This is a genomic window from Methylobacter sp. Wu1, assembly GCF_036553575.1.
Lineage (GTDB): Bacteria > Pseudomonadota > Gammaproteobacteria > Methylococcales > Methylomonadaceae > Methylobacter.
The window spans coordinates 1-54,241 of sequence record NZ_JAZHOC010000019.1 but is presented as its reverse complement, the minus strand read 5'-3'; the positions used below and the strand labels follow the sequence as shown (position 1 = coordinate 54,241).

Sequence of the window (54,241 nt, the reverse complement as noted above, 5' to 3'; positions counted from 1 at the left end):
TTTGGCGTTGTCTAATAGTTGAGGTAAGGTAATCATCCGTCCTATATGGCGATACTGAACCTCAAATTCAAGGAGTCAACAATGCTTGGGTATCTCCCCGGAATCCAATAAGAGCCTATACAATTTACTCTCCTAATAAATCTGCTTCTGACGTTGCGTTGGTGCAACAGAGTCATTGAGATAAATTTGTACCGCGCAGAGGGCGGCGGATAATGAATGGCAGAACTTGTCCACCATGAAACGTCATATCAACTGATTCCAATTTCTAGCTGAAAATGGCGACCTTTGTTTGCTTGATGATGGGATTCATGCCGAATCAGGACAATCAGCCCCATAATTATTTCAAAAAAAGAAATTATTAATTAATAATTAGCCATATTGTCAACTAATAAGTGCGTCTGTATAGTATGCCTCAATTCACTTATTTCCTATTCTCAACATACTAACGGATCTTCAAAATGACTGATTTTCAAAGAGATGTTTTAATTGGCCTGATGTTCATCACCGGTGTTTTCGGTTTTATTTCCGGCGAATTCATTGTTTCTACCGTTCTGTTCGCAGCATCGGCTATTTTTAGCAACATATTCTTCAATCGCAAGCTGCACAGCTAAGATTTTTTACCATCTCCTGGTATTGCACTCCAGATAGTGACGATTGATTGTCCTGTTTGACCTCTCATACTCCCAATGCTCTTTTCGGCATTGGGAGTTTTTTTGCCCTAAAGTTACTAGCCGTTGACACGGGCCCGCAAAATCACAAATTTCGCATTGGCTGCGACGACCGAACAGGTGCCGAAAAGCCGTTTAAGCACGACGTGATAATCCAGATGACGATTGCCGATCACCCATAACTCGCCGCCTGGCCGCAATATCCTGCGCGAATGCTTGAACATGCTCGAAGCGATCTGATCGCCTACGGTATGCTGCTGGTGAAAAGGCGGATTGCAAAGAATCAAGTCGGCCGAATTCGGCTCAAAATCCGTCACTCCATCGCCGGCGCGAAATATCGCCTGCCGCTTCGCTCCCAAAGCGCGACGGAAATTTTCTTCGGCGGAAGCCACGGCCATAAAGGACTCATCAACAAAGTGAACGGTCGCCTGCGGATTGCGTACAGCCGCCATCAGGCCGACTACGCCATTGCCGCAGCCCAGATCAACAATATCGCGCGCTTCGGGCTTGACGGGCAGGTGTTGCAGAAAAAAGCGCGTACCGATGTCGAGGCTGTCGCGCGAAAACACGTTGGCATGATTAGCAATCAGATAATCGGTGCCCTCGAGCCGATAGCGAACCGGATAAGGATTGGCCGGCACCATCCGCTTCGGATCCGGCGAAGCGAAAATCAGCCGCGCCTTCTTGTGCGCCAGAGATGTTGTCGTCGGTCCGACCAGACGCTCCAGTATTTTCCAGACTGAAGCCGGCAATGCCTTTATCATGCCGCCCACGATAATCTGCGTCGATGAGGTCAAATGCGGCTGCAGGCGTATCAGTTCATCCTCCAGTAAAGCCAGTGTCTTGGGCACTTTGATCAGAACCCGATCGAAGACGCCGCCCGGTGCGTCCAGGCTGCTCAGCAGCCTGACGCTGTCTTCGGCCAGGCCATTCTCGGCCAGATTCATGCGTGTCGCCTGCTGCGACAGATAGGAATCGGACATCGCCTGCGGCCCAAAACGGCTCAGGGCCACGGCCAGCGCGCCGAATGTGTCGTTGAGAATTAAAATCCGGGCATCGGCCGGCAGTTTCCCGTCTTCGGCCAGATAATCGAGCAGGTATTCATCGGCTGCGTCCCAGGCGCGCAGCAATTCGCGCGCACGCAACGGCAGGCGATTCAATTTGAATTCGCCCTGAGGTACGGTTAAGAGATTGTCCACACGAGGTCTGTCATAGGGGCAACCGCGGGATTGCCCAATTCAATAGTAGCCAATATTAAGCGCGCGACATGAATTTGCCGGTCAGGGTATTTATTTTGATCAGCTCTTCATTTTCCAGGTATTCCGGCACCTGGACTTCCAGGCCGGTTGTCAGGCGCGCCGGCTTGGTGCGGCCTGTCATCGTCGCGCCTTTAATGCCGGGCGCCGTCTCCACGATCCTGAGCGCAACCGATCCGGGCAATTCGATAGCCAGCAAGGCGTCATCTATCAGCAAAGCCACTATGCCTTCGAGACCTTCGGTCAGGTATTCCCTCTGCCCTTCCAGATCCTCGGCACTGAGGCTGTACTGGGTATAGTCTTCCATATTCATGAAGATGTAATTGTCGCCATCGATATAAGAAAACTGCACTTTGGCGCGTATACAGTCGGCGTCCTTATAGAAATCATCGCCCTTTAAAGACTCGTCCAGCTTCTGGCCCGTCTTGAGATTGTTAAAGCGGACTTTATACAACGTCGTCGCGCCGCGGGACGAAGGGCTTCTGACTTCGACTTGCTTGACCACATGCGGAATGCCGTTGATTTCGACAACCATACCTTTTTTTAAATCACTGGCCCTTGCCACAAAATTCTCCTTACGATAACCCCTGCCGCCGTACAACAAGGTTATGGATTAATGATCAATGAAGGCCGCTCAAACCGATAGCGGCAATTTTTATATTGGGGCAGCCATTATATCGCAGAAGCGCGGCTTGACGCAGTCCGTCAAAGACAACCAGTAGGCTGGATGGGTTTGTTCGCCTAGATCTTCAAGCGCTCGACGATCCGCCCATGCTGCAGATGCTCTTCAATAATCTCGTCGATATCGGCCTTATCGCGATAGGTGTACCATACCTCTTCAGGATAAACCACCAGCACAGGCCCTTCGCCGCAGCGATCCATGCAGCCGGCGTTATTGATGCGGCACTTGCCCGGCCCGTTCAGTTGCAATTTTTTAACCTGATCCTTGGCATAATCGCGCACAATCGAAGCGCCGCGGTTCGCACAGCAGGCACTGCCATTCTCGCGCTGGTGGGTACAGAAAAATACGTGGTATTTATAATAGCTCATGGCAATTCACATCATAGTCTTGTCAGCCGCCTATTTTATCGCGACCTGGAAATTTACACAGATTTCTTTACTGGCCGGGTTTTCTGAGCATTTTGCGCACTTCGCTCAGATGCGTTTCCTCCTGCGCGATCAGGCGCCTGGCATACTCCTCCAGCATCACGTTTCTGTCTTTCACCAGCTCCAGCAATTCATAATAAGCCGATAAAGCCAGCATTTCATGCTCCAGCGATTCCGTAAGGATGTCGCCGATGTCATGACGGTGCGATTCCAGCAACGGGCCGATGCCAAGAGAAGGATGTCCGCCAAAATTGGTAATCAATTCACCTGCTTCATTGGCATGAGTCAAGGATTCGGCTGCCTGACCGCGCAGCCACGAAACAATGGGGATACGGTTATAGCCATATATCATCAATGCGTAATGCGAATAACAAACAACACCGGCCAATTCGGTTTCCAGGATTTTATTCAGCACGGCCACCACTGCGTCATTATCGATTCCGGTTTCAGCCATAGTAATCTCCAAGAAAATATTGATGAACGTCTTACTCATTTGAAAAGAAACTTCCTGATTGGTGCCCGTTCAAATAACAAAAATGCGACTTGAAACAGCCCCGAAAAGAATTTTGATAATCGGATGGACATTCCTATGCATAAATCTCTTTGGACACTGGCGCGTATCATTATCATAGGAGCCATTCTAGGATTCCTGGTTTCCCGTTTGTTCGGCATCAATACGCCCGTTCTGAAGAAAAATCCGCCGGCTGAAGAACAGCTGAGTGCGCGCTTACGCCTGCCGCCGGGATTTTCGATTTCAATCTATGCAAAGAATTTACCGGGCGCCCGCATGCTGCGTTTTACTGAAGCGGGCGATCTGCTGGTAAGCCTGCCCTCTGACGACCGGGTCGTATTGCTTGAGCGGGATGACAATCATGACGGCGCGCCGGATGGCAGACGGGATCTGCTGACCGGGCTGAAACGGCCGCACGGCCTGGATTTCTATCAGGGACGTTTGTATGTTGCCGAAACCGATGCAATCGGGCGCGTACGCTTCGATGCCCGATCACGCGCGACACAAGGCGAATACGAGCGTATCGTCACCGATATTCCGGGCGGCGGCAATCACTGGAGCCGCACGGTGCGGTTCGGCCCGGATGGCCTGATGTATGTATCGGTCGGATCGAGCTGCAATGCCTGCCTGGAAAATACCCCGAAGCGGGCGGCCCTGCTGCGCTATGACCCGGACGGAGGACATGAAACGCTATTTGCGACGGGGCTGCGTAATACGGTCGGCTTTGACTGGCATCCGGTCACTCATGAACTGTTCGGCGTCGATAATGGCCGTGATTTTCTAAGCGATGACTTCCCTCCCTGCGAACTTAACCGGATTGAACAAGACAAATTTTACGGATGGCCTTATGCCAATGGCAATAAAGTCCCCGATCCCGATTTTGGTGCCGGCAATGAGGAAAGAATAAGCGGCAGCGAGGCCCCAATTCATGAATTTGCCGCCCATGCCTCGCCTCTTGGCATCACTTTTCTTCGCAGTAAAAACTTGCCGTCAAAATTTAAAAACTCAGCGTTAGTGGCTCTGCATGGTTCCTGGAACCGCACCCAAAAAATCGGCTATAAAGTTGTATCGCTGCATTTCGAACCCAATGGTGCGATCAAGGAACGTGACTTTATCACAGGTTTTGAGCGGCAAGGCGATGTCATAGGCAGACCAGTTGATGTTGCCGAAGGGCCGGACGGCGCTATCTATATTTCGGATGACTTTACCGGCAGTATTTACCGGATTTATCGGCATCAATAATGTGTCACGATCAGCTTCGTGCCGGGCCATGAAATCATTGGAAAAGCAGCTTCAAGCGGAATGGGGGTTGCAACCCCGTTCCTAACGTTTCTGCAATGTCTGAGCTAAGGGACTGCACTAACCAATATCAAACGTTTCGGACAGGGCAACATGCCCTGTCCGGCTAGGTTATGAATAATATAAAACTTCGCGGCCTTCGTGTTCTTCGCGGTAAAAATCCACGGCCATTATGTGACATGAGAGGAATTATTCAGGAATCTGCAGCTCAACCGCTTCGCCCATACCGTTAAGCTCCGCATCAAGCTGTTTCCTGTCCAGTTCACTTTCCCATTTAGAGGCAACCACGGTCGCAACGCCGTTGCCGATGAGATTGGTCAACGCGCGCGCCTCGGACATAAAGCGGTCTATGCCGAGAATCAATGCCAGCCCTGCCAGCGGAATGGCCGGAATGGCCGACAGCGTCGCGGCCAGGGTAACAAAGCCGCTGCCGGTCACGCCCGATGCGCCCTTCGAGGTCAACAGCAAGATGCCCAGAATCGTCAATTCCTGGGTCAGCGTCAGCGGCGTATTGGTGGCCTGTGCGACAAAAATCGCGGCCATGGTCAGGTAAATCGATGTCCCGTCCAGATTGAATGAATAGCCGGTCGGAATCACCAGTCCCACGACCGGTTTCGAACAGCCCAGCTTCTCCATTTTCAGCATGATGCGCGGCAATACCGATTCCGAAGAAGACGTGCCCAGCACGATGAGCAATTCATCCTTGATATAGCGTATGAATTTCAGAATACTGAAGCCCGCCAATCGCGCAATCAGTCCCAGCACGATCAAAATAAACAGCAGGCAGGCCAGATAAAAGCTGCCCATCAATTTCGCCAAAGGCGCGAGCGATGCGATGCCGTATTTGCCGATAGTAAAAGCCATGGCGCCGAAAGCACCGATCGGCGCCAGTTTCATGATAGTTGCCACAATGCCGAAAAGCACCTGCGAGATCTTGTCGATGAACAGCTTTACGTCTTCGCCGAACTGCCCCAGCGCAGCCAGCGAGAAACCGAACAACAACGCAAACAGCAGCACCTGCAGAATGTCTCCCTTGGCGAAGGCATCGACAACACTGGCGGGAATGATATTGAGCAGGAAATCCACCGCGTTTTGCGATTTCGCCGCCGTCGTATAGGCCGTCAGGCTTTTGGTATCGAGCGTGGCGACATCAATATTCATGCCCGCGCCGGGCTTGATGACATGGACCACGATCAATCCGATGACCAGCGCCAACGAACTGACGGCCTCAAAATAAACCAGCGCCTTGATGCCGACGCGTCCGACCTTGTTCATGTCCCGCATGCCGGCGATACCGGAAACGACAGTACAGAAGATGATCGGCGTGATGATCATCTTGATCAGCTTGATGAAGCCGTCGCCCAGCGGTTTCATGGCGATGCCGGCTTCAGGATAGAAATGGCCGAGCAAAATGGCCAGAGCAATAGCCGTCAATACTTGAAAATAAAGCTGCTGATAAGGTTTCTTTCGGGTTTGCGCCTGCATGAATAACTTTTTCTAAGGATAAAAATTCCAGTTTAGCGCCATTGTATGGGACGGCGTGCGCCAATCAAATGCTGGCGCCAGTATTGATTATTCAGACTGGATACCAGCACTCTGCCGGTACGTTGACTGGGTGCATGGATGAAATTATTATCGCTGATATACAGGCCGACATGGGAAAACTGGCGACCATTGGTGTTGAAAAAGACCAGATCGCCTGAGCTGAGATCATGTATTGAAATTGAAGGCAGCGACCGAGCCATCTCGCGTGTCGTACGCGGCAAGGAAATACCCTGCCGTTCATAAACGTGCTTGATAAAGCCGCTGCAATCGAAGCCTTCCTGCGGCGAATCCTTGCCGTAGCGATAAGGCACGCCTTGCAGGCTTAGAGCATAATCCACAACCGGCGGCCGTTGCGACTGCATGGGCCTTGCGGGAGCGACTTTAGGCTCATGGGCGCAACCGGCAAACAAAACAGCCACCAGCGCCAAGGCAAGCCGGATGGAAAAATACAGATTGTTTGACCCAGCGGAATTTTTCAATGGCTATTATGCTAGAAACAGTTAAAGATTATTAACAGAAACCATTTATAACTAAATGATTACGCTATCATAGCTGAATCCAATTATGAGCGCATATAGTCCTCTTGAAAAATCTTTTGATGATTTTAAAAGCCTAAACTGTCCCAATTCTTTGAATTGGCTTTATTGTGAATTGCAAATGTATGCGCCAGTGCGCCGCTTGATACCGGCTGGCTTATATGAAAAATCTCTTAACAGGAGCATTATTATGCAGAAAACTATCGGCTATGCCGCCCATGATCACCATGCTCCGCTCGTACCATTCCGCTTTGAGCGACGCGATCCCATGCCGACTGATGTCCAGATCGAGATTTTATTCTGCGGCGTCTGTCATTCCGATCTTCATCAGGTTCGTAATGAATGGGGCGGTTCGGTTTTCCCGATCGTGCCGGGCCATGAAATCGTTGGCAAAGTGGCCGCTATCGGCAGCGCCGTAACGGATTTTAAAGTCGGCGAACTGGTCGGCGTCGGCTGTCTGGTCGATTCATGCGGAACCTGTCCCGATTGCCATGATCATCAGGAGCAGTTCTGCGATGCGGCCACCTTCACCTATAACAGCCCTGATCCGCATAACGGCCGCATGACTTATGGCGGCTATTCCAGCCGGATCGTTGTCGATCAGCGTTTTGTCCTGCATATCTCGGATAGCCTCGATCCGGCAGCGGCAGCGCCCTTGTTATGCGCGGGCATTACCACTTACTCCCCGTTGCGGCACTGGCAGATAGGGCCGAACGACAAAGTCGGCATTGTAGGCTTAGGCGGGCTCGGCCACATGGCAGTAAAATTCGCGCGCGCGTTTGGGGCTCATGTCGTGTTGTTCACAACCTCTGCAAGCAAAATAGAGGATGCCAAGCGTTTAGGCGCGCATGAAGTGGTCGTATCGAAAGATTCCGAGGCGATGGGCAAGCAGCGCGCCAGCTTTGATTTCATCCTGGATACTGTGGCCGCCTCGCATAATCTGGATGACTACACGGCATTGCTCAAGAGGGATGGCACTTTATGTCTGGTGGGCGTGCCCGATCACGCGCATCCTTCCCCGAACGTGGGCAATCTGATCTTCAAGCGCCGCCGCATTGCCGGCTCTCTCATCGGCGGCTTGAAGGAAACGCAGGAAATGCTCGATTTCTGCGCCCAGCACCACATTACGGCCGACATCGAAATCATTCCGATCCAGCAGATTAATCAAGCCTATGAGCGCATGCTGAAAAGCGATGTGAAGTACCGTTTCGTTATCGACCTGGCCAGTTTGAAGCGCGATACAGAGAGCGGTTAGCCTTCTTTTTTCAACAAAAGGATTGTCTTGAATCTATTTCTTCCCCAATCAAAAAAACTTAAGTTTCGCTTATTTTTGAAACCGATATTTCTGGTAAAGTTCGAAGAAGAAAAACTTTTGATCATCCAGTTAACAGATTGATATTCGCCGCCGAGCCTGCTCAATAATAAACAATACAGATGAAACACAACAACGGGCGTAATTCTGCAGTTAAATCAATCTGACTCAATACTGCTCAAAAGACCATAAAAATTGGATGTGGACAAAATATCCGACAATGGCGAATACAAACATAGGACATGCCTGACATGAACGAAACCGAAAATCTTGACGACATAGCCCTTGATTGTCATAAACTGATTGCATCTCAGCAGACATTATTGCTATCGACCGCTACAGCGAACGGCGCTCCCGACATTAGTTATGCGCCTTTTGTACAAGATCAGACAGGATGCTTTTATGTCTTTGTCAGCGAACTGGCCAGCCACACCGCCAATTTGCTGCAGAATCCGCAGGCATCTGTGATGTTTATCCGTCCGGAATCCGAGTCTCATAATCTATTTGCGCGCGAGAGGGCTGTATTTGGATGCAAAGCCGAGGAAATACCGCATGATGATGAAATCTACGCTGTCCAGTTGCAAGCCCTGAGCACCAAATTCGGCGAAGTCGTCAACTTGTTACGTTCACTATCCGATTTTCATCTATTTGCTTTGCACCCTGAAAATGGACGATACGTGATCGGTTTTGGCCGCGCTTATATTATCGATATGAACGACGGAAGCGTCCGTCCCGTCAACTCAAAAACATAACTATAGCGACGCATATTGATTTTCAGACGTGATGGCCTTATATCAGGCCTGTCTAAACTATAAAGAAGATCTTCAACATGAGCTCTCTGCATATTGTCTGCCCTTTTTGCCATACCATAAATCGAATTCCTTCCGAACGCCTGGATCATCATCCTCATTGCGGCAAATGTAAACAAATTTTATTCGCGGGACAGCCGCTGGAATTAAACGGCAATAATTTCCAACGCCATATTTCGCGCAATGATATTGCTGTCGTTATCGATTTCTGGGCGCCTTGGTGCGGGCCTTGCAAGATGATGGCTCCGGCTTTCGCCCAGGCTGCGGCTCAGCTTGAGCCTCGGGTACGTCTGGCCAAGCTCAATACTGAACAGGAACAGGGCATTGCCGCTCAATTCAACATTCGCAGCATTCCTACGATGGTATTATTTAAAGCCGGCCGTGAAATTGCCCGTCAGTCAGGCGCTATGAGCGCAGCAGATATTGTGCGCTGGATCAGCAGCCATGCTTAAACTCATTACTGGTCTACTGGAATATGATATGGAAATGCGATTGATTGCAGAAATAATTGTGCCGAGCACAGCTTGAACTCTGGATTCAGCATGAGACCTAAGAGTGTGAGCAGAATAATTAAAGAAAAGAGAAATTATGGAGATGGGGTGAACGATGGGGCTCGAACCCACGACAACCGGAATCACAATCCGGGGCTCTACCAACTGAGCTACGCTCACCATAATGTGGACTTCTCAAGAAATGGCGCGCTTGGCAGGACTCGAACCTGCGACCCCCGGCTTAGAAGGCCGGTGCTCTATCCGGTTGAGCTACAAGCGCAAATTGGTCGGGGTAGAGGGATTCGAACCCCCGACATCCTGCTCCCAAAGCAGGCGCGCTACCAAACTGCGCTATACCCCGACGACCTTCTTTGTTAATGGCTTGCTAAACTTCTCAACCACCCTTGAAGAGATGACTATGATAAGGGGTATCCCCTATCTCGTCAACCATTTTTTGATTATTTTTATAGTTATTTTTCAAATAAAACATAAGTCATTGAAATTACAAAACTTCATTATCGCATTTAAATCACGCCCGGCCGCCTGCACGACGGCCGAATTTGATGATTACAATTTGGCTTTAACAAGCTGATAAATCTCTTCAGCAGCTACATCAGCGTCTTTCATGATCTGTTCCAATTCCGCCAGCTTTGCCTCGGCAAAGTCTCTGTCCTTAAGACTGCCCGCGTTGATGTAGACATTCAGAGCCGCACTTTTTAAGGCGCCGTAACCGGCCATGACAGCCACGCCGGCATCACTGATCACGCCCAGATTACCCTTTTCTGCGGCAATACGGCTTAATTCGATCGCCTCTCTACAAGCGCGGGCGCAAGCCAAAGGCACTTCAGTCGCTTCTTTCAATACGGACTGAATGGCCGCGCTGCGCGCTGCCTTTTCCTCTTCCGTTTCTTTCGGCAAGCCGTAAGTAGCCATTAAACGATCAAAGACATCCACGTCGGCTTTAATCATGCCGATCAGTTTTTCCCGCAGCGCTTCCGATTTCAACAGTAGCGCCTGCATTTCAGCTTCAACCTCGGCGTATTTGGGCTTGCCGATAGTCAGATTGCACACCATGCTGGTCAGAGCGGCCGACTGCGCTCCCATCACGGCAGCGGCACTGCCGCCGCCGGGCGTAGGCGCTTTACTGGCCAATTCATCAAGGAATGTCTGGACTGATTTATCTTTTATTTCGCTCATTACTATCCTTCTTTAATCATTAACTCTGTTTCAGGGACAAGCCATGTGTCCTGAGATGATATTTCGGCTTTACCGTGAGCCTAAATACTTTTGCTATATTATTCCCGACGCCAGTTCGTACCGCCCGGCACATCTTCCAGAATAATACCCTGTTCTTTCAATTCATCACGGATGCGGTCGGCGGTCGCCCAGTCTTTATTCTTCTTAGCCTCAAGGCGCGCCTGGATTTGCTGTTCAATCTGCTCATCCGATAAGCTCTCAGTGCCCGAACCGGCTATTGCCCCGCCTTTAAGAAAAGCATCGGGATCATCTTGCAGTATTCCGAGTAAACCGCTTAGATACTTTAGCGTAGCCGCCAATTGCGCTGCCTTTTCCCGATTGTTTTCCTTGACCTTATTCAGTTCTCTGGCTAAATCGAATAGTACCGATAGCGCGACAGGCGTATTGAAATCATCGTCCATAGCCTGTTCAAACCGTGCTTTGTAATCGGCTTCTGCTGCCGCCTCTGCCATTTCGACGCCGCGCAACGCTGTATAAAGCCGCGTCAAAGCCGCTCCCGCCTCATTCAGATGCTCATCGGAATAATTCAATGGACTGCGGTAATGACTGGAAAGAATAAAAAACCGGATGATTTCCGGCCGATAGCGCTGCAGTACTTCCCGAACGGTAAAGAAATTGCCCAGCGATTTGGACATTTTCTCTTCATTGATGCGCACGAAGCCGTTGTGCATCCATAAATTAACGAATTTTTCGCCGGTCGCGCCTTCCGACTGGGCGATTTCATTTTCATGATGAGGAAACTGCAAGTCCATGCCGCCGCCATGGATGTCGAAATGATTTCCCAGGCAGCAGGTCGACATGGCCGAGCACTCGATATGCCAACCGGGACGTCCCAGACCCCAAGGCGATTCCCAGGCAGGCTCACTCGGCTTGGCCATTTTCCACAACACGAAATCCATCGGATTCTGCTTGGCAAGATCCACATCGACACGCTCGCCGGCTTGCAGCTCATCCAGGTTCTTGCCCGACAATTGACCGTAATCTTTGAATTTATTGACTGAATAGAACACATCGCCATTGCTGCCGACATAAGCCAGTCCTTTAGCCACCAAGGTCTCAATCATGGCGATAATCTGCTCGATGGATTGTGTGGCTCTGGGCTCGATATCGGGCGGCAGCACCGACAGCGCGCGCTCATCCTCATGCATGGCCTCGATAAAACGCTCCGTCAGCTTGCCGAATTCTTCGCCGTTTTCATTGGCCCGCTGAATAATCTTGTCATCGATGTCGGTGATATTGCGCACATAGGTCAAGTCGTAACCCAAATGACGAAAATAACGTGCAACCGTATCAAACACAACCATGACGCGGGCATGGCCGATGTGGCAGTAGTCATAAACTGTCATGCCGCAAACATACATGCCGACCTTGCCGGCTTCGCGCGGCTGAAACAATTCTTTCTTTCGAGTCAGGGTGTTATATATTTTTAACATTGAGTTACCATGCCATATCGTTAAAGAATCCGCCCAAGTGCCCGCAATCGACTTCTGCAAGACAGCCAGCCGGATGAAATTTATGTAGATTTATAAACAAAACCGCACAATTTACCAAGCACATACTTCTCTTTCAAGATAAAAACACATAGAATCTGCCCTTTGCATCACCCACAAGGAAAATCCATGCGCATCCTCATTCTTTCCATGATGCTGTCCCTATCAACACTTTCTTTTGCAACGGAAAACAAAATGACTGACACACAACCAAAAGTTAAATTAACAACGACGCTCGGTGAAATCGTCATTCAGCTGAATTCTGAAAAAGCGCCTGTTTCATCGGCAAATTTTCTGACTTATGTTAACGAAGGCTTTTATAACGGCACTATTTTCCATCGCATCATCCCCGGCTTTATGGCACAAGGCGGCGGCTTCGATACCAGCTTCAACCAAAAAGCCACTCATGCTTCCATTAAAAACGAAGCCAACAATGGTCTGCCGAACAATCGCGGCACTATCGCCATGGCCCGTACACCAGACCCCGACTCTGCAACTGCGCAATTTTTTATCAACTACAAAGACAATTCATTCCTGAACTATACCAGCCCTACGCCTAATGGCTGGGGTTATGCCGTTTTTGGCGAAGTGGTTGAAGGCATGGAAGTAGTCGACGCCATGGCCAAGCAACCGACAGGCAACCGCGGCCCGCATCAGGATGTACCTAAAACCGACATCGTGATTGAAAAAGCTGAAGTCATTAAATAATCGCCAAACCAAGAGGAATGACTAGAAGCCCAAGGCAAAACCTAATGCTGCCTTGGGCTTTTTGCACTATTTCTTCATGAATAAAGACATCCTATTCATATCAGATCTCCATATCTCTCTGGATAAACCTGAAATCACCCGCCGATTTCTAGACTTTCTTGAACAGCGAGCCACCAAGGCAGAAGCTATTTATATTCTGGGGGATCTTTTCGACGCCTGGATAGGCGATGACGACCCTACTCCGCCCAACAGCAAGATCCGAAAACATCTGAAGCAATTGACCGGTTCGGGCGCGAAAGTCTATTTACAGCAAGGCAACCGCGATTTCCTGCTGGGCGATAAATTCTGCCAGGAGACCGGCGTGACTTTGATTGATGATTATGCGGTTATTGATCTTTATGGCATGTCTACCTTGCTCACACACGGCGATTTGCTCTGCACCGACGACCTGCCCTATCAGGCTTTTAGAGCCAAATCACATACGCCGGAATGGAAACGCTATGTCTTATCGAAACCGTTGCTCCTGCGTTTACTGATGGCGCGCTGGTACCGTTTTCGCAGCCACTTTCATAAACGTAAAAAAACGCAGGAAATCATGGACGTCAATCAAGACACGGTAGTAACCGTCATGCGGGAACACAACTGCTTGCGCCTGATTCATGGACATACTCACCGGCCCGGCGTTCATGACTTCGAAATAAACGGTCAGCCAGCCCAACGCTTTGTACTTTCCGCTTGGCGAAGGGATGCGGCCGAGGTGTTGTGCTGGAACCGCAATGGTTATCGCATAGAAACCATTTAACCGAACAATTAAGTTAAATAAGGTCTGACATTCAGATCCAGGTATCGGCCTTTATTAGATTTCCTAGTCAGGTGAGGCTCCGCTAAATTCAGGCCCATCAATGCAAACCAATCGCAAAAGCAGGCGGTATATCGAGATAAAGTTGCCATGTACGCCAGGACTGACAGACTCAAAAAATCATTAAATTTCCAGTATTTTTATCGGATATGTGTTTTATTTTGAAGAAATAAACATTGATTACTTTCCGCAATCTTAGCCCAGACAAGCACACAGTAAAGATCTTATAATCACCTTAAAAGTTGACTTTTGAGGCAAAATCATTAAATTTAGGCGTCTGGTGTGACCAGGAAAAATTCCTTTTAGAATAAGAAGTCACCCTAATGCTTTAAAACTAATATTAGTCTTAAAAAACATAATCAGTATTCTGTCTAATTAGCAGAATATCAGGAGAAATATATATGAAGAAGCCTTTAAAAAGTTGGCTGCTTGCTTCAAGTGTAGCTGCTATATTAGCTGCGCCAGCGGTTTCAACTGCTAACACCGAAGTTGAGAAATTGACTCAAAACCCAGCTAACTGGGCTGCTTGGGGTGGCAACTACGCAGGTACTCGTTACAGCAAACTGAATCAGATCAACGTCAACAACGTTAAAAATCTGCAACCTGCATGGTCTTTTTCTACAGGTGTATTACGTGGCCATGAAGGCGGCCCGCTGGTAGTTAACGATGTTCTTTACATCCACACCCCATTCCCCAACACTGTTTACGCGATTGACCAAAAAACTCAATCAGTAATCTGGGAATTCACGCCTACTCAAGATGCTGACGTTACTATTCCGGTTATGTGCTGCGACACCGTTAACCGCGGTTTAGCTTACGGTGACGGCAAAATCTTCTTGCAACAATCCGATACCGTTTTAACAGCTTTGGATGCTAAAACCGGTAAACGCGTATGGAGCGTACAGAACGGCGACCCTAAACTGGGCATGACCAACACTCAAGCGCCATTAGTTGTTAAAGATAAAGTACTGACTGGTATTTCTGGCGGTGAATTCGGTGTTCGTGGTTTCCTGGCCGCTTATGACATCAGAACCGGCGAACTGGCTTGGAAAGGCTACAGCATGGGTCCAGACGGCGATACGCTGATCGATCCTAAAAAGACAACTACCTGGAAAGACGGCAAAGTCACTCCAGTGGGTGAAAACTCAAGCACAAGCACTTGGGAAGGCGACCAATGGAAAATCGGCGGCGGTACAACCTGGGGTTGGTACAGCTACGATCCTAAATTGAACCTGGTATATTACGGATCAGGCAACCCATCTACATGGAACCCTGTGCAACGTCCTGGCGACAACAAATGGTCCATGTCCCTGTGGGCTCGTGACGCTGACACCGGGGAAGTTAAATGGGTTTACCAAATGACGCCTCACGACGAGTGGGATTTCGACGGTATCAACGAAACTGTTCTGGTTGACCAGGAAGTCAAAGGCAAAATGCATAAAACTATCGTGCATTTCGACCGTAACGGTTTTGGCTACACGCTGGATCGTGAAACCGGTGAATTGCTGGTTGCTGAAAAGTTCGACAAATCTGTCAACTGGGCTACCCACGTTGACATGAACTCAGGCCGTCCTCAAGTTGTTCCACAATATTCTACTGAGCACAACGGTGAAGACGTGAACAGCGAAGGCATTTGCCCTGCTGCTTTGGGTGCTAAAAATATGGCGCCTGTTTCCTACTCTCCTGACACCGGCCTGTTCTACATTTCAGGCAACCACTTGTGCATGAACTACGAACCATTCGAAGTTTCATACACAGCCGGTCAGCCTTATGTAGGTGCCACTCTGACCATGCAGCCTGCTGGTGCAGACGTTCTGACAGGCAAACCTGATGACTCAACCAACCTGGGTCAATTTACAGCGTATGACGCTAAAACCGGTAAAATCGCCTGGTCTAACAAAGAGCAATTCTCTGTATGGTCAGGTTCTGTTGCTACAGCCGGCGGCGTTGTATTCTACGGCACTCTGGAAGGCTACCTGAAAGCGGTTGATGCTAAAACCGGTAAAGAATTGTACAGATTCAAAACACCTTCCGGCATCATCGGCAACGTTAATACCTGGGAATACAACGGCAAACAATACGTTGGCGTTCTGTCAGGTATCGGCGGCTGGGCTGGTATCGGTATCGCTGCTGGTCTTGACACCGGTGAAGAAAACTCAAACTCTGAAGGTTTAGGTGCTGTTGGCGCATACAGAAGCTTGAGCTCTTTCACTAAATTAGGTGGTACATTAACTGTATTCGCATTACCTAATTAATAAATCGATCTGATTTTTTAGATTGATCCCAAAAGCCCTGGCCGATTACCGGTCAGGGCTTTTTTTTTGCTGTTCAGTTTCCTAAGCTAGACATAATATAAACCTGAGCTATAGTTAGATTTTTCTATCCCTTATAAGGAAATTCTATGTCACCGCAATATGCATTCGATCAATTAATGAACGAATTCAACCTGCGCCCTGCCGATTTTTATTTTCTGGATTTGATGCCATTGATTGAAATCATATGGGCCGATGACGATAACCAGCCTGGGGAGTTAAGGCTTCTCTACAACTTCCTTATCGAGCATATTGCCTTCTTGGACCGCATAGCAGGCATTCAGGTAGTCACTTCTGAAGATGCCGATGCTTTTCTTGATCGCTTTGCGCATAACCGGCCTTCGTCCCGCTTGCTGACAGAATTGAGATCAATTGTCTCTAAGGCAGTGCCCACGCATAGGCATCCAACCATTTTTGAATACTGCTTGGACATCGCCGCAGCCTGTACGACCCAGTATCCTTACGGATTAAGAGACAGAATTATTGATGAAGAAAAAAAGCTATTAACGAAAATCTTCGCCGAACTTAACATTAAGCCGGATACAATTCTGCCTTATCAGGTCTAAGCACCTGCATTGAACTAACTTTTTGTTTAAATAACAATTCGTTATACAGTAAACTAGTTGTTCTTATTGTCCAATTCACACAAGGAGAACTTAATGCGGGCTTCGCATCAGATTCATAGAGTACTTGCCGGGTTATTTTTAACCGCAATGACGTTTTCGGCCGCAGCAGAAGAAAAATTCAAAGTCTGCGCAGATCCATTGAACCCGCCTTATTCGTCTAAAAGTCAGGACGGCTTTGAAAATAAAATCGCCGAACTGTTCGCCAAGGAACTCGGACAGACGCTTGAATACACATGGCTTCCTCAACGTATCGGCTTTGTTCGCAATACCTTGAACGCGCCATTAAAAGAAAACGATGTAGACAGTAAAGAGTTTAAGTGCGATGTCATTATGGGGGTTCCTGCCGACTATGACCTCACGTTAACCACAGTACCTTACTACCATTCAACTTATGTGCTGTTGATTGCCAAGGGCCGCGGCTGGGATGACATAAAGGATGCTTCTCAGTTGGCCGATCTATCGCCGGAGCGTCAGGAAAAATTGCGGATTGCCATGTTCGACCGCGGCCCAGGAACAGCCTGGCTGCAGCAAAACGGCCTGCTTGACCAGGGCATTCCCTATCAATCCATGTCAGGCGATGCGGAAAATAACGTAGCCATGCAGATACTCAAGGACCTGAACGCCAAAAAGATCGACATGGTTATTCTTTGGGGCCCGATGGCCGGCTATGTCATTTCCGAAAGCCCCAAGAACAGTTATACGATGATTCCGATGCAGTCAGCCCCTGGCATGAAATTCGATTTCTCGATGGCGATGGGCGTGCGTTTTGGCGATAAGGCCAGACAGGAAACACTCAATAAACTGATTGCCGCCAACGCGGACAAGATTCAAGCAATCATTAAAAGCTACAACGTCCCTTTATTGCCTATACCGAAACAGGTGAAGCATAAAGATGATGATTAAATTATCCTGATAAAGGCAAAGGCGGCCTCTCAAGGTCGCCTCGTCTTAATTACGATCTGAGGTTACGCAGTTAGTTGAGGTTTAATAAAGTGTCGCTAGAGCGACGGTTTTATTTGATCGGATTTATCGCACCCGAAGGCGAGTTACTTGCTTTTAACAACCTGTGTAGGCTGGGTTGGAGCTTTAGCGGAAACCCGGCAGGGGCGGCCAAAATGCTGGGTTTATCAACCCAGCCTACCGCCTATTCTCGCCGAAAACTGCGGTGCTCGGCACAGCAAACGGGATGAAAGCGCCCGTGCGTAACATCAGTTACGATTGAACAATTTAACAAGATGAGCCAATCTGGCAGCCCGCTCATGCGACAACTGGTCCCACTGGAAACGCCATTGCCAATTGCCTTCAGCAGTGCCGGGAACGTTCATCCGATGACTGGAATCCAGTTCCAGAACGTCCTGCATAGGAATGATCGCCAGATTGGCGACCGACGCCAGCGCGGCGTGTATCAGAACACAGTGCAGAGGCATTGAGGGATTGCCGAGATATTCGTAAGCGAATCTTTTTTCCTCCTCGCTCAATGCTTGCGACCAACCTAAAGTCGTATCATTATCGTGAGTGCCGGTATAAACCACGCAATTTTTTTCATAATTGTTCGGCAGATACGGATTATCAGGTCCGCTTCCGAAAGCAAACTGCAGAATCTTCATACCCGGCAGCCCAAATTCATCACGCAGTTCCACGACTTCCGGGGTAATGACGCCCAGATCCTCAGCAACCAACGGAATTGATCCATGTTCGGCTTTTATGGCGTTCAGCAGCTCTTCTCCTGGCGCCTTAACCCATTGACCATGAATCGCCGTCTCCTCCTCGGCCGGTATTTCCCAGGCAGCCTCAAGCCCTCGAAAGTGATCTATACGTAGAATATCGAACAGCTCAAGCTGGGTATGCATACGCTCAACCCACCAGCGGAATCCGGTGTCCTTAAGATATTCCCAGTCATAATGAGGATTTCCCCAGCGCTGCCCCTTGGCGGAAAAATAATCGGGCGGCACGCCTGTCACTACGGACATTTGACCGGACTCGTCAAGTTTAAAAACCTGACGGTTAGCCCAGACATCGGCACTATCGTAAGAGACGAAGATGGGAATATCCCCGAACAACAGCACGCCGCGCTCTTTAGCGTAAGCCTTTAATTCCAGCCATTGCCTGAAAAAGACGTATTGTTCGAATTTGGTTTTCTCAATTTCCACGTTCAGGCGTCGGCAGGCTTCTTTTATCGCTTTTGTATCTCTTTCCTTGAAGTGTTCCGGCCACTGAATCCAGCACAGCTGATTAAACTCATTCCTGAGCGCGATAAATAGGGCAAAATCATCGAGCCAGAATGCCTGCGTCTTGCAGAAACGCGCAAATTGCTCCTTCTCCTGTGGATCGGCACGTTCCAGAAATCCTTGAAAGGCCATTGCCGTCAAGTAGGTTTTGTCCGAATTTGAAGCGTTTTGATAGTCCCGCGCGGATAATGGCAGCCAACCTTTATTGGCCAGCCAATCCATGCTAATAAATAACGGATTGCCTGCATGCGCCGATAAGCACTGATAAGGCGAACGGTCCGCATGGGTCATGCCCAAGGGCAGCGTTTGCCATACGGTGATGCCGGCATCCGCGAGAAAATTGACAAAATGATACGCTTCCTGACCCAGATCCCCCTGAATGCCGCCACCTGGCAACGATGAGATATGCAATAATATGCCGGCACGGCGTTTGTTTAACATGTCATTCCTGTTTAGTATTTTTTAGATATGTTCAATACCGGGCCGCATTGCGCCGCCCATAGCCGGAGCGCCTGAACCCTGTGTAAATGACATAGACAGATAAGCCGGCGGTTCCTCACCTAATAATCTGTACAAATTGGTCAAATTAAGCCGGAACTGTTTTTCAAAGTTACTGACCGCTTCTCCGGGATTGTAATCGCCAAACCACCAGAACCAGTCGGAGCCTTCGCAGACAGCCAGCTGAAGCTCGGCCTTGAGCACCTGATCGTCAGTCAGGCGTCCTGTGGAGATAACCTTATCGAACGCCCATTTCGCATCACCGAGCATATCCCAGCCTCGATTTTTATCGGAATCGCCTATCCAGGTCGAGAAAGTGCCATAGACCCAACTGCCGGCCACCAGTCTGGGCAAAGGCTTCACATCCACTTTATTTTTCAAGCATTCCGAAAAAGTAGTTAATTCAATTTCCGGATGACTGGATAATCGTTTATATAAAGCGCTGAGAAAATAGTAACCGTTAGCAGGAAAATATTCCCAGGCGTTCTCGCCATCCATAATGATAGAAACGACCGTATCCCCCGGCTCATGCTTGGCAATATTTTCCAGATGATGAATCAAATCGCTGACCGCATCATCGGCATGCCATTTGGAATACTCAAAACCGATCAGGTCGGATAGTCCGTCATCACGGAAAAAACAGGCAATATCGGTATTTTGAAGCTTAAACGGATGATGTATGCTCGGCTTTTCCGGGTCTTCAATCAGATTTAAACTGTTATGCGCCACTGAGCCGCCGCTTGCGGCCCAGTCAAAGCCGACATCATCCAGTATTCTCAACGTCTGTTCGCTGATGCTGCCCTCCGAAGGCCAGCATCCTTTCGGCTTAAAGCCAAAAAAGCGTTTAAAGGTCTGCACGCCTTTTTCAAGATGCCACCTGACTCGCTCTTCCCCGCCCGGATAAGCATCCAGTTCCGGCAGCGGCGCATGAGGCATGGCTTCATGCGTAGAATTCAAATCCAGCAAAAGCGGCATGATCGGATGCGCATAAGGCGTTACCGACAGCTCAATCTGGCCTTTTCTGGCCAATACCTTATATCTCAGAATGACGTTAGCCAGCTGCTCGCCTATGATTTCCAGAATCTCCAGTCTTTCATGCAGCGTATAACCGGCGCCTTTTTCTATCAAGCGCTTTATTCTGATATCCGCTAACTTGACGGTTTCTCCTATCCAGGCCAGGTGATACCAGACCAGAATGTCGCTGATAAATTGGGAATTGACGTAATTTAAAGACTCATAATGGTGTTCAAGCCACTCGGCCATCTCAACCAGTTTTTTAAATGCCGGATAACGATTGATTTGCCGCTCCCGGTTGGCGCGCATGCAATCCTTGATCAATTTCAAGCGCGCTTCGGGATCGGCAGGAATGCTGGGTTCAACCAGCGCCGCCAATAGCGGGTCAGTAATTGAAATACCGTCATGCAAATAACTGCTGACTTGCTTGGCATAGTCCTCTATCTGTTCCAGCAGGATAGGCGCAAAATTTACCACGGCCTTGGCTTGGGGCGCCGCCTCCAGATGCGCCGCCATATCAACGTAGTCTTTAATCACATGCAGATACGTCCAGGGCAGTTTATATTCGCCGGTTTGCAAGTCTCTGTATTCCGGCTGATGCATATGCCAGCACAATACCAATTTCAATTTCTTTTTATCAACCATAATGTCGTCCGCTTTGTCCTTTACTGTCCGGCGTAATCAAAATCACCTCATCTGAAATATAAAATGTTTCTTCTCGAGACCCTCATGACACTTCGCCTATCTCACGTAGTGTCTTCGAAGCCCCAGCATATCAGGCGTCACTAACACGACCCCGCCGGGGCTGACATAAAATCTTTTTTCATCTTCTTCCCTGTTTTCGCCGATCACGGTGCCTTCCGGTATTTCACAGCCTTTTTCTATAATGGCTTTCGTGATGCGGCAATGGCGGGCAATATTGACTTCAGGCAGAACAATCGTATCCTTCAAGGTGGTATAGGAATTGACCCTAACATTAGAAAACAGCAAGGAATGCCTGACTGTCGATCCGGAAATAACACATCCGCCAGACACCATGGAATCGACGGCCATTCCGCGCCGCTTGTCATTGTCAAAAACAAATTTGGCCGGCGGCGCCTGTACCTGGTAAGTCCAGATCGGCCAGCTCTTGTCATAGAGATTCAGATCCGGCTTAACGCCAATCAACTCCATATTAGCGGCCCAGTAGGCATCTATCGTACCCACATCGCGCCAGTAACTTTGCTCACCGCTTTGCAAATCCAGGAACGGATAAGCATTGACCACATATTTATCAATGACGGACGGGATAATATCCTTGCCGAAATCACGGCTTGACCCCCGCGTATCGGCATCCTTGATCAATTGTTCATACAAAAACGCGGCGTTGAAAATATAAATCCCCATCGATGCCAGTGCGGTATCGGTTCTACCCGGCATGATCGGCGGGTTTTTCGGTTTTTCCACGAACGACTTGACGCGCCGGTTGACATCGACGTCCATGACACCAAAAGCCGTCGCATCCTGCAGCGACACTTCGATGCAGCCTATCGTTAAATCGGCATTTTTTTCGACATGATCGGCCAGCATGGGGCCGTAGTCCATTTTATAGATATGATCGCCGGCCAGTACGAGGATGAATTCAGGCCTGCGGCTGCGCAGAATATCGATATTCTGGTAAATCGCATCGGCAGTCCCTGCGTACCAGGAGCCTTCCTCATGCCTTTGCTGGGCCGGCATCAGGTCGACATACTCGCCGAACTCGCCGCGTAAAAATCCCCATCCCTGCTGGATATGGCGAATCAGGGAGTCGGCTTTATACTGGGTCAGAACGCCTACTTTACGGATGCCGGAATTGATACAGTTGGACAGCGGAAAATCGATGATCCTGAACTTGCCGCCGAAAGGAACAGCGGGCTTGGCGCGCCAATCCGTCATATTCTCCAATCGCGAACCACGACCACCGGCTAGGATTAAAGCAATGGTATTGCGTGTTAAATGACTGACAAAACGATCATGATGCTGATTACTGGTCGCTGACATTTTCGATCTCCATGTGGAATAGGCTCACAACTGTTATTTAATTTTTGGTAATATTTACGCATTCATTATCACGAAATCATTATCTTACTATTCCGAGGGCATTCAAAGTGAAAAAGCAGTCGACCAGTACGCTTGACTCCGATTCTATTAAAATCATAGAAGCCAGGCATCATGACCCTTTTTCTGTTTTGGGCCGCCATCAAAAAAACAAGTCAACTCAGATTAAAGTCTACCTGCCTTACGCCGAATCAGTGCGCTTGGATAATGATGGCCCTGCGTTCCAGAGAATAACCGGTACGGACTTTTTTGAATATAACGCCGAAAGTGAAGAATTGCCAAAACATTATAAGCTCTCCTGGATAGATAAGGACGGTCATCCGCACGAGAATTACGATCCGTATGATTTTCCTGTGCAGTTATCGGAGTTTGACCGGCATTTATTCGGAGAAGGCCGCCACTGGCACATCTATCAGAAACTGGGCGCTCACTTGCATAGCGCTGACGGCATTGAGGGCGTGCTATTCGCCGTCTGGGCGCCCAATGCCGGCCGGGTCAGCGTTATCGGCGACTTCAACCTGTGGGACGGCCGCTGTCACCCGATGCGGAACCTCGGCAGCAGCGGCATCTGGGAGCTATTCATACCGGGCCTGACAACCGGCTGTTTATACAAATTTGAAATAGTGAACCGGCAGAGCAATGAAGTTCTGATCAAGACCGACCCTTACGGGCAGCAATTTGAATTCCGCCCCAAAACGGCATCCATTGTCGTGAATGAAAAAGGCTATGCCTGGCAGGACCACCAATGGATGAACCAGCGCAGCACAAGCCGCGATTGGCTGCATGAACCCATGTCGATCTATGAAGTCCATCTGGGCTCCTGGAAACGTGATCCTCGGGGCAATTTTCTCAATTATCGTGAACTGGCTGCACAGTTCGTCGATTATGTGAAAGAAATGGGCTTCACCCATATTGAACTGCTGCCCGTGACCGAACATCCTCTGGATGCGTCGTGGGGTTATCAAACCACCGGCTACTTCGCGCCGACCAGCCGCTATGGAACCCCCGATGACTTCCGCTATTTCATCGACACTTGCCATCAAAATAATATAGGCGTCATCCTGGACTGGGTGCCCGCGCATTTCCCCAAGGATTACTTTGCCTTGGCCCGCTTCGACGGCAGCGCGCTTTATGAGCATGAAGACCCGCGCAAAGGCGAACACCGCGACTGGGGCACGCTGATCTATAACTACGGCCGCAATGAGGTAAAAAACTTCTTGCTGTCCAGCGCCATCTTCTGGCTGGAAGAATTCCATCTCGATGGCCTGAGAGTCGATGCCGTCGCCTCAATGCTCTATCTGGACTATTCACGCGGCCCGGACGACTGGATTCCGAACATCTATGGCGGCAACGAGAATCTGGAAGCCATCGATTTTCTGAAAGAACTGAATACGGTCACGCACGACCAGCATCCCGGCACCGTCATCATGGCCGAGGAATCCACTTCCTGGCCGCAGGTGACGCGGCCGACCTGGACCGGCGGGCTGGGCTTCTCCATGAAATGGAATATGGGCTGGATGCACGACACGCTGGCCTATATGAGCCAGGAACCTATCCACCGCCAATATCATCACGATCAACTCACCTTCGGCATGCTTTACGCGTTTACCGAAAACTTCACCCTGCCCTTCTCGCATGACGAGGTCGTGCATGGCAAAGGCTCTCTGGTCAACAAAATGCCCGGCGACGAATGGCAACGCTTTGCCAATCTGAGGCTGTTATATACCTATATGTACACCTATCCGGGTAAAAAACTGCTGTTTATGGGCTGCGAATTCGGGCAAGGCACGGAATGGAATTTCAACCGGGCCCTGGACTGGTACGTATTGGATTATGCGCATCACCGCGGCGTGCAAAAACTGGTCAAAGACTTGAACACGCTCTATAAAGATCATCCGGCTCTATACGCGCATGATTTTGACCATCACGGGTTTGAATGGATCGATTGCCATGACGTGCAGCAGTCCATTATCAGTTACCGCCGCAAAAGCGATCATGAAGAGCTGTATATCATTCTTAACTTTACCCCGGTCGTCAGGGAACACTACCGGATCGGCGTTCCGCAAGCCGGCACCTACACTGAAATCTTCAATTCCGATTCCACCTATTATGACGGCAGCAACGTCGGCAATGGCCAGGTTACCTCGGAGCCTATAGCCTGGATGAATCAGCCTCATTCCATCAGCCTTACTTTACCCCCTTTAGGAGCCATCATCTTAAAGCCATAAAGGATTGCAAAAACAAGCTATGAAAAAAATACTTTTTGTCACCAGCGAAGCACACCCTTTGATTAAAACCGGAGGCCTCGCTGATGTTTCAGGCAGCCTGCCCAAAGCACTGGCCGAGCTTTCTCAAGACGTCCGTCTGGTCATGCCCCATTATCAGGCCATCAAAACGCAGGGCGATGTCCGCTTTCTTTGCTCCGTGCGAGTCGATAACCGCGATGTCAACATTCTTGAAACGCGCATGCCGGATAGCCCGGTTATTGTCTGGCTGGTCGATTATCCCGAATTTTTCGATTATCCCGGCAATCCTTACCACGATGATCAAGGCAACGACTGGCCCAACAATGCCGAACGTTTCGCCCTGTTTTGCCGCATTGCCGCTGAAATCGCGATGGATCGGGCTCACCTGAACTGGCAACCTGATATCGTACACTGCAATGACTGGCAGAGCGGTCTGGTTCCTGCGTTGCTATCCCTGGAACACGACCGGCCGGTTACCCTGTTCACTATACACAACATGGCTTATCAGGGATTATTCCCGAGCAGCAGTACAGCCGTATTGAATTTACCGGGCCAGTTATGGCAGCCTTACGGGCTTGAATTCCACAACATGCTGTCCTTCATTAAAGGCGGCCTGGTATATGCCGATCGCATTACCACGGTCAGTCCTACTTATGCGCTGGAAATTCAGACGCCGGAACTGGGATACGGCCTTGAGGGACTTTTGACTTATCGTAAGGAGTTCTTAAGCGGCATTATCAACGGCATTGATACCGAACAGTGGAACCCGGCAACCGACCCCCTCATTGAGCAGCACTATCAGACCGAATCGCTCCAGGACAAACAACTCAACAAGTCCGCCCTGCAGAGAAAACTGTCGCTGCCGGTTGACGGGCATGTTCCGGTCATTGGACTGATCAGCCGACTGGTTGAGCAAAAAGGCATAGACCTGTTGCTGGAGTGCCTGTCCGAAATGGCTGCCATGCCTATGCAATTTGTACTGCTCGGCAGCGGCGACAAGGTCTTTGAACAACGGCTGTTGAATTTTGCGCATTCATATCCCGACAAGATTGCAATCACTATCGGCTATGATGAATCGCTGGCCCATCTTATCGAAGCCGGCGCCGATATTTTCCTGATGCCGTCACGGTTTGAGCCCTGCGGCCTGAATCAAATGTACAGCCAGCGCTACGGCACTTTGCCGGTCGTCCGCAAAACCGGCGGCTTGGCCGATAGTGTCGTTGACGCTGTCCCTGAGACAATCGGCAATGGCACGGCCACCGGCATTGTTTTCAACGACGCCAGCGCCGGCTCTCTGATGGAAGCGATCAAGCGCGCGCTGATTTTATACAGCATGCCCGACATTTGGAAAAAACTACAGGTTAATGCCATGAAAAAAGATTTTTCCTGGCAGCGCAGCGCCGAGCAGTATTTGGAATTATACCGGAGCATCTCAGTTCATCCTTAAAAAGGCGGCCATCCCGGCCGCCTTTAACCGTTTTTAGCCCGTGGAGGTTGAGTTGGATACAACACGCCTGCTATTGATCTTCATGCTGCTGTCCGGCAAGCTCGCCCTGGCGGAGCAAGCCGTTATTGAAGTGATCCCGCTGGCTAACCGGCCGGCCTCCGAGATACAGCCCCTACTCGAGCCCTTGTTGGAATATACCGACCATGTGGTCGCCAACGGCTCCAGCCTAGTGGTCAAAACCACGCCGGAACGGTTGGCTGAAATCAGGGCGCTGGTCAGCGAACTGGACACCCGGCTGAACAATCTGGTCATCACGGCCATTCAAAGCCGGCAGCTGACCGTCGACGAACTCAACGCAGCGGCCAGAGTCAGAATCAGCGGCCCGATCGATGATCCATCGAAAGCCCGCGCCAGCGTATATGGCCACTACTCTCAAAATCAGAATCAGTATGCCAGTAAAAGCACGCAAACTATTCGGACCCTGGAAGGCAATACGGCTTACATTCAAGCCGGCAACACGTATCCAATGGAAAACGTGCAGATCTACGATTCGGACTATGGCCCTACATTATCCACCACGACCGACTTTATCGACACGACGACGGGCTTTGCCGTCACGCCGAGGCTTGCAGGCGAACAGGCCATTCTGGACGTTTCGCCCTGGTCGGACAAACTCAACGCGCGCGGCCAGATGGAAACCCAAGGCGCACAAACCACAATTCGGGTCAAGCTGGGCGAATGGGTGGAACTGGGCGGCATCTACGAAGACAACCAAAGCAGAGGTGGTGGAAATTTGGCCCGCTCTCAACAAAACGGCCAAAACAAACTGCGTATTTTTGTGAAAGTCGACAAGACCGATTAGAAAAAAGCGCTGGAACATAACACCAGATCAAATCTGGACATCTACGGCTTAAGTTACAGCCAAAGCGGTCCATCGATTAAAAACAATCCGTAAGATAAGCAGATTGCAGGGCGGCTACGAGTTTGCCCGCATCGGCTCGAGCGGGTTAGCGAACAGAAAGGCGGCCAGCGACACAGGGTTCCAGAGATTGAATACCGCTGTCAATGATATTATTGCCCCTCGGCGCCGTTGATCAAATCGTCGCCATTGCTGCCGCCGCAAACCGCTTCATTCCCGCCGAGTTCATCGGCAGAATCGCCGTCCCCCAGTTCGAAAATGGCATCGTTATCTTGTATATCGTACTGAAAGTCGGACTCAGCGTTTTCCTCTATTCCTTCAAGAGGCGGAGATCCGGAACAGCGAAAATCCACTGCGACATCCGCTTTTAGAATGGAAGCACTATTCGGTTCTATTCCGTGAGATGTAATAGCGTAAAAAAACAGTATAGCGGCCAATGTATAAATTTTCATAACCTAACTCCTCTTTTCTTGCGCAATCACGCCTTATCTTAACTGTTGCCCTTCCTCAAGTCATACCGACTGGATTGGAGCTTTAGCGAAAGACCTGCCCTGGTGACGTTCAGACCTCTCTTCGCCAGCCACTTATTGCAAGCCGATTATGATATTCGGACGATTCAGGAGAAATTGCCGGGGCAAAGTGATCTAAAAACCACGACGATTTATCCCCATACGGTTCGAGGCAGAACTTTAAAACAGGCACGAAGTCCGCTTTATTTTTACCACAATTAAAAATACTGCGAAAACAAAATTAAGACTTACCTGTTCTTTATCCTTCTACCACCCAGAGAAGATTGGGATGAAATGGGCTAAAAGAAAGCTATTTTTAAAGCCTGTGGAGGCGATTTGGTTGCTATCACAAGCCTAACACTTAGGCTGTGTTCGTCTTTCAGCCAGCTCTGCAGTTCCTTCAGCGTCATCGATCGGCTATGTGCTAGCTGTTCCTTGATAGCCGCTTCATACGGTTCCAGCCGCGAGCATTTGCACCCGCCGAAGGGCTTGCCCTGGACGGCTCCGGTTTCACGCCATAAGGCGTGCATTCTGCAGACGAAGGCCAGGCTGCCCCCGTATTGCAAAGCCACGGTCCGCACGGTGTGGCCTGCAGCAGCGGCTTCAGCCAGCAGGAAAGCAGCAGCGAAGAATCAATCATGTGATGAATTTTTTATGGTTCGGTTGAACTTGAGCATGGTCGGTGATTGTCAGATGCTGCAGAACGACCGACGCTCTGCAGCATTCAAGCCCTACTGAACGAAACACCCATAACACGCAGGAGTATATGAGGGCTTAGCAATGCCGTTCAATGCAACAGAATCTAAATCATTCGTCTATGAAAAAAATAAAAAAAGAATGGCTTAAGCACCATGATTGCCATTTTCACTTAGCCTCTCCATTTATTAATATTTCATGCAGATGGTCTTTGTGCATTCTTTTATTGTTAAACGGCTGCTCAATTCAAGATTACAAGCCGACTCCTCTGCCTTTATATATGAATGAATCCGGACCACCTATTGCCGACGCGCCTCCACCAAATGCGTTTTCTGCCGAAACTAGCGCTACTTCAGTTCCCTCCGAAACATTAGTTGAGCCTAAGGAATTCACATTGAACCAGGCGGTACAAACGGCTTTGAAATCTGATCCGCGAATCAAAGCCGCTTTGGAAAATATCAGTCAGGCCGAAGCTGACCTGATTACGGCAGGATTGATACCCAATCCGCAGATAAATACCGACATACAGTTAATGCCTTTGAATCGGTCATTTACAGCCAATCGACAAGGCGGGCCTCCGCAATTTGATTTTAATGTCGCCATGCCTATCGATTGGTTTTTGTTCGGAAAGAGAGCGGCCGCGATAACGTCCGGCCAATATGGGGTCGAAGCGACAGCGGCTGACTTTGCCAATACCGTCCGGCTTAGGATTGCAGCAACCATTGCGGCATTCTATGACGTTCTGGAGATGCAGGCGATGTTGGAACTCGCCTATGAAAACCAGCGCAATTTAATCAAAATGGAGCAGATTATTCTTAAACGGGTGGCTCTCGGAGGCGTCGGCACCATCGAAGCGGACCGAATCAAACTCTCTATTTTCAGCAGCCACCGTGAAGTTCATGCGCGAGAACTGGATTTAGCAGCCGCACTTAATCAGTTACGTACCCTGTTAGGTATCAAAGACAACATCCCTATCAAGGTAAAAGGTACATTGGAAATCAACACATTGGCGAAGCCAATAGACGCTGAAACCGCTTTCAGATTTGCCGAGGAAAACAGACCCGATCTAAGCGCCTTGCGCCGCCAATTAGATAAGGCCGATTCAGATATAAAGCTGGAAGAAAGAAGAGCCTATCCGCAGGTAATACCTGGCATTGGCTATACCAGACAGTTTCAACAGCAGGCCATCGGCTTTCCCGACGCCAACTCGTGGATGGCCGGAATCAATCTCACCGTGCCTATTTTTGATCGCAATCAGGGCAACATAGCCAAAGCGAAGTCCATTAAAACTCAAACACAGTACAATTTACAGGCCCAGCTTGTGGACTTGCGCGCGGAAATTGACCAGACCGCAAAAACTTTTGCTTCTTCGTATCAATTTTTAACCAACGACGATCCAGGACAATTGGAAGCGGCAAGAAATGTGCGGGACAAAATCACCCAAGCCTACGAGCTAGGCGGTAAAACCCTGATAGAAGTATTGGATGCACAGCGGGCCTACCTGGAAACCTATCGAGTCCATATCAATGGGCGATCCAGCTATTGGCACGCATTGAATCAACTTAACGCAGTTATTGGCAAAGAAGTATTACGATGATCCATTCGACTTTTTTGTACAGTTGCCTCAAACGCTATGGCCGATCAAAAACAATACTGGCGGCCGGTATGGTATTGGCTGTCTTGATAGGTAAATCCTGGCATGAAGCGGCGTCGGATCAAAAAGAATTCACCGCCTCGGAAGCGCCGAAAGTCGTTCAACTGATTGAGCCGGGGCTGATTGAGGTCAAACCCGGAAGCTTGCTGGAAAAGAAATTCGACATCTCGACTGTACAGAAAAAGCGCATCAGTACGCCTTTACTGGTTGTGACCGGAGCCGTTGTTGCCCATCTTCCTATCGGCTCGACGCCTAAAGAAGACCGCTGGCAATTTAACAGTATTGAGTTGTCCGGCGTTTATGCCGACTGGCTAAGAGCCCAGGCTGAAAAAGAATTCAATGCCAAACGCTTGGTGAAAATTCGTGAACTTACCGCAACGCAATTTAACTCCCAAAAATTGGTCGTCGAGCGTCTACGCAAACTGGTCGCCACCGGTACGGAAGCCATTCGCGACCTGACCGCCGCGGAAGCCAACTTGCTCGAGGTTCAATTGGAAGGCCAGAAGGACGTCTATGAGGCTGAGACGGCGCTCACGGTAGCCACTCGCAATCGTGCCGCGCTCGAGAGAAAGCTGTTGCAGGAAGGCGTAGATCCTCTTTTATTGCAGAGCTCCAATCCCGGTGTTTCTTTGATTATGGCTGACGTGCCCGAATTGAAAATTGGCCTGGTATCGGCAGGCCAGTCCTGTGTAGCGCGATTTTATGGGATTCCTAACCAGGCGTTTTTCGGCAAGGTACGCAGCCTGGCGCCCACCCTATCGGCTGAAAGACATACTCTAAGGGTGTTTTTTGAATTGAATGATCAGGCCAATCAATTTAAACCGGGCATGTATGCTGAAATCGGCCTGGGCACCGACCCGCGGGAAGCCATTATGGTCCCGGTCGATGGCGTCCTGCACAGCGGGGATGCCGATTATGTATTGATTGGAGCCGGGTCTGGCTTATGGCGCATCACCCGAGTAGAAGTCGGAGAAAATGTTGATGACCGCATTGAGATTCTTAAGGGCCTACAAGGTGGCGAGCGTATTATCGGCAATGGCGCCATTTTGCTAAAACCGATGCTGGTACAGTCGCTGCAGGGCGGAGAAGCCGGAAGCACACCCGGCTCTGTAGGAGTGACGCGATGATTCCGCAATTACTCAATCAGGCGATGCATTATCGCCTGATGATTTTAAGCGGCACCTTCATAGTGATTATTCTGGGTGTGTGGTCATTTTCGAGAATGCAGGTCGACGCCTATCCTGACATATCCTCACAGATGGTTCAGGTTATAACGGTCTTTCCAGGCCGTGCACCCGAAGAAGTGGAACGCCAGGTAACCGTACCGGTAGAAATTGAGATGCGCAACGTCCCCCGCGTGGTAAACATACGTTCTCGAACGATTTTCGGTCTGTCGGTAGTTCAGCTGACTTTCGAAGAAGGCGTTGAGAGCTATTGGGCCAGGCAGCGCGTAGAGGAAAAACTTACCAATATCGACCTGCCTAATGGCGCGTCGGCCGAATTGGGCCCACTGGCGACAGCATACGGCGAAATACTGCGCTATGAACTGGTATCGGATGGTCGCTATGACCTTATCGAGCTTCGATCGATCAATGACTGGATAGTCATCCCTCACCTGTTGCGCGCCGCCGGCGTTGCTGATGTTACCAACTTCGGCGGTTATGAAAAACAGTACACAATACTGCTGCATCCATCGCAGTTAAAACGTTTTGGGCTGTCTCTTAACGATATTGTCGACGCCATACAGTCTAACAATGAAAGCGCCGGCGGCAGCGTGCTGTCACGAGGGAGCATGTCTTTTGTCATTCGGGGTAAAGGCGCTTTGCAAGATATATCGGAAATTGGCAACATTTTCGTTAAATCCGTCGGCGGCACCCCAATTTATGTGCATGACGTAGCCGATGTGGAAGTCGGTTCCAAGATACCGTCCGGAATTCTGAGCAAAGATAACAAAGACGAATCCATTGAAGGCATCGTCCTGATGCGCCGGGGAGAAAACACTTCGGATACTCTGGAGCATACCAAAGCAGTCATTACTGAGCTTAATCAGGTTGATTTGCCGGAAGGCGTCAAGCTGGTGCCCTTCTATGATCGCTCCCAGTTAGTTGATACGACACTGCACACTGTAGGCCATAGCGTGCTTTTGGGAATATCCTTGGTCACCGTTGTCTTATTGTTTTTCCTGGGGCGCCCTTCTTTGGCCTTAATAGTGGCCTTGACCATTCCTTTTTCATTATTGTTTGCCCTGGTAATGATGAATGCTTTCGGCATTCCGATCGGCTTACTCTCAATCGGCGCCATCGATTTCGGTATCATCGTTGACGGCTCTGTCATCATGGCGGAAAACATCGCCCACCGTTTACATGACTCGACGCAAAAAAATGGTCATGTCGGTACGGCGAAAACGGTATTACTTGCGGCTTTGCAAGTAGAGCGCCCTGTCTTTTTCTCGATCCTGATGATAGTGGGCGCTTTCTTGCCGCTGCTGACTCTGACGCATATAGAGGGACTGTTATTTCGTCCTATGGCTTTAACCATCCTGTTTGCCTTGTTTGGCGCCATGTTATATGCGCTGTTTGTGGTGCCTGTTCTCTCCAGCCTATTGTTTAAAAAGGGCTACCGTGATTGGGAAAATCCGATATTAACCTGGCTTTATCCTCGTTACGCTGCCGCGCTCAACTTTTTATTACGTTTTCGCTGGCAATCAATCGGCGTTGCGATAGTTGTACTTGCCGGCATCCTGGTATTGATTGTTCCTCGCCTTGGCACGGAATTTCTGCCTTATATGGATGAAGGCGTCATCTGGGTGCGTGCGAATTTTCCTGAAGGTACTTCTTTACAGCAATCGTCAAAATTCGGCCAACGGCTGCGCGAAATTACGGCTGAATTTACCGATATAGATTTTATAGTCGTTCAAGCAGGCCGCAGCGATAGCGGCACCGATCCTTTTCCGCCCAGCCGGCTCGAAATGCTGATCAGTCCGAAGCCGCGGGACCAATGGGTCCAGTTCAAGCGTAAACAGGAACTGCTTGCCGCCTTGGGATCCCGCTTTCGTGCAGAGTTTCCAACCACTCGCTTCAATTTCACCCAACCGATCATAGACAGCGTGACGGAAGACGCCAACGGCACCTCGGCCAATCTGGCGGTTGAATTTTCCGGCGCCGATTCGGGCGTTTTATTGAATCTGGCGAGAAAAACTCAAGCGCTGATCAGCAAAGTTCCAGGCGCAGTGGATGTCGCTATCGAACAGGAAGGCCCTCAGCCGCAGTTGGTCATAAGCCCCGACCGCGCCTTGTGCGCCCGCTACAATGTCAATGTAGAAGATGTCACGCAGCTCATTGACGTGGCTATCGGCGGCGCGCCTATCGGCCTCCTGTTTGAAGGTGAACGGCGTGTTGATATTGTTGCCCGATTCGCGAAAGAGGTTTTACGCTCACCGGCCGCGATCGGGCGTCTGCCTGTCTATAATGCCGATGGCATACCTATCCCGCTAGCCCAGGTTGCCCATATTGATATTATCGATGGGCAGACATTAATTGCCCGAGCAGATGGAAGACGCCGATTGACCGTGAGGACGGATATCGTCGGACGCGACCAAGGCGGTTTTGTATCCGATGCACAACGGTTGTTCAAACAGGAAATTGAAGCGCCCAGCGGCTATCGCGTAGCCTGGCTGGGGATGTTCGAGAATCTTGAGCGGGCTGCCCAGCATTTCAAAATACTGGTGCCCTCAAGCATCGGCGTCATATTTCTTCTGCTGCTGGTGACATTCGGCTCGTTGCGGGCATCGCTGTCGCTACTGTTTGCGATTCCTTTCGCCTTCGTGGGCGGAGCCACTGCCCTTTATCTTCGGGGCATGAATTTGAACGTCTCCTCAGGCGTCGGCTTCGCAGCGGTTTTTGGGGTTTCGCTTATGAATGGCGTGCTGATCATAAGAACCATTACTGAATTACGCCTTGCCGGCATGCCTATGGACCAAGCCATTACCGAAGGCTCTGTGCGCTGCATCCGGCCCATTCTGGTGGCATCATTAGTCGCTATTCTCGGCCTGGTACCAGCATCGCTCGCTACCGGACTGGGTTCGGATGTGCAGCGCCCCTTGGCTACCGTGATTGTCTGGGGGCTATTCAGCGCTACCGTTATGACGGTTCTGCTGGTGCCTATTCTCTATCGGCTATTCGAGCCGCGCATCAAATCGCCTACTCCGGAAGAACAAGAACTGGATACGATAAGCACCGCCTCATTAAGAAAATTGTAGTGCCAGCAATAATCGCGGAAAATATTGACTCTCGCAAACATCAACCCTGCTGCAACAGTTTATAAATGCGGATACCCGCAATCACTAACGCGACGGTTGCCAAGAACCGAAGCGATCGGGGCCAAAGTTGCAGTCGAAAGGGGCTCTATGGGGCTGCGATAGCGCCATCGGCGCCAGCATGATGGAGACGGTATCGGAAAGAGTGCGGATTCGGCAAAACTTACTGCGCACAGAAACTTGGCCGCATGCCGATGTCTAGGTCATGACAGCGCCTTATCATAAATTTCTGGAACATCACATTTCCGTTCCCGGCAAAAAAGGCACAAAACTTACCGGCTCCAGTTCTTCAACTTCAAATCCGCCTTGGATGCGGATAACCCGTTGCAACGTCTGATTGCCCGCCTTGCCGACCGGAACGATCATGACGCCGCCCAACGCCATCTGCTGCAGCAGCGTGTCAGGAACCTCAGACGGTGCAGCCGACACAAGGATACCGTCATAGGGCGCATGTTTCGGCCAACCCAGGATGCCATCGCCATGCAGAAAACTGACGTTCTTCAGTTTTAAATCCCACAAATGGCTTTTGGCTTTTCTCTGCAAAGGCCAGATTCTTTCTATGGAATATACGTGATCGACCAGCTGCGCCAGAATGGCGGTCTGATAACCGCAACCGGTACCGATCTCAAGCACTTTTTCCAGACGGCCGAACTCGAGCAGCAATTCCGTCATTCTGGCGACGATATAAGGCTGAGAGATAGTCTGATTATAGCCGATAGGCAAAGCGACATCTTCATACGCCCGGCTCGACAATGCCTCATCCATGAAAATATGCCGCGGCGTATTGCACATCGCATCGAGGATTTTATTGTTTTTAATGCCCTGTTGCGATAAGCGGCTGACCATGCGCTCCCGGGTACGCCGGGAAGTCATGCCGATCCCTTGCAATCGTTGCATCATAAGCCGTTCTCCTTAGGCAACCATTCCTTTATAGCATTTATGCGCTCATACCGGGTTAAATCGACTTGTAAAGGCGTAACTGACACATAACCTGTATTAACGGCATAAAAGTCAGTTCCGGGCCCGGCATCCTGTTCGCCTCCAGGAGGCCCCACCCAATAAATAATGCGCCCGCGCGGATCTGTAGTCTTGACCACCGGTTCGGCTTTATGCCGCTGACCCAAGCGCGTAGCCTGATAGCCTCTCAGATCTTTTATGGTCACATCGGGCACATTGACGTTCAGGATGGTATCCTGCGGCAAAGGAGACTTGATCAATTGCTGCAACAACATCACAGCCACATGTGCGGCTGTTTCAAAATGGGTCGGATTGCTTGATGCCAGGGAAATGGCGATGGCGGGAAGCCCCAGAAAGCGGCCTTCAGTTGCGGCTGCGACGGTTCCGGAATAGAGCACATCATCGCCCAGATTTGCGCCATGGTTGATGCCGGCAAAAACCATGTCGGGCTCATGTTCCAACAATCCCGTGACAGCCAAGTGCACGCAATCGGTCGGCGTGCCGTCCACTCGAACGAAACCGTTTTCAGCGACGGCCATCCGCAAAGGCCTTTCCAGTGTCAAGGAATTGCTTGCAGCGCTGCGGTTCCTGTCCGGTGCAACCACTGATAAGTCGGCATGTTCGCGCAATGCACCCGCCAGCGCACAGAGCCCTTCAGCCAAGTACCCGTCATCATTACTTAACAAAATGTGCATTATCAGTCGCCCTGAAGCAAAATAAGCTATAGAATTTCACATCTTAGCAACAATACTCTTCAAAATCAGCTTTCGTGGTAAAAAAAAATCTCACTCCAGAAGACAGCCATTTATTTCGCCAGACGGTTGGAAAGGTAACGACTGTAAAGGACGATAAGGTACTGTTTACAGAAGATAAAAAACCCAAGCCTTTTCCCAAACCGGCCTCTGTCGATATGGAGGCCTATTTAATCGATAAGGCTGAAATAGATCTTGAAAGCGTGAGTCTTGAAGACACAATGAGCTTTCTTTCGCCGGGCCTGCAAAAAAATGTCCTAAAGAAACTGCGCCGCGGCTATTTCGGCCTCGACGCCGAAATCGACCTGCACGGGCTAAGCAGCAATGAAGCCAAGCGCCAGTTGCTCAGATTTCTGCACATGTGCGTAGAAGACGGCTGCCGTTGTGTGCATATCGTACATGGCAAGGGCTATCGCTCGCCCGATAATCTTCCTGTTCTGAAAAACAACCTTAACCTATGGCTCAGGCAGCACAAGGACGTTCAGGCTTTTTGCTCGGCGCCGCCCAAAGACGGCGGCGCCGGCGCGGTTTTTGTGCTATTGCACGTCGCCGAGAAATACCGGAACGATAACGAGTTCTTTTAATCCACGGTCCATTGCACAAGGCCGCTATAGGCCGTGCCGATGACCAGCACGCCGAACACGATCCTGTACCAGGCAAACGCAGTAAAATCATGATGGCTGATATAGCGAAGCAAGGCGCGCACGGCTAACAAAGCGCTGAAAAAAGCCGCGACCAAACCGACGGCAAATACAGGCAAGTCTGTGCTGTGCAGCAAATCGCGGTGCTTATATAAATCGTAAATGCTGGCGATAATTAAAGTCGGTATGGCCAGGAAGAAAGAAAACTCAGTCGACGCCTTACGCGACAAACCGAATAATAAACCTCCGATAATCGTCGCCCCTGAGCGGGACGTGCCCGGTATCAGTGCCAGAGCTTGCGCAAAGCCGAGCTTTAACGCATCCAGCGCGGTTAAATCCTCAACTTCATGAATGCGGATCTTATGCTCTCTTTTTTCGGCCCAGAAAATGATGAAGGCACCGATAATGAATGCTGACGCGACAGGAATCGGTTTGAACAGATGCGCCTTAATCAGGCTGCCGAACAACAAGCCCAAAATCGCCAGCGGCAAGAAGGCAATCGCCAGATTGACAGTAAATTTGAGCGCCTCAGGCTGCCATTTCAATAAGCCTGAGATGGTCCTGCCGATCTTGGCCCGGTACTCCCAGCAGATCGCCAGAATGGCGCCTGTCTGAATCACAATTTCAAAAACCTTGCCGGTTTCGTCGTTAAAACTCAGCAAATCGCCGACCAGTATCAAGTGTCCGGTACTGGAGATAGGCAGAAATTCGGTCAGTCCTTCGACGACACCCAAAATGAAAGCTTTTAAAGCGAGTATTAAATCCATTGTTGTCTCTTCGTTTATACTTCTTCGATAATTTCGCGTAATACCGCCGTCGCGTAACTGCCGGCCGGTAAGGTAAAACTCAGCGCCAATGCCTGGTCATCGATAAACTGCCATTGCAGATTACGGACGTTCACCCGTAGCGCGCGCCGGTCGCACTCCACATCGGCATTGACCAGGCCCTGAGCCAGATCTCCGTATTTATCGGCAACGGCTTGCTCAATCGCCCGAGCATCGGCCGATACACCCGGCTCGCCTTTGCCCCACAAAGCACCGGTCGGGTGTATTTCTTTCGCGTGCAGCCGCCGGATGATGTCCTGATCGGGCTGATCCGATTTGAAACAGCTATGCGACTGGTCAAACATATAAGTATCGCCGGCCATCGCCTGATCCCAGGTTTGCTGCGTGATTCGGTAGGCCAGAATCTGATTGAAAAGATAAGAGCGAGCCGCCGATAAATAGATGCTGCGTTGTTCGCGCTTGACTTTCATGCCTTGAAACAGCGCCAGCGCCTTGCTGACATTGCGGCCTTCATGGCCGAAACGCTGGGGGCCGAAATAATTGGCGATGCCGCCCGCTTTGATGGCTTCCAGCCGGGCAAGGGTTTGTTCCTGATCGCCCTGCCATTCCCGCACGACGATTTTGAAACTATTGCCGGACAGAACGCCGCGCTTTAATTTTTTGGCATGACGGACAGATTCAAGAACCTTGACATTATCCGATTCAAACTGTGCCCAGTCGGGATCTTCCTTGCCCGGCAGCCAGACGCTGAACCACTGCGTCGTGACGGCATGCCGGTCTTTCAGGCCGGCATAGCTGACATCGCGCTGCCTGACATTGGCAAAACGGGCCAACTGCCTGGCTACATAGTCGGTGTTTTCATCCTTTTTTTCTATGCGCAGAAACACATGCTCGCCGGCGCCTGCCGGCTCAAAGGACAGATGTTCGTCGACGATAAAATCTTCCGGTACTGTGCGGATGTTGCCGCGGCCGGCAGGCCCGCCGTAAACACAGGGCCACTCAGGTATTTCGATTAATTGTGTCAAATTCGGCTCGGCTTATCAGATAACGGGTTATTTTTCTATCAAGACAACCGCCTGAACGGCTATGCCCTCTTTGCGGCCTTCGAAGCCGAGCTTTTCCGTCGTGGTCGCCTTGACATTGACGCAATCGATGTCAACTTTCAGATCGTCGGCGATATTGCGGCACATTGCGCCGATATGGGGCGCCATTTTCGGCGCCTGAGCGATAATCGTGATATCGGCATTGACCAGGCTGTAACCTTTTTCCTGCACAATGCGGTAGACATGGCGCAGCAAAACACGGCTGTCGGCGCCTTTAAACTCGGGATCGGTATCGGGAAAATGCTTGCCGATATCGCCCAGCGCCGCCGCACCCAGCAGGGCATCGCTTAAGGCATGCAGCACGACATCGCCGTCGGAATGCGCCTCCAGGCCTTTTTCATAGTCTATTTTTACGCCGCCTAAAATGATGTATTCGCCTTCTTTAAAGCGATGCACATCATAACCTTGTCCAACTCTGATCATTGTTGTTCCAAATAAAATTGTGCTAAAGGTAAATCTTCGGGCCGTGTGATCTTGATATTGTCGGGGCGGCCTTCGACGATTTTCGGCTGCAGCCCTTTCAATTCCAGCGCGCTGGCTTCATCAGTAATGGCCGGATTGCCTTCGGCTTCTTCCAGGGCGGTTTTTAATGTGCCGTAGCGGAACATTTGCGGCGTCAGCGCCCGCCAGATATGGTTCCTGTTCAGCGTGCCGGCAATTCGGCCGTCCTGAACATTTTTCAAGGTATCGTGCGAAGATAAGGCCAGTATGCCGCCCACGTCGTCATGGATCAGGCAGGCAATCAAGTGATGAATATCGGAAGCGGTGATGCAAGGCCGGGCCGCATCGTGCACCAGGACCCAATCATCATCCGAGGCTTTACCGCTTATGGATTTCAGTGCCGAAAGCACTGAATCGGCGCGCTCTTTGCCGCCGGCCGCGGTCAGAATCTTTTCATGCTGCGCTATCGGCAATTGCGGCCAATAAGGATCGTCACTGGAGATGGCAACGGCAATAGCTTCAAAGACATCGGCTTGCAGCAATCGCGATAGCGTTTGCTCAATCACGGTTTTGCCGGCCAGTTCAAGGTATTGCTTGGGCCTGTCCGCCTGCATGCGCTTGCCGACGCCGGCCGCAGGCACAATGCCCCAGAATTTTGTGGATTCGGTCATTTATTACTAGTCAAACGATAGGATTTTATCCAGGCCGGGCCATATTCAAGCCCGCTACTATAATCCGATTATTATTCCAAAACCTGGAAGAACGTCTCATCTTCTCTAATCATGCCTAACTCATAGCGGGCTCTTTCCTCTATGGCGGCCTGCCCTTTTCTCAAGTCCAGCACCTCGGCGTAAAGCGTTTCGTTGCGCGCTTTTTTCTCCTCCACTTGTTCCTTCAGCTCGTCAAGACGCTGCTGATACGCGTGAATTTCCCGAATGCTGCCATCGCCATACCATAAACGGTATTGGAGATGAATGGTCAGCAAGATGATAATTACGATAAGACTTTTGATTGGCTCACCCTCGGAACGGATAACGGGCGGTTGTTAACCGCCCTGCATCATTCCAGAATCCAGCTGAATTACAGCATTTTGAATGCGCTACGGCCAGCGTATTTGGCCAAGCTGCCCAATTCATCCTCGATTTTCATCAGACGGTTATATTTGGCTACCCGGTCGGAGCGGCTCAAGGAACCGGTCTTGATCTGGCCGGTACCGGTCGCCACGGCCAAATCGGCAATCGTGGTGTCTTCGGTTTCGCCGGAACGGTGCGAAACAACCGCCGAATAACCGCCGGCCTGCGCCATGTTGATCGCATCCAGCGTTTCGGATAGTGTACCGATCTGATTGAGCTTGATCAGGATGGAATTGGCGATATTTTTGTCGATGCCTTCTCTCAGGATGGCCGGGTTAGTCACAAACAGGTCATCGCCGACCAACTGGATCTGGTTGCCCAATTTTTCGGTCAGCATCTTCCAGCCGGTCCAATCATTCTGATCCAGGCCGTCTTCGATCGAGATAATCGGGTATTTCTTGACCCAGTCCATGAAAAAGTCGGTCATTTGGGCTGAATCGAAGCTTTTGCCTTCCGCCGACAATTCATAACGGCCGTTTTTGAAATATTCGGAGCTGGCTGCATCCAGGCCCAGGCAAATATCGACGCCCGGTTTGTAACCGGCTGCTTCTATCGCTTCTAGAATGACGGCAATCGCTTCTTCGTTGGAGCTGAGGTTCGGCGCAAATCCGCCTTCGTCGCCGACCGTGGTGGCCAAGCCTTTCGACGTCAATACTTTTTTCAGATTATGGAACACTTCGGCGCCATAGCGGATCGCTTCACGGAAGGAAGGCGCACCTACCGGCAAAATCATGAATTCCTGCAGATCGACGCTGTTGTCGGCATGCGAGCCACCATTGATGATGTTCATCATCGGCACCGGCATGATGAATTCGCCGCTCTTGTTCAAGTGACGGTACAAAGGCACGCCGGCTTCCTTGGCCGCCGCATGGGCAGCGGCCATGGATACCGACAAAATGGCGTTGGCGCCTAGACGGCCTTTATTGTCGGTGCCGTCCAGTTCAAGCATTTTTTGATCGATGCCGGCCTGGTCGTCCGCATCCATGCCGATAATCGCGGCACGAATTTCAGTGTTGACGTTGGCTACGGCGTTCAATACGCCTTTGCCCAGATAACGGCTTTTATCGCCGTCGCGCAGTTCTATCGCTTCGCGCTCACCCGTTGATGCGCCGGAAGGCACCATGGCACTGCCTGTCACGCCGGAAGCTAAAACAACATCCGCTTCGACAGTTGGATTGCCTCGCGAATCAAGAATTTCTCTAGCGCGAATATCGACTATTTTGGCCATGCTGATGACTCCTTTATTGTTATAGGGTTGTTTCTATGAGATGAGTGGATTTAACGGCCCGATCGATCGTGGCTAAGGTTTCCAGCAGTTCCTTCATTCTGCGTAGCGGCCAGGAATTCGGGCCGTCGCTCAAGGCTTCCGCCGGATTCGGATGCGTCTCCATGAACAGCCCGGCAATGCCGACGGCCATGGCAGCTCTTGCCAGCACCGGCACAAATTCGCGCTGCCCGCCGGAAGACGTGCCCTGTCCGCCCGGCAACTGCACTGAATGCGTCGCGTCGTAAACGACCGGGCAGCCGGTGTCTCTCATGACCGCCAGTGAACGCATGTCGGACACCAGATTGTTGTAGCCGAACGATACGCCGCGCTCGCAGACCATGATCTGCTGGTTGCCTGTCGCCTTGGCTTTATTGGCGACATGGATCATATCCCAGGGAGCCAGAAACTGGCCTTTCTTGATATTGACCGGAATGCCCTGCCTAGCCACGTCCTGAATGAAATTGGTCTGCCGGCATAGAAAGGCCGGCGTCTGCATAACGTCGACGACCGAGGCCACTTCCGCCAGCGGCGTGTCTTCATGCACATCGGTCAATACCGGTACGCGGATCTGCTGTTTGACCTTTTCCAGGATTTTCAGTCCCCGTTCCACGCCGGGCCCGCGGTAACTTTCATGCGAAGAGCGGTTGGCCTTGTCAAAGGATGACTTGTAAATGAACGGAATGTTCAATGCCGACGTGATCTCCTTGAGATAGCCCGCCGTATCCAGCGCCATTTGCTCGCTCTCGATGACACAGGTGCCGGCGATCAGAAAAAAAGGCTGGTCGAGGCCGGCTTCAAAATGGCACAGCTTCATTATAGCGTTCCCTTTTTGTGTTTGGATGCGGCAACGACGAATCCTGAAAACAATGGATGACCTTTTCTCGGCGTTGAAGTGAATTCAGGATGGAACTGACAAGCCAGGAACCATGGATGATCCGGGATTTCAATGACTTCCACCAGACGGCCGTCGATCGATTTGCCCGAAAAGCGCATGCCGGCTTTCTCGAGTTTTTCAACATACTGATTGTTAAACTCATAGCGATGGCGATGCCTTTCGGTAATGACGTCTTTCTGATAAAGCTGGAAAGCCAGCGAATCAGGCTGCAGCAGACATTGCTGACCGCCCAGACGCATGGTGCCGCCTAAATCGGAGTTTTCGTCGCGCGTTTCGATCTGGCCGCTTTCAGCCATCCATTCGGTGATCAGACCGATGACCGGATGCGGTGATTTCGGCAGGAATTCCGTGCTATGCGCGCCTTCAAGGCCGGCTACGTCGCGCGCATACTCGATCACGGCAACCTGCATGCCCAGACAAATGCCCAGATAAGGAATCTTGTTCTCGCGTGCGAACCTGACCGTGGCGATTTTGCCTTCCACGCCGCGCTCGCCGAAGCCGCCCGGCACCAGGATCGCATCGACGTTTTTCAAACGCGATACGCCTTCGTCCTCGATGATTTCGGAATCGATGTAATGGATGTTGACTTTATGGCGCGTGCGGATGCCGGCATGAATCAAAGCTTCACTCAGCGACTTATAGGCATCGGTATGATCGACATATTTGCCGACGATGGCGATATCGACCTCATCGGTCGGGTGAGCCAGTGCGTCAACCACATTTTGCCATTCGGTCAAATCGGCCGGCGGCACATCCAGCCGCAATTTATGCACGACGATATCGTCCAGGCCTTGATCATGCAGCAGCAGCGGAATGCGATAGATCGAGTCGGCATCGACAGCCGTGATGACCGCTTTTTCCTCGACATTGGTGAACAAGGCGATTTTGCGCCGCTCGCTGATCGGCACGGACTGTTCGGAACGGCAGATCAGGATATCGGGCTGTATGCCGATAGTGCGCAATTCCTTGACCGAATGCTGGGTCGGCTTGGTTTTGATTTCGCCGGCGGAACGAATATACGGAACCAGCGTTAAATGGATGAACAGCGATCTGTCGGCGCCCAATTCGACGCGCAACTGACGGATGGCCTCCAGGAAAGGCAGCGACTCGATATCGCCGACCGTGCCGCCGACTTCGATCAGGGCCACATCCATGCCTTCGGCGCTCTGATAAACGCGGCGTTTGATTTCATCGGTGATGTGCGGAATGACCTGAACCGTCGCGCCCAGGTATTCGCCTTTACGCTCCCGGCGCAATACGCTTTCGTAGATCTGGCCGGTCGTGAAATTGTTTTTCTTGGCCATGGTGGTTTTAAGAAACCGCTCGTAATGACCCAAGTCCAGGTCTGTTTCGGCGCCGTCTTCGGTAACAAACACCTCGCCATGCTGAAAAGGGCTCATCGTGCCCGGGTCCACATTGATATAAGGGTCCAGTTTGGTCATGGTGACTTTAAGGCCGCGGGCCTCAAGAATAGCCGCCAGCGAGGAAGCCGCAATACCCTTGCCAAGAGATGATACGACGCCGCCGGTAATGAAAATGTATTTTGTCATGTAGAATTTTTAGACTTCAGATGATAACTGATGCAGTTGTGGCGATTGCTCCCGTTGCCCCGCTCTCCCTTCCATGGAGCCGCAAAACATGCACATTTTAATCGACAATGGGAAATTCGTCATGGTCTTTCAGGTTTTATTCCTGTTTTTGTCTGTGCAGTCTGATGCAACCATCTGTTTTTTCGGCGTAAAATTCAGCGCTGATCCATTGATCGCCGACAGCCGCAAGCTTGTCATCCAAATAAACCAGCGGCATGCTCTTTCGCTCCCACGGCGGAATGCCTGCCTCCTGGAACAGATTTTTAAGGACGTGGCGACCTTTACGGCCCGGCAATGAAATTTTTTCGCCGCCGCGTCGAAATCTGACGACCACGTTGGCATTCAGCCAGCGCTCGCGCAATATGCCGGTCGATGAAGGCAAACAAAGCCAAACCTGATCATCGGCCGCTTTCAGCGAGGTTTGCCCGGCAGGCCATCTGATATCCTGCAACGCCTGCTTTAGCGACTGCTTCAAGCAATACAGCTTATCCCGGTAGCGCCGCACATCGTATCCCCGACCGGAAAGCACGGGATCACTCCCGACTCTTGCCGCAACAATCTGGCTCAGAATTCGCTCAACAAAATCCTGGGCCGGCATTTTCAAGCCCAGCGTCTGGAACCAATGCCTGATGACCAGCTGCTGCCTGGGCTTGTTTAACAGCTGCAAGCTGCTGATCGACAATGTTTTGTCGGCGTCATTGAAAACGGCATGGAACAAATCGCCGGCAATGACCGAGATCAACGCCTGCGCCTCGGCGCAATGTCTGGCCGAACGGGCAACCGTTTTGTCGCATGCCGGCCAGCGCTGCTTGATCAGCGGTACGATGATGTTGCGCAGGAAATTGCGGTCGTAATCGATATGCAGATTGCTGGGATCTTCCACCCAGCTCAGCCTGTGCGACTCGGCATAGTGTTTTATCGCTTGCCTGGATATATTCAGCAATGGCCTGAGCATCGCGCCCCGGCCAAAAACCATGTGCTCGGGCATGCCGGATAATCCGCGCAGGCCGCTGCCGCGGAACAACTGAAGCAGCACCGTTTCAAGCTGGTCATCCCTGTGCTGTGCCACCAGCAGCACGTCGTTAGTATCCATCAAAGCCTTTAACGCGCTATATCGGGCGTTTCTTGCCGCTTCCTCGGGACTTTCTCCGGGTGCGGCAAAAGCATTGACATAGAGCGCCTTAAAACCGACGCCGAGCGCTTCGGCCGTGTTCCTGCAATGAGCAGCCCAGGCATCGGCTTCCGCCTGCAGGCCATGATGGACGTAGACCGCCGTTATTCTACCGACAAGGCCCGGCACTGATGCGCATAGGTGCAGCAAGACATGCGAATCGACGCCGCCGCTATAGGCTACATAAAGATGCGCGGCCGGTTTAACCTGATCCAGCGCCGATTCTATGACTGATGATGACAGCATGCCGTATAGCCTGAAAAAACAAAAGGCCGGCAAAAGCCGGCCTGAAGATCGGACCGATAAGCCGGAATTTAACGGCCTTCCTCGACGATAAAGGAGCCGAAGCTCATAAGCCGCTGATAACGTTTTTCCAGCATTTTCTCAACGGATTGCTGCTTTAATTCATCCATATGGCGGATCAGCGCTTCCCTTAAATTCAAGGCAGTCGCCTGGAAATTTCTGTGCCCGCCGCCCAATGGCTCTCTGACCACTTCGTCCAGCAAGCCCTGCTCGCGGATGCGATCGGAGGTAATGCCCATCGCTTCCGCCGCCAGCTGCGATTTATCGGCGCTTTTCCATAGAATGGATGCGCAGCCTTCCGGCGAAATAACGGAATACGTGCTGTACTCGAGCATGATCAGCCGATCGCCGACGCCGATGGCCAAGGCTCCGCCGGAACCGCCTTCGCCGATAATCGTGCAGATAATGGGTGTTCTCAGCTTCGCCATTTCGAACAGGTTTCTGGCGATCGCCTCGCTCTGGCCGCGTTCCTCGGCGCCGATGCCCGGATAAGCGCCCGGCGTGTCGATCAGGCAGATAATCGGCATTTTAAAGCGTTCGGCCATCTTCATGATCCGCAGCGCCTTGCGGTAGCCTTCGGGGCGCGGCATGCCGAAATTGCGATAGATCTTTTCCTTCGTATCGCGGCCTTTCTGATGGCCGATAACCATTACCGGCTGGCCTTCCAGCCTGGCCAGGCCGCAAACGATAGCAGGATCGTCGGCATACGTGCGATCGCCGTGCAACTCGTGGAAATCGGTAAACATATGCTCGATATAGTCCAGCGTGTATGGACGACCGGGATGTCTGGATAATTGGGAAATTTGCCAGTCGGAAAGATCGGAAAAAATCGACTCGGTCAATGCGAGGCTTTTTTCTTCGAGATGCTTAATCGCTTCTGAGATATTAATATTGTTATCAAACTCCACATTGCGGAGTTCTTCAATTTTCGCTTCTAGCTCAGCGATGGGTTGTTCAAAATCGAGGAATTTTAGATCCATGGAGACTTGGCTGTTAAATATTGCTGAAAAGGGGATTTTATAGAAAAACCGTTTTTAATTCTAAAAAATTTCCTGTTTGTTTAAATACATCCGATATTTTACTCAAAAAAGCAGGCTTACTTTGCGCGTTTATCCAACTCTTTCAAATGCCTGAGCTTTTCCTTGATTTTAATCTCCAGCCCCCTGTCGACCGGTTGGTAATACTGAGTCCCTGCCAGCTCATCGGGAAAGTAGTTTTCGCCGGCCGCATAGGCTTCCGGTTCATCATGCGCGTAACGGTATTCCTTGCCGTAATCGAGCGACTTCATCAATTTGGTCGGCGCGTTGCGCAGATGTACCGGCACGCTCAGGCTGCCGCTTTGTTTGGCGTCGCGCATGGCCGCGTTATAGGCCATGTAAACGGCATTGCTTTTAGGCGCGCAGGCCAGATAAACGACGGCCTGAGCCAATGCCAGCTCGCCTTCGGGACTGCCTAGCCGCTCCTGCGTTTCCCAGGCATTGACGGCTATCTGCAAGGCCCGCGGGTCGGCATTGCCGATATCTTCCGAAGCCATTCTAACGATGCGTCTGGCCAGATAGGTCAAGTCGCAGCCGGCGTCGATCATGCGGCAGAGCCAATAAAGCGAAGCATCGGGAGAACTTCCGCGCACCGACTTGTGCAGGGCTGAAATCTGATTGTAAAACTCCTCGCCCTGATTATCGAACCGCCGTACGCCGCCGGTCAGCACTTCCCTGGCCGTTTTTTCATCAATTACGCGACTGCCATTGGCTGCGGCAAGCTCCACGGCGATTTCGAGCAGATTCAACAACCTTCTGGCATCGCCATCGGCCGCCTCGGCAAATTGCCGTTTAACGCCCTCCGCCATTTCGACATTCAGGCTGCCCAATCCCCGCTCCGTATCGGTCAATGCCTTGTTCAACACGCCCAACAGGTCTTCGGGCGTCAATGCGTTGAGCACATAAACGCGGGCCCGCGACAATAACGCGTTATTGAGTGCGAAAGACGGATTTTCAGTCGTCGCGCCGACGAAATAGACGGTGCCGTCTTCCACATGCGGCAGGAAAGCGTCCTGTTGCGATTTATTGAAGCGGTGCACTTCATCGACGAACAAAATAGTCCGCCGGTGCTGTTGCTGCTGAATTCTTTGCGCTTCGCCGACGGCCGCGCGGATTTCCTTGACGCCGGCCAAGACCGCGGAAATAGGCATGAATTCGGCATCGGAATGATGGGCAATAAGCCGAGCCAGCGTTGTTTTGCCTGTGCCCGGCGGCCCCCAGAAAATCATCGAATGCAGCTTGCCTGAAGCGATGGCTTCATATAAGGGCTTGCCAGGCTTCAAAACATGCTGCTGGCCGACATATTCTTCTAACGACCTTGGCCGCATCCTGTCGGCCAAGGGTTTGGTCAAGTCTTCAAACATATAAAGGCGGAGAAAGATGAAGGACTCAAGCTGCCTGCCATGCGCCGGTCTTCCTGATTATTCGGAGAAGACATCGGCGCCTTTGGGCGCATTGAATTGAAACAGATCCGGCTTGACTTCACGATTGGTCACCACATTGGAAAAATAAATGCGCGTCAGCTGGCCAAAATTGTCGCTTAACTCCATGCCGCCCAGCGTGCCGCCGCTCAGGCCGATCAGCACATATTTAAAACCGCTTTCCTCGTGTTTGGGCAGCAATTTCACCCAGAGCAGGCCTTCGTCTTCGCCCTGCTTCTCCATCGTAAAGTTATCCTCCAGGGATACTTCGCCGCTTAACAATAGAGCCGGCGTGGAGCCCACCGATTCATCGAGTTTTTTAACCGTGACCTGTTCCAGGTCCGGATCATAAAACCAGACTTTTCCGGAATTGGAGATAATTTGCTGCTGAATGGGCTTTTTATAATCCCAGCGAAACTTGCCGGGCCGCTGCAGATAAAACGCACCATAACTGGTTTGTACCGGATCGCCGGCTTCATTGATCAGCACCTGTTTAAAATCGGCCGTCAATGTCCTTGTGGCGCTCAGGAATGCTTTCAGCTCCCGGACGGGCCGGTCTTCCGCATAGCCGGCACCGCTAATAAAGGCCAATACCAGCAAGATCAGACGAAAATAATTAATTTTATTCATAGATGCCCTAACTTATTGCGGAAAAAGATTGTTGAAAAAGGTATTAACCCCATCGGCCGGCGCGGTTTCCGCACAGGCTGCATACTCAACCGGAGCAGAACCGGCAATGTAAGGATATTCCCGCGCGCCCTCGCAGGTTTCATTCGCCAGCAAGCCGCTATAAGGATCAACCCAGGCCATTTTGATATTGTCCGGCGGAACCAGATTCACCGGCTGCGTCGAAATCTGCCGCATCAGCGATATCCAGACTTGCAGGGCGCCGGTCGAACCGGTCAGGCCGATAGGCTTATTATCGTCGCGGCCCACCCAGACCACCGATAAATAATCACCGGTATAGCCAGCAAACCAACTGTCTTTCGAATCATTGGTCGTGCCGGTCTTGCCGACCAGGCCATAATCATATGGGAACACCGAATAGGCGGCGCGCCCCGTGCCTTCACGCATGACTTCCTGCAACATTGTGTTGACGATGTAGGTAGCGGCGGGGTCGACTGCCTGTCTGACCGTAAACGGATAGCTTTGCAGACGTTCGCCATTAGCCGCGACTACGGCCCTGATGCCCCGCAACGGCGTTGAAAAACCGTCGCCGGCCAGCGTCTGGTACATCTGAGTGACTTCCATCGGCGTCAATTCCGCGGCGCCCAGCAAAAACGAAGGAAACAGGTCAACAGGCCGCGTCACGCCCATATTTCTCAAGGTCTTGACGGTTCTGGCAATCCCGACATCCATACCGATGCGCACCGTTGCCAAATTGTAGGAATGCGCCAGAGCAGTATGCAATCCGACGTTGCCGTGCTCCCTGTGATCGTAGTTTTTCGGCTCCCAGATCTTGTCTCCGCTTTTGATATGGATGGCCGTGTCGCTGATCGGCGTCGTGATTGTATATTTGTCCGGATACTCCAGCGCCGTCAAATAAATGACCGGCTTGATCAAAGAACCGATCGGCCGGACCGCATCCAGTGCGCGGTTAAATCCAGCCGCCGAGTTTTCCCGCCCGCCGGTCAGCGCGGCAATTTCACCGCTATCCCTGCGGGTCACGACGACCGCCGTTTCAAGATCATTGGCTTTGGGCAGTTTCTCCAGCTGGTCCAATTTAGTGGCGACGGATTTCTCCAGCGCGTCCTGAACCACGGTATCCAGCGTCGTAAAAATAGCCAGACCTTCGGATGTTAAATCTTCCTCGCGGTATTCCTGTCTCAACTGCCGTTTGACCAGGTCAAGAAAGGCTGGATAGCGGTTTGCCGAGCGATGCGTACGATCAACCACATTCAGCGGCTTCGCTTTCGCCGCAGTCGCCTGCTCAGGCGTGATGTAAGCTTCCGCCGCCATCTCATCCAGAACCAGATTGCGCCGTTGCAGGGCGCGCTCAGGATAACGCCGCGGATCATAATAAGAAGGCCCGCGAACCAGAGCGACCAGCGAAGCCACCTGTTCCAACGGCAGATCTTTTAAATTGCTGCCAAAATAAAATTCACTGGCCAGCGCGAAGCCATGCACGGCGCTGCCGCCGTCCTGGCCGAGGAAAACCTCGTTCAAATAAGCTTCAAGAATCGCATTCTTGCTGAAGCGGGCTTCCAGTATCAGCGACATGAAAACTTCATTGACTTTACGCCACAGGCTGCGTTCAGACGTCAGGTAAAAATTCTTGACCAACTGCTGAGTGATGGTGCTGCCGCCCTGCACGATGCCGCCGGCTCGGACATTAGCCCACATGGCGCGGGCGATGCCTTTCAGTGAAATGCCGAAATGGTCGTAGAAGTCCCGATCTTCAGTCGCCAGCAGGCCTTTGATAAGAGCCTCGGGCGCATCCTGCCATTTGATCAGTATACGGTCTTCCTTAATGGTGGGATAAAAACTGCCGATCTGTACCGGATCCATGCGCACGATGGCCACTTCTTTCGATTGGGCCAGATCGACGATATTGGCTATGCTGGAATCGGTAAAGCCCACACGCAAAAGACTGGATGACTGCTGCTGATCCCAGAAGGTAAAACTGCGGGTCTTCAGGCTGACATACGGTCCCTGTCTGAAATACGTGCCTTCCGATGATAACTGGGCATCCTTGCGATAATGCAGCGTCTGTAATAAATCTTCAAACTTTGCCGCGGAAAGGCCATAGCCGGCATAGAGCTCAACCGGGCTGGCGTAGACACGGGCGGGGATGGCCCAGCGGTTCCCTTCAAACTGCTTGCGTACGTTGTAATCCAGATAACCCAGATAGCTCAGCAGAACAAACGTGAATCCGGCAATAAAGGCCCAGATCGACTTTCTAAACCAATGAGAAGCCGGCCTGTTCACCTTTTTTTTCTGGACATATCGAACCCCGCGCTTTTTCGTTTTTTCTACCATAGCCTCTTACAATATTCATTTTCATAATTATCATCCTGACAGCATTTCTTATTATACATAAATAGGATTGCCTGAATCAGCAACCCTCAATCTATCTGTATAAAATGAACGATAAATGAATAATACAGGCTGGCTTTTAAAAAACGATTAAATCAAGCTTAGCTGGCACAGCGTGACTTAGTCAAATCGTGCCTTCGAAAAGCGCTTCGGGACAAGAGCTGCTCGTTGGGCTTGCCGAAAATGTGGCCTTGACCGTAATTGATCCCGATTTCCTTCAGAATTTTGATCGTTCGGGGACATTCGACATACTCGGCAATGGTTTTCTTGCCCAGCTTCCTGGCTATCTGCTGCATTGAGCGGACCAGTATCTGGTCGGTTTCATCATTGACCAGATTCTGTATAAACAGGCCGTCGATTTTCACATACTCAACGGGGAATATTTTCAGATAATTGAACGAGCAAAAGCCGGCGCCGAAATCATCCAGGGCAATCTGGCAGCCCAATGCACGGATCTGATTGATCATGGACAGGGTCTGTTCAAAATTGCCCACTGCCGCCGTCTCAGTGATTTCGAAGGTGAGACGGTCGCCGCCGACCCAGGACGTATCCAGTTTCTGCTGAATGAAGGCGGCGATCGAATCATCCTGAAAGGCCATGCAGGACAGGTTGATTGCCAGCTTTACATGCGACAATTCCTGTGGCAGCGAAGCCAAAAAATCTATGGCTTTATCGACCACCCAGGCATCGATGCTGTAGATAAGCCCCATCCTTTCCGCAACCGGGATGAACTCGCCCGGGTCAATCACATGTTCGTCGCTGCCCCTCATTCTGATCAAGACCTCATAGTGGGAGATTTCGCCGTCGGATAAACCCACCACAGGCTGAAAAACAAGAAAGAATCTGTCATTCAACAGCGCATCCCGGATTAAGGACATCCAGTGGATATCACGCTGCCTTTCCTTGAAAGCCTGGTCGTCTTCGCAATACAGCCATACTCTGTTGCGGCCTTTGTTTTTGGCTATCGAGCAGGCCTGATGCGCTCTGGATATCAGCTCGCCGGGATACTTGACAATTCTGGAAGATTTTAAAGAAGCGATGCCGATAGAGGCCGTGATGTGGTAACAGGCATTGTCTATGGTAAAGCGAAATTCATCCAGTCTTTTACAAATACGCTCCGCAATAACCATTGCATTATCGAGGGTCGAATTTTCCAGATACAGGCACAACTCGTCCGATCCGACCCGAGCGAACAGGCCTTTTGCCTGAATCGCCTTTTTAATAACGGCCACTACTTCAACCAGCAATCCGTCAGCGGCCGCAAACCCTTCCAGATCATTGATCAATCCGAATCTGTCCAGATCGATAAACAATAACACGCCATTTTGCCGGGATTTGGCATGTTCATGCAGCTCCATATACAGATGCTGCTCAAGATTGCGCCGGTTCAGCAAGCCGGTCAGATCGTCATGGATAACCAGATATTCCAATTTCGCATTAAGCAATTTGCGCGCGGCCAGTTGGGAAATCAGTTCTTCTTTCTGCTTATAACGCAGAAAACGCTCGTCCTTCAAGACCAAAAGAAACTCAACCAGCATGAGCAATTCGGTAGCAAGGTACGGACGAACCAGCTCATAAAACTGGCATTTGCCTCCTGATGCCAGAGTCTTGTTCTTCGGCGGCTCATCAACAAGCACAATGAAGGGCAGGAAAATCCCTTCATCCTCATGCGGCAAGACTTGGCACAATTCCTCAATCTGACAGCAGGGCAATTTCTCATCAATGATAACCGCCCCCAATAGCTCCGGTTCATGTTGATAGGCGCGCAGTATTTCATGAATCTGATCGCCATCGGCGGCAACAGCCAAGTTATTGAATCCCCGCGCTTGCAGAAATTCTATCATTTCAATTCTTGAGGCAGGATCTGCATCAGCAACAATAATTTTTCTTTGTTTTTGTAAACTGCTCAACATCTTTGACCTGCCTTAACACGGCGTTAACTTTTCTGATATTCAAAAACATTCCATACACTTCCTGACGAAGCCAAGACGGATTGAAATAATTGAAAAGCCTAGCTATCGTTAATGTAACACTTGAAAAATCTATAACATTTTTCAGTATAAATAAGAAACCTTAAATTCCCATGATTTTTCTCAGTTACAAGCTTATAACTGGTACGCCCACGTTGACTGACGATGCCCAATGTGCAAATCTGTTCAGCTTTAATCCTTATCAAACAGAGCTGGCCGGTTATATTTCGAGCACAACCTTTCCGGTCATGTGACCTTCCCCTAATAGCTTATGCGCATTGGCTGCCTGATCGAGTTTCAATACATGGCTGACGCGAGTCTTTAGATCCCCGCGGTCAATCAGTCCGGCGCATTGCTTTAAAATCTCCACATGCTTTTCGCGAGCGGCATCAAGCTCTCTCAGCATGGGCGTCAGCATCAATTCAAAACCGATCTTCAAATTGCGCATGCGGGCCTCAGCCAGACTGATCATGCCGGGGTCCAGCAGCGTCACGATACTGCCGAAATGAGCCGTAGCCTCTATGCTGGCTTTAAAGGCCTCAGGGCCGACCGTATCGAAAACCAGATCGGCGCCCTTTCCTTCGGTCAAGCTGTTGATGCGATCCTGCAGATTCTCATCCCGGTAAAAAATAACGTCATCAGCGCCCAAATCGCGCACAAAATCGGCTTTTTCCCGGGAACTGACCGTCGTGATGACACGGGCGCCTTTATGCTTTGCCAACTGTATGGCCACATGCCCTACGCCGCCGGCGCCGGCGTGGACCAAAACCGTTTGTCCTGACTGCAGACCGCCTCGCTCGAATAAGGCACCCCATGCCGTAATCAAGACCAGCGGCAGGGCCGCCGCTTCGGTAAACGAAATGGTTTTAGGTTTCAAAGCTACCCAGCGGCTGTCTACAACCGTATATTCGGCATAATTGCCCTGCTCCTTTCCCAGGCCGCCATTGCAAAACCATACCTCATCACCGATCTTATAATTTGTCACGCCATCGCCTACGGCAATGATGGTGCCGGCGCCATCGCAACCCAGCACGGCCGGCAGCGCATCCTTATAGAAAAGCCCGTTAGCCCGCACCTTGGTATCGATGGGATTGATGCCGGCTGCCTTAAGACGGATTTTTACCTGAGCCGGATGAGTTATTTCCGGTTCCGCTATGTCCTGTAACTGCAGAACTTCCGGACCGCCTTTTTCAGTCATTAATACTGCTTTCATCGTCATAACTCCATTGCTTAATTTTCCATCATAAGGTTTAAACCACCGGCTTTAGCCGGTCAGCTTTAGCTGCGATAATCTGGCCAAGGAGGTGGCAATGGACTATAGATACGGCAGCCATACGGTTTACCAAATT

47 protein-coding genes and 3 tRNA genes are annotated in these 54,241 nt (G+C 50.8%); 17 read left to right on the top strand and 33 right to left on the bottom strand.

Annotated features, from left to right (window positions below; translation table 11 throughout):
* Nucleotides 1–458 precede the first annotated feature (458 nt).
* On the top strand, nt 459–611 hold the full coding sequence (locus V2P20_RS01720) for a hypothetical protein (protein WP_194969386.1): 153 nt from the start codon (nt 459–461) through the stop codon (nt 609–611).
* 116 nt (nt 612–727) lie between these two features.
* Here the strand turns inward: V2P20_RS01720 and V2P20_RS01715 are convergent, their stop codons facing one another.
* The 4 genes from V2P20_RS01715 to V2P20_RS01700 all read right to left on the bottom strand — a co-directional run bounded on the left by V2P20_RS01715 (nt 728) and on the right by V2P20_RS01700 (nt 3,485).
* Nucleotides 728–1,867, bottom strand: a complete 1,140-nt coding sequence (locus tag V2P20_RS01715; protein ID WP_331815441.1) for a methyltransferase — start codon at nt 1,865–1,867, stop codon at nt 728–730.
* Nucleotides 1,868–1,922: 55 nt separating this feature from the next.
* A complete protein-coding gene (gene yeiP, locus V2P20_RS01710) occupies nt 1,923–2,489 on the bottom strand; it encodes an elongation factor P-like protein YeiP (RefSeq protein ID WP_331815438.1) in 567 nt (188 codons plus the stop codon).
* A 176-nt stretch (nt 2,490–2,665) separates the two neighbouring features.
* Entirely contained in the window at nt 2,666–2,974 is a 309-nt protein-coding gene (locus V2P20_RS01705) for a (2Fe-2S) ferredoxin domain-containing protein (RefSeq protein WP_331815435.1), read from the bottom strand.
* 67 nt (nt 2,975–3,041) lie between these two features.
* Nucleotides 3,042–3,485, bottom strand: a complete 444-nt coding sequence (locus V2P20_RS01700) for a ferritin-like domain-containing protein (RefSeq protein ID WP_331815433.1) — start codon at nt 3,483–3,485, stop codon at nt 3,042–3,044.
* Nucleotides 3,486–3,620: 135 nt separating this feature from the next.
* Between V2P20_RS01700 and V2P20_RS01695 the strand changes: the two genes are divergently transcribed.
* Complete coding sequence (locus V2P20_RS01695) at nt 3,621–4,784, top strand: sorbosone dehydrogenase family protein (RefSeq protein WP_331815431.1); 1,164 nt, start codon at nt 3,621–3,623, stop codon at nt 4,782–4,784.
* A 246-nt stretch (nt 4,785–5,030) separates the two neighbouring features.
* On the opposite strand, the gene V2P20_RS01690 is transcribed toward V2P20_RS01695, so the two are convergent.
* Entirely contained in the window at nt 5,031–6,326 is a 1,296-nt protein-coding gene (locus V2P20_RS01690; RefSeq protein WP_331815429.1) for a dicarboxylate/amino acid:cation symporter, read from the bottom strand.
* Between the two features lie 32 nt (nt 6,327–6,358).
* The gene (locus tag V2P20_RS01685) at nt 6,359–6,865 is read right to left on the bottom strand and encodes a C40 family peptidase (protein WP_331815427.1); all 507 of its coding nucleotides are present in this window, start codon (nt 6,863–6,865) and stop codon (nt 6,359–6,361) included.
* Nucleotides 6,866–7,112: 247 nt separating this feature from the next.
* Between V2P20_RS01685 and V2P20_RS01680 the strand changes: the two genes are divergently transcribed.
* The 3 genes from V2P20_RS01680 to trxC all read left to right on the top strand — a co-directional run bounded on the left by V2P20_RS01680 (nt 7,113) and on the right by trxC (nt 9,495).
* Nucleotides 7,113–8,177 carry an NAD(P)-dependent alcohol dehydrogenase gene (locus tag V2P20_RS01680; RefSeq protein ID WP_331815424.1) on the top strand — a complete coding sequence of 355 codons (1,065 nt, stop codon included), beginning with the start codon at nt 7,113–7,115 and terminating at the stop codon, nt 8,175–8,177.
* Nucleotides 8,178–8,485: 308 nt separating this feature from the next.
* Entirely contained in the window at nt 8,486–8,986 is a 501-nt protein-coding gene (locus tag V2P20_RS01675; protein WP_331815421.1) for a pyridoxamine 5'-phosphate oxidase family protein, read from the top strand.
* Between the two features lie 77 nt (nt 8,987–9,063).
* On the top strand, nt 9,064–9,495 hold the full coding sequence (gene trxC / locus V2P20_RS01670) for a thioredoxin TrxC (RefSeq protein WP_331815418.1): 432 nt from the start codon (nt 9,064–9,066) through the stop codon (nt 9,493–9,495).
* Between the two features lie 143 nt (nt 9,496–9,638).
* On the opposite strand, the gene V2P20_RS01665 is transcribed toward trxC, so the two are convergent.
* The 5 genes from V2P20_RS01665 to cysS all read right to left on the bottom strand — a co-directional run bounded on the left by V2P20_RS01665 (nt 9,639) and on the right by cysS (nt 12,224).
* Nucleotides 9,639–9,714, bottom strand: a tRNA-His gene (locus V2P20_RS01665).
* Nucleotides 9,715–9,737: 23 nt separating this feature from the next.
* Nucleotides 9,738–9,814 (bottom strand) — tRNA-Arg (locus V2P20_RS01660).
* Nucleotides 9,815–9,818: 4 nt separating this feature from the next.
* Nucleotides 9,819–9,895, bottom strand: a tRNA-Pro gene (locus V2P20_RS01655).
* A gap of 206 nt (nt 9,896–10,101) precedes the next feature.
* Nucleotides 10,102–10,731 carry a methenyltetrahydrofolate cyclohydrolase gene (gene fchA, locus V2P20_RS01650; protein WP_331815416.1) on the bottom strand — a complete coding sequence of 210 codons (630 nt, stop codon included), beginning with the start codon at nt 10,729–10,731 and terminating at the stop codon, nt 10,102–10,104.
* A gap of 98 nt (nt 10,732–10,829) precedes the next feature.
* Nucleotides 10,830–12,224 (bottom strand): cysteine--tRNA ligase, encoded by a 1,395-nt coding sequence (gene cysS, locus V2P20_RS01645; protein ID WP_331815413.1) that lies wholly within the window; start codon nt 12,222–12,224, stop codon nt 10,830–10,832.
* Between the two features lie 186 nt (nt 12,225–12,410).
* Between cysS and V2P20_RS01640 the strand changes: the two genes are divergently transcribed.
* The 5 genes from V2P20_RS01640 (at nt 12,411) to V2P20_RS01620 (ending at nt 17,689) form a co-directional block, all read left to right on the top strand.
* Nucleotides 12,411–12,989, top strand: coding sequence for a peptidylprolyl isomerase (locus V2P20_RS01640; protein WP_331815410.1), 579 nt, complete (start codon nt 12,411–12,413; stop codon nt 12,987–12,989).
* Between the two features lie 76 nt (nt 12,990–13,065).
* Nucleotides 13,066–13,791: a UDP-2,3-diacylglucosamine diphosphatase gene (gene lpxH, locus V2P20_RS01635; protein ID WP_331815408.1), complete on the top strand. Its 726-nt coding sequence runs from the start codon at nt 13,066–13,068 to the stop codon at nt 13,789–13,791.
* 458 nt (nt 13,792–14,249) lie between these two features.
* Nucleotides 14,250–16,103, top strand: coding sequence for a methanol/ethanol family PQQ-dependent dehydrogenase (locus tag V2P20_RS01630; protein WP_331815406.1), 1,854 nt, complete (start codon nt 14,250–14,252; stop codon nt 16,101–16,103).
* Nucleotides 16,104–16,249: 146 nt separating this feature from the next.
* Nucleotides 16,250–16,726 carry a hypothetical protein gene (locus V2P20_RS01625; protein ID WP_331815404.1) on the top strand — a complete coding sequence of 159 codons (477 nt, stop codon included), beginning with the start codon at nt 16,250–16,252 and terminating at the stop codon, nt 16,724–16,726.
* Nucleotides 16,727–16,819: 93 nt separating this feature from the next.
* Nucleotides 16,820–17,689, top strand: a complete 870-nt coding sequence (locus tag V2P20_RS01620) for a quinoprotein dehydrogenase-associated putative ABC transporter substrate-binding protein (protein WP_331815402.1) — start codon at nt 16,820–16,822, stop codon at nt 17,687–17,689.
* 305 nt (nt 17,690–17,994) lie between these two features.
* On the opposite strand, the gene malQ is transcribed toward V2P20_RS01620, so the two are convergent.
* The 3 genes from malQ to glgC all read right to left on the bottom strand — a co-directional run bounded on the left by malQ (nt 17,995) and on the right by glgC (nt 22,548).
* Entirely contained in the window at nt 17,995–19,455 is a 1,461-nt protein-coding gene (gene malQ / locus V2P20_RS01615) for a 4-alpha-glucanotransferase (protein WP_331815400.1), read from the bottom strand.
* Between the two features lie 21 nt (nt 19,456–19,476).
* Nucleotides 19,477–21,171 (bottom strand): glycoside hydrolase family 57 protein, encoded by a 1,695-nt coding sequence (locus V2P20_RS01610; RefSeq protein WP_331815398.1) that lies wholly within the window; start codon nt 21,169–21,171, stop codon nt 19,477–19,479.
* Between the two features lie 96 nt (nt 21,172–21,267).
* On the bottom strand, nt 21,268–22,548 hold the full coding sequence (gene glgC, locus V2P20_RS01605) for a glucose-1-phosphate adenylyltransferase (protein WP_194969367.1): 1,281 nt from the start codon (nt 22,546–22,548) through the stop codon (nt 21,268–21,270).
* A 107-nt stretch (nt 22,549–22,655) separates the two neighbouring features.
* On the opposite strand from glgC, the gene glgB reads away from it, so the two are divergent.
* From glgB to V2P20_RS01590, 3 genes are read left to right on the top strand one after another with little or no spacing between them, the layout of a single operon-like run.
* Nucleotides 22,656–24,833, top strand: coding sequence for a 1,4-alpha-glucan branching protein GlgB (glgB, locus tag V2P20_RS01600; protein WP_331815393.1), 2,178 nt, complete (start codon nt 22,656–22,658; stop codon nt 24,831–24,833).
* 19 nt (nt 24,834–24,852) lie between these two features.
* Entirely contained in the window at nt 24,853–26,298 is a 1,446-nt protein-coding gene (gene glgA / locus V2P20_RS01595; RefSeq protein ID WP_331815391.1) for a glycogen synthase GlgA, read from the top strand.
* 52 nt (nt 26,299–26,350) lie between these two features.
* Nucleotides 26,351–27,160, top strand: a complete 810-nt coding sequence (locus V2P20_RS01590) for a secretin N-terminal domain-containing protein (RefSeq protein ID WP_331815389.1) — start codon at nt 26,351–26,353, stop codon at nt 27,158–27,160.
* A 209-nt stretch (nt 27,161–27,369) separates the two neighbouring features.
* On the opposite strand, the gene V2P20_RS01585 is transcribed toward V2P20_RS01590, so the two are convergent.
* Both V2P20_RS01585 and V2P20_RS01580 read right to left on the bottom strand, forming a co-directional pair.
* Nucleotides 27,370–27,669 carry a hypothetical protein gene (locus V2P20_RS01585; RefSeq protein WP_331815386.1) on the bottom strand — a complete coding sequence of 100 codons (300 nt, stop codon included), beginning with the start codon at nt 27,667–27,669 and terminating at the stop codon, nt 27,370–27,372.
* A gap of 481 nt (nt 27,670–28,150) precedes the next feature.
* The gene (locus V2P20_RS01580) at nt 28,151–28,366 is read right to left on the bottom strand and encodes a hypothetical protein (protein WP_331815384.1); all 216 of its coding nucleotides are present in this window, start codon (nt 28,364–28,366) and stop codon (nt 28,151–28,153) included.
* A gap of 177 nt (nt 28,367–28,543) precedes the next feature.
* Between V2P20_RS01580 and V2P20_RS01575 the strand changes: the two genes are divergently transcribed.
* From V2P20_RS01575 to V2P20_RS01565, 3 genes are read left to right on the top strand one after another with little or no spacing between them, the layout of a single operon-like run.
* Nucleotides 28,544–30,019: a TolC family protein gene (locus V2P20_RS01575; protein ID WP_331815382.1), complete on the top strand. Its 1,476-nt coding sequence runs from the start codon at nt 28,544–28,546 to the stop codon at nt 30,017–30,019.
* The gene (locus V2P20_RS01570) at nt 30,016–31,203 is read left to right on the top strand and encodes an efflux RND transporter periplasmic adaptor subunit (protein WP_331815379.1); all 1,188 of its coding nucleotides are present in this window, start codon (nt 30,016–30,018) and stop codon (nt 31,201–31,203) included. The genes V2P20_RS01575 and V2P20_RS01570 overlap by 4 nt, the downstream gene beginning before the upstream one ends.
* Nucleotides 31,200–34,334: a CusA/CzcA family heavy metal efflux RND transporter gene (locus tag V2P20_RS01565; RefSeq protein WP_331815376.1), complete on the top strand. Its 3,135-nt coding sequence runs from the start codon at nt 31,200–31,202 to the stop codon at nt 34,332–34,334. The genes V2P20_RS01570 and V2P20_RS01565 overlap by 4 nt, the downstream gene beginning before the upstream one ends.
* 294 nt (nt 34,335–34,628) lie before the next feature.
* Here the strand turns inward: V2P20_RS01565 and V2P20_RS01560 are convergent, their stop codons facing one another.
* Both V2P20_RS01560 and surE read right to left on the bottom strand, forming a co-directional pair.
* Nucleotides 34,629–35,291: a protein-L-isoaspartate(D-aspartate) O-methyltransferase gene (locus V2P20_RS01560; RefSeq protein WP_331815374.1), complete on the bottom strand. Its 663-nt coding sequence runs from the start codon at nt 35,289–35,291 to the stop codon at nt 34,629–34,631.
* Entirely contained in the window at nt 35,288–36,043 is a 756-nt protein-coding gene (surE, locus tag V2P20_RS01555) for a 5'/3'-nucleotidase SurE (RefSeq protein ID WP_331815371.1), read from the bottom strand. Before surE ends, V2P20_RS01560 begins: the two co-directional genes overlap by 4 nt.
* A gap of 74 nt (nt 36,044–36,117) precedes the next feature.
* Between surE and V2P20_RS01550 the strand changes: the two genes are divergently transcribed.
* Nucleotides 36,118–36,684 (top strand): Smr/MutS family protein, encoded by a 567-nt coding sequence (locus V2P20_RS01550; protein ID WP_194969355.1) that lies wholly within the window; start codon nt 36,118–36,120, stop codon nt 36,682–36,684.
* On the opposite strand, the gene V2P20_RS01545 is transcribed toward V2P20_RS01550, so the two are convergent.
* The 15 genes from V2P20_RS01545 to V2P20_RS01475 all read right to left on the bottom strand — a co-directional run bounded on the left by V2P20_RS01545 (nt 36,681) and on the right by V2P20_RS01475 (nt 54,105).
* Nucleotides 36,681–37,508, bottom strand: a complete 828-nt coding sequence (locus tag V2P20_RS01545; RefSeq protein ID WP_331815368.1) for an undecaprenyl-diphosphate phosphatase — start codon at nt 37,506–37,508, stop codon at nt 36,681–36,683. The two genes, V2P20_RS01550 and V2P20_RS01545, sit on opposite strands and share 4 nt — an antisense overlap.
* Before the next feature lie 14 nt (nt 37,509–37,522).
* A complete protein-coding gene (gene truD / locus V2P20_RS01540) occupies nt 37,523–38,551 on the bottom strand; it encodes a tRNA pseudouridine(13) synthase TruD (protein ID WP_331815366.1) in 1,029 nt (342 codons plus the stop codon).
* Between the two features lie 27 nt (nt 38,552–38,578).
* A complete protein-coding gene (ispF, locus tag V2P20_RS01535; protein ID WP_331815364.1) occupies nt 38,579–39,052 on the bottom strand; it encodes a 2-C-methyl-D-erythritol 2,4-cyclodiphosphate synthase in 474 nt (157 codons plus the stop codon).
* Complete coding sequence (gene ispD, locus V2P20_RS01530; protein WP_331815362.1) at nt 39,049–39,741, bottom strand: 2-C-methyl-D-erythritol 4-phosphate cytidylyltransferase; 693 nt, start codon at nt 39,739–39,741, stop codon at nt 39,049–39,051. The genes ispF and ispD overlap by 4 nt, the downstream gene beginning before the upstream one ends.
* A 71-nt stretch (nt 39,742–39,812) precedes the next feature.
* On the bottom strand, nt 39,813–40,082 hold the full coding sequence (ftsB, locus tag V2P20_RS01525) for a cell division protein FtsB (RefSeq protein WP_194969420.1): 270 nt from the start codon (nt 40,080–40,082) through the stop codon (nt 39,813–39,815).
* A gap of 68 nt (nt 40,083–40,150) precedes the next feature.
* Nucleotides 40,151–41,431, bottom strand: a complete 1,281-nt coding sequence (eno, locus tag V2P20_RS01520) for a phosphopyruvate hydratase (protein WP_331815360.1) — start codon at nt 41,429–41,431, stop codon at nt 40,151–40,153.
* 19 nt (nt 41,432–41,450) lie between these two features.
* Nucleotides 41,451–42,284, bottom strand: a complete 834-nt coding sequence (gene kdsA, locus V2P20_RS01515; RefSeq protein WP_331815357.1) for a 3-deoxy-8-phosphooctulonate synthase — start codon at nt 42,282–42,284, stop codon at nt 41,451–41,453.
* The gene (locus V2P20_RS01510) at nt 42,284–43,915 is read right to left on the bottom strand and encodes a CTP synthase (RefSeq protein WP_331815354.1); all 1,632 of its coding nucleotides are present in this window, start codon (nt 43,913–43,915) and stop codon (nt 42,284–42,286) included. The genes kdsA and V2P20_RS01510 overlap by 1 nt, the downstream gene beginning before the upstream one ends.
* A gap of 136 nt (nt 43,916–44,051) precedes the next feature.
* Nucleotides 44,052–45,371, bottom strand: a complete 1,320-nt coding sequence (gene tilS, locus V2P20_RS01505; RefSeq protein ID WP_331815352.1) for a tRNA lysidine(34) synthetase TilS — start codon at nt 45,369–45,371, stop codon at nt 44,052–44,054.
* 68 nt (nt 45,372–45,439) lie between these two features.
* Nucleotides 45,440–46,408 carry an acetyl-CoA carboxylase carboxyl transferase subunit alpha gene (accA, locus tag V2P20_RS01500; RefSeq protein WP_194969346.1) on the bottom strand — a complete coding sequence of 323 codons (969 nt, stop codon included), beginning with the start codon at nt 46,406–46,408 and terminating at the stop codon, nt 45,440–45,442.
* A 116-nt stretch (nt 46,409–46,524) separates the two neighbouring features.
* On the bottom strand, nt 46,525–47,829 hold the full coding sequence (locus V2P20_RS01495; RefSeq protein ID WP_331815346.1) for a replication-associated recombination protein A: 1,305 nt from the start codon (nt 47,827–47,829) through the stop codon (nt 46,525–46,527).
* Nucleotides 47,830–47,886: 57 nt separating this feature from the next.
* Entirely contained in the window at nt 47,887–48,516 is a 630-nt protein-coding gene (gene lolA / locus V2P20_RS01490) for an outer membrane lipoprotein chaperone LolA (protein WP_331815344.1), read from the bottom strand.
* Between the two features lie 12 nt (nt 48,517–48,528).
* Nucleotides 48,529–50,865 (bottom strand): penicillin-binding protein 1B, encoded by a 2,337-nt coding sequence (mrcB, locus tag V2P20_RS01485; protein ID WP_331815342.1) that lies wholly within the window; start codon nt 50,863–50,865, stop codon nt 48,529–48,531.
* A gap of 158 nt (nt 50,866–51,023) precedes the next feature.
* Nucleotides 51,024–52,766, bottom strand: coding sequence for an EAL domain-containing protein (locus tag V2P20_RS01480; protein WP_331815340.1), 1,743 nt, complete (start codon nt 52,764–52,766; stop codon nt 51,024–51,026).
* Nucleotides 52,767–53,112: 346 nt separating this feature from the next.
* Nucleotides 53,113–54,105, bottom strand: a complete 993-nt coding sequence (locus tag V2P20_RS01475; RefSeq protein ID WP_331815338.1) for a zinc-dependent alcohol dehydrogenase family protein — start codon at nt 54,103–54,105, stop codon at nt 53,113–53,115.
* Nucleotides 54,106–54,241: the final 136 nt, after the last annotated feature.

Excerpts from the sequence above, each read along its gene's own strand:
- V2P20_RS01720 (WP_194969386.1), top strand. The coding sequence starts at position 459 with ATGACTGATTTTCAAAGAGATGTTTTAATTGGCCTGATGTTCATCACC.
- V2P20_RS01705 (WP_331815435.1), bottom strand. The coding sequence starts at position 2,974 with ATGAGCTATTATAAATACCACGTATTTTTCTGTACCCACCAGCGCGAG.
- V2P20_RS01700 (WP_331815433.1), bottom strand. The coding sequence starts at position 3,485 with ATGGCTGAAACCGGAATCGATAATGACGCAGTGGTGGCCGTGCTGAAT.
- V2P20_RS01695 (WP_331815431.1), top strand. The coding sequence starts at position 3,621 with ATGCATAAATCTCTTTGGACACTGGCGCGTATCATTATCATAGGAGCC.
- V2P20_RS01690 (WP_331815429.1), bottom strand. The coding sequence starts at position 6,326 with ATGCAGGCGCAAACCCGAAAGAAACCTTATCAGCAGCTTTATTTTCAA.
- V2P20_RS01680 (WP_331815424.1), top strand. The coding sequence starts at position 7,113 with ATGCAGAAAACTATCGGCTATGCCGCCCATGATCACCATGCTCCGCTC.
- V2P20_RS01675 (WP_331815421.1), top strand. The coding sequence starts at position 8,486 with ATGAACGAAACCGAAAATCTTGACGACATAGCCCTTGATTGTCATAAA.
- trxC (WP_331815418.1), top strand. The coding sequence starts at position 9,064 with ATGAGCTCTCTGCATATTGTCTGCCCTTTTTGCCATACCATAAATCGA.
- fchA (WP_331815416.1), bottom strand. The coding sequence starts at position 10,731 with ATGAGCGAAATAAAAGATAAATCAGTCCAGACATTCCTTGATGAATTG.
- cysS (WP_331815413.1), bottom strand. The coding sequence starts at position 12,224 with ATGTTAAAAATATATAACACCCTGACTCGAAAGAAAGAATTGTTTCAG.
- V2P20_RS01640 (WP_331815410.1), top strand. The coding sequence starts at position 12,411 with ATGCGCATCCTCATTCTTTCCATGATGCTGTCCCTATCAACACTTTCT.
- lpxH (WP_331815408.1), top strand. The coding sequence starts at position 13,066 with ATGAATAAAGACATCCTATTCATATCAGATCTCCATATCTCTCTGGAT.
- V2P20_RS01630 (WP_331815406.1), top strand. The coding sequence starts at position 14,250 with ATGAAGAAGCCTTTAAAAAGTTGGCTGCTTGCTTCAAGTGTAGCTGCT.
- V2P20_RS01625 (WP_331815404.1), top strand. The coding sequence starts at position 16,250 with ATGTCACCGCAATATGCATTCGATCAATTAATGAACGAATTCAACCTG.
- V2P20_RS01620 (WP_331815402.1), top strand. The coding sequence starts at position 16,820 with ATGCGGGCTTCGCATCAGATTCATAGAGTACTTGCCGGGTTATTTTTA.
- malQ (WP_331815400.1), bottom strand. The coding sequence starts at position 19,455 with ATGTTAAACAAACGCCGTGCCGGCATATTATTGCATATCTCATCGTTG.
- V2P20_RS01610 (WP_331815398.1), bottom strand. The coding sequence starts at position 21,171 with ATGGTTGATAAAAAGAAATTGAAATTGGTATTGTGCTGGCATATGCAT.
- glgC (WP_194969367.1), bottom strand. The coding sequence starts at position 22,548 with ATGTCAGCGACCAGTAATCAGCATCATGATCGTTTTGTCAGTCATTTA.
- glgA (WP_331815391.1), top strand. The coding sequence starts at position 24,853 with ATGAAAAAAATACTTTTTGTCACCAGCGAAGCACACCCTTTGATTAAA.
- V2P20_RS01585 (WP_331815386.1), bottom strand. The coding sequence starts at position 27,669 with ATGAAAATTTATACATTGGCCGCTATACTGTTTTTTTACGCTATTACA.
- V2P20_RS01580 (WP_331815384.1), bottom strand. The coding sequence starts at position 28,366 with ATGATTGATTCTTCGCTGCTGCTTTCCTGCTGGCTGAAGCCGCTGCTG.
- V2P20_RS01575 (WP_331815382.1), top strand. The coding sequence starts at position 28,544 with ATGAAAAAAATAAAAAAAGAATGGCTTAAGCACCATGATTGCCATTTT.
- V2P20_RS01570 (WP_331815379.1), top strand. The coding sequence starts at position 30,016 with ATGATCCATTCGACTTTTTTGTACAGTTGCCTCAAACGCTATGGCCGA.
- V2P20_RS01565 (WP_331815376.1), top strand. The coding sequence starts at position 31,200 with ATGATTCCGCAATTACTCAATCAGGCGATGCATTATCGCCTGATGATT.
- V2P20_RS01560 (WP_331815374.1), bottom strand. The coding sequence starts at position 35,291 with ATGATGCAACGATTGCAAGGGATCGGCATGACTTCCCGGCGTACCCGG.
- surE (WP_331815371.1), bottom strand. The coding sequence starts at position 36,043 with ATGCACATTTTGTTAAGTAATGATGACGGGTACTTGGCTGAAGGGCTC.
- V2P20_RS01545 (WP_331815368.1), bottom strand. The coding sequence starts at position 37,508 with ATGGATTTAATACTCGCTTTAAAAGCTTTCATTTTGGGTGTCGTCGAA.
- ispF (WP_331815364.1), bottom strand. The coding sequence starts at position 39,052 with ATGATCAGAGTTGGACAAGGTTATGATGTGCATCGCTTTAAAGAAGGC.
- ispD (WP_331815362.1), bottom strand. The coding sequence starts at position 39,741 with ATGACCGAATCCACAAAATTCTGGGGCATTGTGCCTGCGGCCGGCGTC.
- eno (WP_331815360.1), bottom strand. The coding sequence starts at position 41,431 with ATGGCCAAAATAGTCGATATTCGCGCTAGAGAAATTCTTGATTCGCGA.
- kdsA (WP_331815357.1), bottom strand. The coding sequence starts at position 42,284 with ATGAAGCTGTGCCATTTTGAAGCCGGCCTCGACCAGCCTTTTTTTCTG.
- V2P20_RS01510 (WP_331815354.1), bottom strand. The coding sequence starts at position 43,915 with ATGACAAAATACATTTTCATTACCGGCGGCGTCGTATCATCTCTTGGC.
- tilS (WP_331815352.1), bottom strand. The coding sequence starts at position 45,371 with ATGCTGTCATCATCAGTCATAGAATCGGCGCTGGATCAGGTTAAACCG.
- accA (WP_194969346.1), bottom strand. The coding sequence starts at position 46,408 with ATGGATCTAAAATTCCTCGATTTTGAACAACCCATCGCTGAGCTAGAA.
- V2P20_RS01495 (WP_331815346.1), bottom strand. The coding sequence starts at position 47,829 with ATGTTTGAAGACTTGACCAAACCCTTGGCCGACAGGATGCGGCCAAGG.
- lolA (WP_331815344.1), bottom strand. The coding sequence starts at position 48,516 with ATGAATAAAATTAATTATTTTCGTCTGATCTTGCTGGTATTGGCCTTT.
- mrcB (WP_331815342.1), bottom strand. The coding sequence starts at position 50,865 with ATGGTAGAAAAAACGAAAAAGCGCGGGGTTCGATATGTCCAGAAAAAA.
- V2P20_RS01480 (WP_331815340.1), bottom strand. The coding sequence starts at position 52,766 with ATGATAGAATTTCTGCAAGCGCGGGGATTCAATAACTTGGCTGTTGCC.
- V2P20_RS01475 (WP_331815338.1), bottom strand. The coding sequence starts at position 54,105 with ATGAAAGCAGTATTAATGACTGAAAAAGGCGGTCCGGAAGTTCTGCAG.